The 57,671-nt window shown below is 55.0% G+C and carries 48 protein-coding genes and 2 pseudogenes; 10 read left to right on the top strand and 40 right to left on the bottom strand.

Going from position 1 to position 57,671, the window contains the following annotated elements; translation table 11 throughout:
• Positions 1-47: 47 nt before the first annotated feature.
• Both L975_RS01100 and L975_RS01095 read right to left on the bottom strand, forming a co-directional pair.
• On the bottom strand, positions 48-3,959 hold the full coding sequence (locus L975_RS01100; RefSeq protein ID WP_047706718.1) for a translocation/assembly module TamB domain-containing protein: 3,912 nt from the start codon (positions 3,957-3,959) through the stop codon (positions 48-50).
• Entirely contained in the window at positions 3,956-5,626 is a 1,671-nt protein-coding gene (locus L975_RS01095) for an autotransporter assembly complex family protein (RefSeq protein WP_010864731.1), read from the bottom strand. Before L975_RS01095 ends, L975_RS01100 begins: the two co-directional genes overlap by 4 nt.
• Before the next feature lie 191 nt (positions 5,627-5,817).
• Between L975_RS01095 and msrA the strand changes: the two genes are divergently transcribed.
• Together msrA and L975_RS01085 are read left to right on the top strand one after the other, a co-directional pair.
• Positions 5,818-6,459: a peptide-methionine (S)-S-oxide reductase MsrA gene (gene msrA, locus L975_RS01090; protein ID WP_047706717.1), complete on the top strand. Its 642-nt coding sequence runs from the start codon at positions 5,818-5,820 to the stop codon at positions 6,457-6,459.
• A gap of 185 nt (positions 6,460-6,644) precedes the next feature.
• Entirely contained in the window at positions 6,645-8,000 is a 1,356-nt protein-coding gene (locus tag L975_RS01085) for a hemolysin family protein (protein WP_047706716.1), read from the top strand.
• Between the two features lie 192 nt (positions 8,001-8,192).
• Here the strand turns inward: L975_RS01085 and L975_RS01080 are convergent, their stop codons facing one another.
• Positions 8,193-8,399 (bottom strand): DUF1107 domain-containing protein, encoded by a 207-nt coding sequence (locus L975_RS01080; RefSeq protein WP_010864734.1) that lies wholly within the window; start codon positions 8,397-8,399, stop codon positions 8,193-8,195.
• Positions 8,400-8,901: 502 nt separating this feature from the next.
• On the opposite strand from L975_RS01080, the gene L975_RS01075 reads away from it, so the two are divergent.
• Both L975_RS01075 and L975_RS01070 read left to right on the top strand, forming a co-directional pair.
• Complete coding sequence (locus L975_RS01075; RefSeq protein ID WP_039045750.1) at positions 8,902-9,459, top strand: YtfJ family protein; 558 nt, start codon at positions 8,902-8,904, stop codon at positions 9,457-9,459.
• A 607-nt stretch (positions 9,460-10,066) separates the two neighbouring features.
• Positions 10,067-10,951, top strand: a complete 885-nt coding sequence (locus L975_RS01070) for a TIGR03899 family protein (protein WP_010864736.1) — start codon at positions 10,067-10,069, stop codon at positions 10,949-10,951.
• A 234-nt stretch (positions 10,952-11,185) separates the two neighbouring features.
• Here L975_RS01070 and cysQ read toward each other — a convergent pair whose 3' ends face one another.
• The 5 genes from cysQ to cysG form a co-directional block, all read right to left on the bottom strand.
• Entirely contained in the window at positions 11,186-11,941 is a 756-nt protein-coding gene (cysQ, locus tag L975_RS01065) for a 3'(2'),5'-bisphosphate nucleotidase CysQ (RefSeq protein WP_047706714.1), read from the bottom strand.
• A gap of 13 nt (positions 11,942-11,954) precedes the next feature.
• Complete coding sequence (gene cysC / locus L975_RS01060; protein WP_081995559.1) at positions 11,955-12,608, bottom strand: adenylyl-sulfate kinase; 654 nt, start codon at positions 12,606-12,608, stop codon at positions 11,955-11,957.
• A 154-nt stretch (positions 12,609-12,762) separates the two neighbouring features.
• Positions 12,763-14,184 carry a sulfate adenylyltransferase subunit CysN gene (gene cysN / locus L975_RS01055; protein ID WP_039045748.1) on the bottom strand — a complete coding sequence of 474 codons (1,422 nt, stop codon included), beginning with the start codon at positions 14,182-14,184 and terminating at the stop codon, positions 12,763-12,765.
• 10 nt (positions 14,185-14,194) lie between these two features.
• The gene (gene cysD / locus L975_RS01050; RefSeq protein ID WP_010864740.1) at positions 14,195-15,103 is read right to left on the bottom strand and encodes a sulfate adenylyltransferase subunit CysD; all 909 of its coding nucleotides are present in this window, start codon (positions 15,101-15,103) and stop codon (positions 14,195-14,197) included.
• A gap of 9 nt (positions 15,104-15,112) precedes the next feature.
• Positions 15,113-16,534 (bottom strand): siroheme synthase CysG, encoded by a 1,422-nt coding sequence (gene cysG / locus L975_RS01045; RefSeq protein WP_047706713.1) that lies wholly within the window; start codon positions 16,532-16,534, stop codon positions 15,113-15,115.
• Positions 16,535-16,851: 317 nt separating this feature from the next.
• On the opposite strand from cysG, the gene L975_RS01040 reads away from it, so the two are divergent.
• Positions 16,852-18,825 (top strand): bifunctional 2',3'-cyclic-nucleotide 2'-phosphodiesterase/3'-nucleotidase, encoded by a 1,974-nt coding sequence (locus tag L975_RS01040; RefSeq protein WP_047706712.1) that lies wholly within the window; start codon positions 16,852-16,854, stop codon positions 18,823-18,825.
• Between the two features lie 111 nt (positions 18,826-18,936).
• Here the strand turns inward: L975_RS01040 and L975_RS17155 are convergent, their stop codons facing one another.
• The gene (locus tag L975_RS17155; protein ID WP_156121039.1) at positions 18,937-19,950 is read right to left on the bottom strand and encodes a LysM-like peptidoglycan-binding domain-containing protein; all 1,014 of its coding nucleotides are present in this window, start codon (positions 19,948-19,950) and stop codon (positions 18,937-18,939) included.
• A 170-nt stretch (positions 19,951-20,120) separates the two neighbouring features.
• Between L975_RS17155 and L975_RS01030 the strand changes: the two genes are divergently transcribed.
• On the top strand, positions 20,121-20,741 hold the full coding sequence (locus L975_RS01030) for an FKBP-type peptidyl-prolyl cis-trans isomerase (protein ID WP_010864744.1): 621 nt from the start codon (positions 20,121-20,123) through the stop codon (positions 20,739-20,741).
• 96 nt (positions 20,742-20,837) lie between these two features.
• Here the strand turns inward: L975_RS01030 and L975_RS01025 are convergent, their stop codons facing one another.
• The 8 genes from L975_RS01025 to dusA all read right to left on the bottom strand — a co-directional run bounded on the left by L975_RS01025 (position 20,838) and on the right by dusA (position 28,986).
• Complete coding sequence (locus L975_RS01025) at positions 20,838-21,047, bottom strand: cold-shock protein (RefSeq protein WP_010864745.1); 210 nt, start codon at positions 21,045-21,047, stop codon at positions 20,838-20,840.
• Positions 21,048-21,304: 257 nt separating this feature from the next.
• Positions 21,305-22,048: a phosphoadenylyl-sulfate reductase gene (locus tag L975_RS01020; RefSeq protein ID WP_369795298.1), complete on the bottom strand. Its 744-nt coding sequence runs from the start codon at positions 22,046-22,048 to the stop codon at positions 21,305-21,307.
• Between the two features lie 96 nt (positions 22,049-22,144).
• On the bottom strand, positions 22,145-23,875 hold the full coding sequence (gene cysI / locus L975_RS01015; protein ID WP_047706710.1) for an assimilatory sulfite reductase (NADPH) hemoprotein subunit: 1,731 nt from the start codon (positions 23,873-23,875) through the stop codon (positions 22,145-22,147).
• Positions 23,875-25,680, bottom strand: a complete 1,806-nt coding sequence (cysJ, locus tag L975_RS01010; RefSeq protein WP_047706709.1) for an NADPH-dependent assimilatory sulfite reductase flavoprotein subunit — start codon at positions 25,678-25,680, stop codon at positions 23,875-23,877. Before cysJ ends, cysI begins: the two co-directional genes overlap by 1 nt.
• A gap of 285 nt (positions 25,681-25,965) precedes the next feature.
• Positions 25,966-26,583, bottom strand: a complete 618-nt coding sequence (locus tag L975_RS01005; protein ID WP_010864749.1) for a TIGR04219 family outer membrane beta-barrel protein — start codon at positions 26,581-26,583, stop codon at positions 25,966-25,968.
• An 87-nt stretch (positions 26,584-26,670) separates the two neighbouring features.
• The gene (locus tag L975_RS01000) at positions 26,671-27,117 is read right to left on the bottom strand and encodes a copper chaperone PCu(A)C (protein WP_047706707.1); all 447 of its coding nucleotides are present in this window, start codon (positions 27,115-27,117) and stop codon (positions 26,671-26,673) included.
• A gap of 284 nt (positions 27,118-27,401) precedes the next feature.
• A complete protein-coding gene (pspG, locus tag L975_RS00995; protein ID WP_047706705.1) occupies positions 27,402-27,629 on the bottom strand; it encodes an envelope stress response protein PspG in 228 nt (75 codons plus the stop codon).
• Between the two features lie 292 nt (positions 27,630-27,921).
• The gene (dusA, locus tag L975_RS00990; protein ID WP_081995558.1) at positions 27,922-28,986 is read right to left on the bottom strand and encodes a tRNA dihydrouridine(20/20a) synthase DusA; all 1,065 of its coding nucleotides are present in this window, start codon (positions 28,984-28,986) and stop codon (positions 27,922-27,924) included.
• 211 nt (positions 28,987-29,197) lie between these two features.
• Between dusA and zur the strand changes: the two genes are divergently transcribed.
• Complete coding sequence (gene zur / locus L975_RS00985) at positions 29,198-29,650, top strand: zinc uptake transcriptional repressor Zur (protein ID WP_010864753.1); 453 nt, start codon at positions 29,198-29,200, stop codon at positions 29,648-29,650.
• Between the two features lie 142 nt (positions 29,651-29,792).
• Here zur and pgi read toward each other — a convergent pair whose 3' ends face one another.
• On the bottom strand, positions 29,793-31,442 hold the full coding sequence (pgi, locus tag L975_RS00980) for a glucose-6-phosphate isomerase (protein ID WP_047706701.1): 1,650 nt from the start codon (positions 31,440-31,442) through the stop codon (positions 29,793-29,795).
• 235 nt (positions 31,443-31,677) lie between these two features.
• Here pgi and L975_RS00975 point away from each other — a divergent pair, with 235 nt between their 5' ends.
• Entirely contained in the window at positions 31,678-32,412 is a 735-nt protein-coding gene (locus L975_RS00975) for an MOSC domain-containing protein (protein ID WP_052181184.1), read from the top strand.
• 140 nt (positions 32,413-32,552) lie between these two features.
• Here the strand turns inward: L975_RS00975 and alr are convergent, their stop codons facing one another.
• From alr to nsrR, 9 genes are all read right to left on the bottom strand, one after another.
• A complete protein-coding gene (alr, locus tag L975_RS00970) occupies positions 32,553-33,635 on the bottom strand; it encodes an alanine racemase (RefSeq protein WP_010864756.1) in 1,083 nt (360 codons plus the stop codon).
• Between the two features lie 12 nt (positions 33,636-33,647).
• Complete coding sequence (gene dnaB, locus L975_RS00965) at positions 33,648-35,048, bottom strand: replicative DNA helicase (protein WP_010864757.1); 1,401 nt, start codon at positions 35,046-35,048, stop codon at positions 33,648-33,650.
• A gap of 169 nt (positions 35,049-35,217) precedes the next feature.
• Entirely contained in the window at positions 35,218-35,670 is a 453-nt protein-coding gene (gene rplI / locus L975_RS00960) for a 50S ribosomal protein L9 (protein ID WP_010864758.1), read from the bottom strand.
• Between the two features lie 43 nt (positions 35,671-35,713).
• Positions 35,714-35,941, bottom strand: a complete 228-nt coding sequence (gene rpsR, locus L975_RS00955; protein ID WP_010864759.1) for a 30S ribosomal protein S18 — start codon at positions 35,939-35,941, stop codon at positions 35,714-35,716.
• On the bottom strand, positions 35,916-36,263 hold the full coding sequence (gene priB / locus L975_RS17450) for a primosomal replication protein N (protein ID WP_071849706.1): 348 nt from the start codon (positions 36,261-36,263) through the stop codon (positions 35,916-35,918). The genes rpsR and priB overlap by 26 nt, the downstream gene beginning before the upstream one ends.
• Before the next feature lie 8 nt (positions 36,264-36,271).
• Complete coding sequence (gene rpsF / locus L975_RS00950) at positions 36,272-36,658, bottom strand: 30S ribosomal protein S6 (RefSeq protein WP_010864761.1); 387 nt, start codon at positions 36,656-36,658, stop codon at positions 36,272-36,274.
• Between the two features lie 430 nt (positions 36,659-37,088).
• Positions 37,089-37,829, bottom strand: a complete 741-nt coding sequence (gene rlmB, locus L975_RS00945; protein ID WP_010864762.1) for a 23S rRNA (guanosine(2251)-2'-O)-methyltransferase RlmB — start codon at positions 37,827-37,829, stop codon at positions 37,089-37,091.
• 6 nt (positions 37,830-37,835) lie between these two features.
• Positions 37,836-40,244 carry a ribonuclease R gene (gene rnr, locus L975_RS00940; RefSeq protein WP_010864763.1) on the bottom strand — a complete coding sequence of 803 codons (2,409 nt, stop codon included), beginning with the start codon at positions 40,242-40,244 and terminating at the stop codon, positions 37,836-37,838.
• A gap of 39 nt (positions 40,245-40,283) precedes the next feature.
• Positions 40,284-40,712: a nitric oxide-sensing transcriptional repressor NsrR gene (gene nsrR, locus L975_RS00935; RefSeq protein WP_010864764.1), complete on the bottom strand. Its 429-nt coding sequence runs from the start codon at positions 40,710-40,712 to the stop codon at positions 40,284-40,286.
• A gap of 176 nt (positions 40,713-40,888) precedes the next feature.
• Here nsrR and hmpA point away from each other — a divergent pair, with 176 nt between their 5' ends.
• Positions 40,889-42,076, top strand: a complete 1,188-nt coding sequence (hmpA, locus tag L975_RS00930; protein ID WP_047706698.1) for an NO-inducible flavohemoprotein — start codon at positions 40,889-40,891, stop codon at positions 42,074-42,076.
• Positions 42,077-42,185: 109 nt separating this feature from the next.
• On the opposite strand, the gene L975_RS00925 is transcribed toward hmpA, so the two are convergent.
• From L975_RS00925 to L975_RS00870, 13 genes and pseudogenes are all read right to left on the bottom strand, one after another.
• Positions 42,186-42,815 (bottom strand): tetratricopeptide repeat protein, encoded by a 630-nt coding sequence (locus L975_RS00925; protein ID WP_039045740.1) that lies wholly within the window; start codon positions 42,813-42,815, stop codon positions 42,186-42,188.
• Between the two features lie 197 nt (positions 42,816-43,012).
• Positions 43,013-44,311, bottom strand: coding sequence for an adenylosuccinate synthase (locus L975_RS00920; protein WP_047706696.1), 1,299 nt, complete (start codon positions 44,309-44,311; stop codon positions 43,013-43,015).
• A 142-nt stretch (positions 44,312-44,453) separates the two neighbouring features.
• Positions 44,454-44,642 (bottom strand): DUF2065 domain-containing protein, encoded by a 189-nt coding sequence (locus L975_RS00915; protein ID WP_010864768.1) that lies wholly within the window; start codon positions 44,640-44,642, stop codon positions 44,454-44,456.
• Positions 44,643-44,765: 123 nt separating this feature from the next.
• Positions 44,766-45,665 carry a protease modulator HflC gene (hflC, locus tag L975_RS00910; protein WP_010864769.1) on the bottom strand — a complete coding sequence of 300 codons (900 nt, stop codon included), beginning with the start codon at positions 45,663-45,665 and terminating at the stop codon, positions 44,766-44,768.
• 2 nt (positions 45,666-45,667) lie between these two features.
• On the bottom strand, positions 45,668-46,867 hold the full coding sequence (gene hflK, locus L975_RS00905; RefSeq protein ID WP_010864770.1) for an FtsH protease activity modulator HflK: 1,200 nt from the start codon (positions 46,865-46,867) through the stop codon (positions 45,668-45,670).
• Between the two features lie 42 nt (positions 46,868-46,909).
• Entirely contained in the window at positions 46,910-48,208 is a 1,299-nt protein-coding gene (gene hflX / locus L975_RS00900; RefSeq protein WP_010864771.1) for a ribosome rescue GTPase HflX, read from the bottom strand.
• 23 nt (positions 48,209-48,231) lie between these two features.
• On the bottom strand, positions 48,232-48,525 hold the full coding sequence (gene hfq / locus L975_RS00895) for an RNA chaperone Hfq (RefSeq protein ID WP_010864772.1): 294 nt from the start codon (positions 48,523-48,525) through the stop codon (positions 48,232-48,234).
• A gap of 93 nt (positions 48,526-48,618) precedes the next feature.
• On the bottom strand, positions 48,619-49,545 hold the full coding sequence (miaA, locus tag L975_RS00890; RefSeq protein WP_047706694.1) for a tRNA (adenosine(37)-N6)-dimethylallyltransferase MiaA: 927 nt from the start codon (positions 49,543-49,545) through the stop codon (positions 48,619-48,621).
• Positions 49,538-51,619, bottom strand: coding sequence for a DNA mismatch repair endonuclease MutL (mutL, locus tag L975_RS00885; RefSeq protein ID WP_047706692.1), 2,082 nt, complete (start codon positions 51,617-51,619; stop codon positions 49,538-49,540). The genes miaA and mutL overlap by 8 nt, the downstream gene beginning before the upstream one ends.
• A 2-nt stretch (positions 51,620-51,621) precedes the next feature.
• Positions 51,622-51,960 (bottom strand): annotated as a pseudogene (locus tag L975_RS18670) (LysM peptidoglycan-binding domain-containing protein); the annotation flags it as partial.
• Positions 51,961-52,050: 90 nt separating this feature from the next.
• Positions 52,051-53,778: pseudogene (locus tag L975_RS18665) on the bottom strand (N-acetylmuramoyl-L-alanine amidase); the annotation flags it as partial.
• Positions 53,779-53,780: 2 nt separating this feature from the next.
• Positions 53,781-54,245 carry a tRNA (adenosine(37)-N6)-threonylcarbamoyltransferase complex ATPase subunit type 1 TsaE gene (tsaE, locus tag L975_RS00875; RefSeq protein WP_010864777.1) on the bottom strand — a complete coding sequence of 155 codons (465 nt, stop codon included), beginning with the start codon at positions 54,243-54,245 and terminating at the stop codon, positions 53,781-53,783.
• 27 nt (positions 54,246-54,272) lie between these two features.
• Positions 54,273-55,913: a bifunctional ADP-dependent NAD(P)H-hydrate dehydratase/NAD(P)H-hydrate epimerase gene (locus L975_RS00870; RefSeq protein WP_052181182.1), complete on the bottom strand. Its 1,641-nt coding sequence runs from the start codon at positions 55,911-55,913 to the stop codon at positions 54,273-54,275.
• Between L975_RS00870 and queG the strand changes: the two genes are divergently transcribed.
• The gene (gene queG / locus L975_RS00865; protein WP_047706691.1) at positions 55,912-57,108 is read left to right on the top strand and encodes a tRNA epoxyqueuosine(34) reductase QueG; all 1,197 of its coding nucleotides are present in this window, start codon (positions 55,912-55,914) and stop codon (positions 57,106-57,108) included. The genes L975_RS00870 and queG overlap by 2 nt on opposite strands.
• Positions 57,109-57,671 lie beyond the last annotated feature (563 nt).

Below are 57,671 nucleotides of genomic sequence, written 5' to 3'. Positions count from 1 at the left end.
TGTGGCCATCCGCTCGATGCGCAAGCGGATGGCGGCGACGGTGAATGTTAGAACTCAAACTGGTAGATCAAATCCACCGCCTGATTCAATCCCGACACGGCTTGCAGATACAGACTTGGCATCAGGCGATAACGCAAGGTCAGCTCTGCCAGTGAGTCAAAGATCCCAACCCCGTACTTAATCTGCAGACCCGGCATGATATAGCCACTGATCACCACTTGGGAGTTATCACCCACCCCTTGGGTATCCAGTGCCAGATCGCTGATCCCAAACGCCTGACCAATTTGCCCAACTAGCTGACTGCTCTGTGACAAGCCAATCCCAATCAAGGCAGAGGTCATCGCGCCGTTATCATTGGAGTTACCGTCATCCAATGGCTCGCCGCGCAGAATGTAAGACAGCGCTTCGGCCTGTGACATCGACGGCTCCGAGAAGATAGTCATCAGCGGGTTATCCGCCATGCCGGTAACGCGGATCCCGGCCACCACATCGTTTTGGATCGCCTCTGGGTTACGGATCGCTTCGATGTTCAGCATCGGCTGCGTTGGCGGGCCAACAAACAGCAACTGCCCTTTACGGATCACCAAATCCTGCCCGAAGGAGCGGAAGCGGCCATCGGCCAGATACACCTGCCCACGCACTGATGGTCCTTGGGCATTTTGCAGCACGTGCAAGCTGCCTTTGAGTTGCGCCTTGAGGCCAAAGGCATTCAGACGCACATCATCGCCCAGCCGTACCATCAAGTCGGTATTCACCGCCATCGCGGGATTGCTTTCGTTGATTGGCTGCAGCTGGTTATTCAGCAACACCAAATCTGACGAACTATCCACCGCACTTTCCGGCAGGCTATCGACTTCGATACGCGCCCACGGGATGCGCACCGAGCCAGTCAGCTCCATCGCTTTTGGCGTCGCTCGGAAGGTGAGATCGGGATTAACGTCCAGCCGCACCATCGGTGGCAATGCGATCCGCAGGCGATTGGCGTTCGCGTTCAGCATCGCGCTCCACTGCTCTGGACGCTGCCAATCTGCCTCACCGGTGAGGTTCAACACCCCTTCCGGCGTTTGCAGCGCACCGTTCAAGTTCGAGCGCGCACCAGCAAAGCGAATGGTCAGGTTACCGCCGGTAATATCCACCGGCAGCCACGCACCAGTCAGCTGTGGATTTTGCAGCGCCAACTGACCTTGCAGCAACGGTCTATCCAGCACCCCGCCCAATTGCAGCTGGGCACCGATCATCCCTTCCGCTTTTTCGGTTTTCTCTAGCATCGGCGACAACAACGCCAGCGACAGCTGATTAATGTTCACATTACCGCTCAGGCGACGACGTCCCGCCAAGTCACTGATGTTGATTTGGCTATTGAAGCTGCCGTTGTCTTTAAGTTGTATGTCATTGCTCAGTTGCAAACGGCCATTTTCCAGGCGCAGATTAAGCCCCAACTGACTGATATCAATCGGTAAACGGCGGCCCATCAACCACTGGATCACCCGCAGATTGCTGCTACTCAAGTTCGCTCGCACCGTTGGTAAGCCACCATTGGCCTGCCAACGGAACTCCGCTTGGCCCTGCACCACACCTTTAACGCGGGTCTCATCGCCGAGTAGCTCTTTGAACATCGCCAGATCCAAACGGCGCAACTGCACGCGCCCTTGGCCGCTCGCACCCGCGGTCATGGTCTGCGGGATGCACACTTCGGCATTCGGGTTAGTCAGACACAACGGACTGATGCTCACTTGCTGACGGCTATGGGTGTACGCCAGCGCCACCGGCGCTTGCAGTGTCCATGGCCCCAACGGGGTCTGCGCCTGAGTCTGACTCAAGGTACCGCGCCAGTTCATGCTATTGCGATCGAAGCTGCCGGTTAACCGCAAGCCGGCCGACACCGGTTCGCCTTGCAGGGTAAAGCGCAGCTGATGTTGCCGCTCGCTACCGCTGGCATCCAGCTGAGCGCGGCTAACGGTCATGTCGCCTTGCACCAGATTCTGCAAGTTGATGGCCACGGTGCCCTGAATTTGCGACTGGCTCTTCACATCAGCCTTAGCTTGCAAACGGCCAATGGTCAGGTCTTGCCAACGTAATCCATTGGCTTGCAGATCCAGATTCACCGCCGGTGTCATCAAGGCTCCGCGCAGCACCACGTTACCGTTAACCTGTCCACCGAGGCCCGGTAACAGGCCATCTAAGCGCGGCGCGTTAATCTGCGCATCCAGCTTCCACGTATCGCTGATCACACCTTTGGCCTGCAGACGGTTGCCGCCGACATTCATACGCAAATCAGAGATATTCCACCGGCCAGTGCTGCGGCCACTTAAGACGGCGTTGACGTCCAGCGGCTTATTCAGTGCCTGTCCGGTCAGATTTAAAATCGGTAAATCCACCGCCCATGCATCGCCTTGCAACTCCCCTTTGGTGCTTAAACGACCATTGATGCGTGCAGGCCACTCCGGCCACTGCTGCGCAGTGTTGATGCCGGATAAATTCACATCGGCACGCCATTTGAGCAGCTTACGCCAAGCCAAGGAGCCTTTGAGCTGCGCCGAGCCTTGCAAGGTATCGAGGCGCAGCAGCGAGATAGCCACGTGCTCCAAATCGCCGGCCGCTTTAAGTGCCACTTTACCTTGTGGAATGTCTTTACCGCTGTAGCTGGCATTGAGGCTGGCGGTGTAATCACGCGCACTGCCAGAAAGCGCCAATGCCACCCCTTGCACCCGATAATCGGGCTCACCTTGCAGCGGCCACACCAGTTTAGGGCTACGTAAGGTCAGCTCTAGCGGCAAGCCGGCGGTCGCCAGCTCGGTCTGCGCATGCAAGTTAGCTTGCAGCGCGCCACTTAACTCCGCCTGCAACACCAACTTGTCATACAGCGCACCGCTCAAGGTCGCTTGCAGCTTTTGCGCTGGCCAGTCCGGCAATTTGACCGAGCTCGACAGCTTCAGCTCCAAGGGCCACTTTTGCTGTAACCGAGCATAACCGGTCAGTTGTACGTCCCCTTGCGGGGCGCTGACCTGCAATTGCTTGAGGGTAACTTTATTACCTTGGGTGCTGGCGCTGATCAGCAGATCATCGATGGTCTGCGGCGTGCCGGTATTAATCCGCAGATTTTTACCGTGGATCTGCGCAACCTCGATATCCAGCGGGATCACCACTGCCGGTAACTGCGCTAACAACGGAGAAGCAAACAGCTGTTGCAACATCGCCGCCGGATCGTCGCTCGGCATCGCTTTCGCATCGCTTAGCGATGCGGCAGCAGGCTTGGCGGCGGTGGTTTTCGCATCAGCACTCTTCGTGGTTACCGCTGTGGCTGCTGCGGTCGAATTAGTTGACTTGCTCGCTGTATCTGTAGGCACAGCGGTTTTCTCTGCAACCGAGCCCTCTTTTCCCTCTTGCGCGCTGCTCGCCGTATCGGCGGCTGGCGTGGCGAGGATCACCGCCAGATCGTTAAACTCGGTCGGTTGCAGGCTTAACGCCTCACCGCGCCACTGGGCACCACTGGTAAAATGGCCGAGAGAGATGCGAGTGCCATCCACCGTCACCTCAACATCATTGAGCTGCAGCAGACGCAATAACAACGGATACGGGGTGCTTAAGCGGGTCAGTGGCTCAGAAGGGGTCGGCTCACTGGCGGGCAACAAGGCGGTGTCCACCGCGACGCGCACTTTATCCACCGTCACCTGACGGATACACACTTCACTACGGCGCAAACAGCCTAATTGCAGTTGGAGCAGGGCATCATCCACCGCCACATCGACACCCGGCATCGTAAAGGACACCTGCTGCAGATGCAGACCACGGCCCCAATTACCGGAAAACTCGCCAATATGCAGGCCCGGCACCCAACGGTTGGCCCCATTAACCAACAAACGTAAGCCAGACTCGGTGCCCAGCAACCCCGCCAGCGCCGCAATCAGTACCAGCAGCGTGATCAGAAAGCCAATACTCAGCTTCTTTAACGGATTCATAACTCAGGCCCCAGTGCTATGTAAATTTCCACGCCAGAGCTACCTTTGGCTAACGGATGGGCAATATCAAAACGAACCGGACCGAGTGGTGAGGCCCAGCGCACCCCCATCCCGACCCCAGATTTCAAATCTTCTGGAATAAACTTGTTCGTGGCATAACCGGTGTCATAGAACATCGCGCCCCACCAGTTGCCGGTAAAGTTGTACTGGTATTCCAGCGAACCGGTCGCCATACGCGATGCACCAGTGAGCTTGCCTTCGCTATCGACCGGAGAGATGGATTTGTATTTATAACCACGAATACTGCGATCGCCACCGGCGAAGAAACGCAATGACGGCGGGACTTTGTCAAAATCGCTGCTCTCTAACCATCCGGCTTCCGCTCTTGCCACAAAACGGTGCTTAGAGGCATAGGTGCGGATCCACGTACTGCGCGCTTGCAACTGCAGCATATCGATATCGGACAACCACGCGGTGTTAGCATAGTTAATGCTGAACACTTCCGAGTCCCCCCAATACGGCATCAAACCACCGCGCGAGCGGGTGCGGGCAAACTGAACGCCTGGGTACAGCAAGAAGGTATCGTGCTCTTGCAGACCTTGTTCGAATCGGCTGTAACTGACGTTCATGGTCAAGTTACGCTGCCAGCCCGAAGAGACATTCCAAAACGCGCCAACCGAAGCCGATAACGACTGTTCATTGGTATCGTTATGGTTTTCGGCGTTATAGGCGGTGGTTAAGGTATAGAATTTTTGCAGCGGGCTCTCTTTGGTCGGAATACGGTAACCAAACTCCACTGATTGCTCTGGCTGGGAATAACGCACCAGCGTTTCCATGCTGTGTCCAAGAGCATTCACCCACGGTTTACGCCAGCGCATACTGGTTCGTACCCCGATATCGGTGGCAAAGCCCAGACCCAATTCCACGTTGTTCGGCGCTCTTGGCGTCACCGTCACAAACAGCGGCAACTCCATGTTCTCACCCACTTTGGCAAACTGTGGGTCAATCACAATGTTGCGATACCAGTTGGTTTCCGACAGATTCTGGTTAAATTGCGCCAAGGTCGCCGCCAGATACGGCTCGCCCACTTTGAATGGGATCAAGCCCTGCAGACGGTTTTCCCGGATTTGCGAGCCGGTAAAGGTCACCTCACCAAAGCGATAACGTCGGCCACTGTCAAATTGGATATTCCAAAAAGCCTCGTGCAGACCAGTAGCCACTTTTAGCTGGCTGACTTTTAAATCCGCCTTAAAGTAGCCGCGCTCTAACGCTAACGAACGCAAGCGGCTACGAAAGGCATCAAAATCGCCCTGATTTAAAATCGAACCAATTTTGGGTGTCGTCGTCAGCAGTTCGGTAAACGCCGGGTCTTGCCGCGCTTCCCCGATCAATTCGATATTGATGGCTTTAATTCTAACCGGCTCACCCGGATTGACGTGCGCCACCAGCAACGAGCGCAAAGGGGCGCTGCGTGGGATCAGCTCGAAGCGGATTTCGGGGTCAAAATAGCCCAGCGCTTTCAGGCCATCTTCAATTCCGGTGCGAACTCGCCGTTTAAAGCGCGCATTGGCCGCGACCTCATCATCTTTAATGGTGGACAAGTGCGCACGCACGTTACGCTGCAACTCTCCGCTCAGCCCCTCTATCTGCAGTTTCACGGCAGCCATCGCCGGCACCGAGATAAGAGACAAGAATAAGAAGGTCCATAATTTTTTGCGCACAAATACCCCAACGGTGATAACGTTGATTAAATAAAAGTCAGCCGATGCCTTGTCGACAGCGCCCTGCGCACTCCCGCGCCGCTTTAGCGATGTCTAAAATAAACAACAATGTCATAACGAAAGTTACGGGGAATTTTATGACTTATGCACACCAACACACAATCATTAATCCAGAACAGGCATTACCCGGCCGCTCACAGCCACTGCCGCATCATCAGCAGCACGCCATCTTAGGTCTTCCGTTACAACCTATTATCCCTGAACATTATGCCACGGCTTATTTTGCGATGGGCTGTTTCTGGGGTGTCGAACGCTTATTCTGGCAGCAACCGGGGGTGTATCACACCAGCGTCGGCTACATGGGCGGCTATACGCCAAACCCGACCTATCAAGAAGTGTGTACCGGCTTAACCGGTCATGCCGAGGCGGTACGTGTAATTTTTGATCCCGCCAGCATAAGTTACGCCGCGCTGCTGCAATTGTTCTGGGAGCGCCATGATCCGACTCAGGGAATGCGCCAAGGCAATGATCTCGGCACCCAGTACCGCTCAGCCCTCTATACTTGTGATGAGGCCCAGCAACAGCAAGCCGAGCAAAGTGCGCACCACTATCAGCAAGCGCTAGCTGCTGCGGGGCACCCCAATGCCATCAGTACCGAAATTCGCGCCGCAGGCCCATTTTATCTGGCGGAAGATGAACACCAGCAATATTTGTTTAAACATCCGCATGGATACTGTGGCCTAGGTGGGACCGGCATTTGTTTTCCGGCAGGCGGTTGACAGCGCGCCTAGCTTCTGACTCGGCGGACAGCTATACTGCTTAGGTTGTTTAAGTTGGTTACTTTGTCTACAAAGTGGCTGCGATACTGGATCTTGTAGTAGGGATCATGGTGCGCATGACTTTAGTATCGACAACTATAAGGCCCGGTCATGCGGGCTATCATTACAGTTAAGGTCTCGTGAGAATGCTAGAAAATATACTGGCCATCGCACTGTTGATCGCAGCAAGTGCGTTTTTTTCGATCTCGGAAATCTCTCTTGCTGCATCACGGAAAATTAAATTAAAAGTTATGGCTGACGAAGGGAATATTCGCGCAGCCAAAGTGATTGCATTACAAGAACAACCCGGCAACTTCTTTACCGTGGTGCAAATCGGCTTGAACGCCGTTGCCATCCTCGGCGGTATCATCGGCGACACCGCGTTTTCCCCGTATTTCGAAAGCTTGCTGGTACATTGGATGTCACCGGATCTAGCGGGAAAAATCGGCTTCCTGCTGTCTTTCTCTGTAGTCACCGGTGGTTTTATTCTGTTCGCTGACTTAATGCCAAAGCGTATTGGTATGGCCTCACCTGAAGCCGTTTCAACCCGAATTGTCGGTCCAATGCAATTTTGCATTAAGCTCTTCAAACCGCTGGTCTGGTTTTTCAACGGTTTGGCTAACTCCATCTTTAAACTGCTTAACGTACCGACCGCTCGTAAAGAAGACATCACTTCCGATGACATCTATACCGTGTTTGAGCAAGGTGCCTTGGCTGGGGTGCTGGGTAAGCAAGAACATCATCTGATTGAAAACGTGTTTGAACTCGAATCGCGTACAGTGCCATCTTCGATGACGCCACGCGAAGACATCATCTATTTTGATATTCGTGAAAGCGAAGAGAGCATCCGCGAGAAAATCTCCACCCACCCACACTCTAAGTTTTTGGTGTGTGACACCACCATCGATAACGTGGTCGGTTATGTCGACTCCAAAGACATGCTGATGCGGATTTTGAACGGCCAGAGCATTGCCCTGCATCAAGGTTTGCCGATGCACAATCCACAGTTTGTGCCGGACTCTCTGACCTTGTCGGAAACGCTAGAAAGCTTTAAAGGCAGCAGCGAAGATTTCGCGGTGATCTTAAACGAATACGCACTGGTCGTCGGTATCATCACCTTAAATGACGTGATGAGCACGCTGATGGGCGATCTGGTCAATCAGAATCAGGAAGAGCTCATCGTTAAGCGCGATGAAAATACGTGGCTGATTGAAGGCACTACGCCGATTGATGACGTCATGCGTGCGCTGGATATCGATGAGTTCCCAGACTCCGATAACTACGAAACCATTGGCGGCTTCATGATGTATATGCTGCGTAAGATCCCGAAACGCACCGATTACACCATCTACGCCAACTACAAATTTGAAGTGGTCGATATCGATAACTTCAAAATTGATCAAATGCTGATCACCCGTCTGCCAAAAGATGTACCGCAAGACGAGCAGCACGAAGAAAGCAGTGATGGTGCAGAACAAGCCAAGGCAGCAGATAACGATTAGTTAGCTTATCGGCGCGGGTTTTCACGGCGCCGGTCTTTCTGCCCTAACGCAATGTCGGCTAGCACAGCATCGCGAACATAATCGGTTTACTACGCAAAAAGGCCATCCTCTCGGATGGCCTTTTTTATATTAGATGGTGCTATCTACTGTCTGCTACCGCCAGCCTATTCTCTATAGGCTAGAAAGAGGCTCTCACGCCGCTTGCGTCTGCAATTCGGTGATCTGGCGGTTCACTTCATTCATCACCGTCAGATGCTGTTTGTCTTTGGTCTTGGGCAGCAAAATCTTGCCGTTATCAAACTCGAATGCGCCTACCCCCTTGATATACATGCGGCCGCGGAAAAAAACCTTCACATGGCGAGCAATCATTAAAGGATTGTAGCGTTGGAAAATGCGCATCATAGTTGACCTCCGTTCAAGTCTACCCAGTAACTGTCCTGCGGTGTGCCGAAAATCATTCTCAGCAACGGATAACATAACAGTAACACAAATGGTGTAAGTCGTCATCATGACCCCCGTAGGATAGTCATAATGAGCTGTCAGGTCTTTGATGATAGTCGGAAAATATTGCTGAAATTTTTCACTAAAACGATATTTTGTGAAGATTAACAAATTTCATGCCCAATTTTATCATGCAAAGAACGTCTTCTTCGACCGCCGCGGAATAAGAAGGTTGCCGCATAGCCACCTGCAATACCATTGCGGAATGTAACCTTTGCATAACCTTTTGTCGGATTTGCTGCCGAGGCATCGCGACAAATTTTCCCTCGCCTTCTATGCTATTCACAGGTCGGAGTAGTTGCCCAAAGATTGACATCCCGTGTCAAACAGGCAGAGTACCGGCTGAAGAGCATGTACAGAATTAATAAAATAATCTTTTATTTCATAAGGATAAGATAAGATGAAACTCTCTACTCTGCTGATGGCCTGTGTATCTTTGCTGCCTGCACTGGCACTGGCCACACCGGTACAACTGAATCAGAGCTTGCCGGCGGCCACCGTCATCGACCAAGGGGAGCTGGTATTGCAAGGCAAAGAGATCAGCTACACCCCGTGGAACACCAACATGCTGCCGGGCAAAGTGCGAGTGGTGCAGGCGATTGCCGGTCGTACCGCCGCTAAAGAGATGAATGCGCCGTTTATCGAAGCCATCAAAGCCGCCAAGTTGCCGCATGACCGCTACCAGACCACCACCATCGTGAATGCGGACGATGCCATCATCGGAACCAGTGCCTTTGTGCGCAGCAGCCTGAAAGACAGCAAGCAAGAGTTCCCATGGTCACAATTTATCTATGATGCCAACGGTGTGGTGCAACAAGCATGGGAATTAGCGCCGAAGAGCTCCGCCATCATGGTGCTCAACCCTCAAGGTAAAGTGCTGTTCGTCAAACAAGGCGCGATGAGCAAAGCTGAAATTGACCAAGCCATGGCTCTGATCAAAAAAGAGTTGCAGCAGTAAGCTGACGCTCTTCCCCTCCATTAACATGCCCTCGCCGGTTGACGTTGACTATGGCGAGGGCGCGTATGCGTTACGCACGCAACGCCATTTCCATGTACTTAAAACACCCCATCATCAAGACGGTCTATTAACGCAGCAATGCTTAGCCAAGAAACGATTAACGAAGCAATTCTCGATAAAGGTGTTTTCGATGAAATGGCTTTTGTGCAGGTAAGCAGGTGATAAGGCGAGTGGCTACAGCACTCAGGAAGGTAACGCGATAAAATACGTGACAGGCATCAGCATCATGACATGGCTGACTATCAAGAAACGTCTGGCTATCAAGAAACAGCGCGCATGGCCGCTACCTTTAACAGATAGAATCTAACCGATAGAATCGAGTCAAGCCGCCCTTGCAGACGGGTAGCCAAACTCAATAATTGAAATGCTGGGCTAGCATGACCAGTGAAAACACATACCCCAGCGCAATAGCAACGCCCCAAATATGCTTTTTCATTCTATCCACCCGTAACAAAACCGTTTTTATTAGCAATTAATTAACATTAAGCGGATTTCGGTCATTTGACAACGTATTGTCAATGCAAAAATCCGGCAGGAAGCAAAGGACATGACCAGCGCAGAGCAGGCTGCCGGGCAGGAAAGCTCCGCATCCGCTAACGAACATACTGACAATAGCCGCCTTATCAGCGCACGCCAGCGCGCCATTGATCTTGCCATCAACCGGCATATCGACGGGAAAATATATCCGCAGCAACCGACTAAACTGGAACAGCGTCTGCAACGCCGTCTGCAACAAGAGCAGCTACAGCGACAAGAAAATCTCGAGAAGATCATGCAGATTGCCGCCAGCTTGTGTCAGGACACCTTGGCGACAGAAAGCGATCCGGATTGGATCAGCAGCTTTTTACAGCTGGCACAAGAAACCCGGGGTGCGCCAATGCAGCGCCTATGGGGGCGGATTTTAGCCCAAGAAATTGTGCAGCCGGGCAGCTTTTCGATTAAGGCGCTACGCACCTTGCGTGATATGACGCACCGCGAAGCAATGCTGTTTCAGCGCGCCTGTGCGGTTGCCTGCAGCTTTGGCGCCGATCTCTCGGCCAAACGTATCATCACCGGGATCCGCCCGGGCAAAAACGGTCTCAAGTCCCTCTTTCGCGCGCCCGCGCCTGAGCAGCTCAATTTGGGCAGCTTCAAGCTGCCGTTCAGCGCCCTGCTATTACTGCAAGAGCTGGGCTTATTGCTCGGCGGAGAGCTAGAATCGGGCAGTTTACTGCCAGAGCAGAACTATTCACTGCGTTTTGCCAGCACCGATTTGACGCTGACCACCCACGACACCGGCCATCGCCTTACCTACTACCGTTTCAGCCCGGTGGGTGAGGAGTTGTCACAATTGCTGATTGGCACGTCACTGCCCGAGTACATTCAGTGCTTGAGCAGCTTGCTGGGTGCCCACCTGACGGTGACGCCACGTAGCGCTAATGTGAGTGTCTAAGCGGTGGCTGTATACATGGTGAGTGTGAAAAACTAAGTGTAAAAAAACACAGGGTAAGATGCCGGAGTGTCGAGCCGGCATCGCCAAAGCATGCTCAACGATACGCAACTACGCGCTCCGCTCACTTCACTCTGAGCACTGGGCGCGTACCGTAAAACGCACTGAACGCCGCCCGCCAAGCGCGAACTTAGCGAGCGCATCCCCATGGCTTACTCGTGTGTAACCCGCTGCCGGTTAACAACAACCGCGTGCCCACGCCACCCGAACAATAAACGGTGGATTGGCTAAATCCTCTTGCTGGTTATAGCGCAGCGGTTGGTTATCCAAAGTTTCCACCACTGCGCCTGCCGCTTCGGCAATGCAGTGACCAGCCGCGGTATCCCACGCCATGGTACGACCAAAACGTGGATACAACTGTGCTTGCCCTTCGGCCACCAGACAGAATTTCAAGGATGAACCGACCGAGGTCAGCTGATGCGGACCAAGCTCAGCCAGATAGGAAGCCAAACGCGGGTCTTGGTGTGAACGACTAGCTACCACCACTGGCGGCATCGCTTGCTGTACCTGTAACGGTTCACGCACGCCTTGCACGACACGCCATGCCTGGCCACCTTCGGCCATGTACAGCTTATCCAGTGCCGGGGCGTACACCACCGCCATCACCGGACGCCCCTCTTCAATCAGGGCAATATTGACGGTGAACTCACCGTTATGTTTGATAAATTCTTTGGTGCCATCCAGCGGGTCTACCAGCCAAAAACGCGGCCAGTGCCGACGCACCGACCAATCAATGTTGGCTGCTTCTTCGGATAATACCGGAATGGACGCCGTTAGCGCGGTCAATCCGCGCACGATGATCTGGTGTGCGGCCAGATCCGCTTCGGTCAGCGGGGAGTCATCGGCTTTCTGTACCACAGTGACCTCACGCTGATATGCTGCCATGATGGCATCCCCAGCTTCACGTGCGATCTTCTCCAACGCCTGTAACATAACTGTACCTCGCCTACCTGATGATGCCGCGCGCGCTCAGGGCCTCCAGCAAGGTCACCACCAGTTCATCCACGCTATGTTCAGCGCTCTGCAGATGAACCTCCGGATTGTGCGGGGCCTCATAAACGGCATCGATGCCCGTAAAGTCTTGAATCTGACCCGCGCGCGCCTTTTTGTACAGCCCTTTCACGTCGCGGCGTTCGCATTCCGTGAGCGGAGTATCGACAAACACCTCAATAAATTGATCCGGATCGACCTGTCGGCGCACACTATCGCGTTCCGCCCGTTGCGGTGAGATAAAAGCGGTCAGCACCACCAAGCCGGCATCCAGCATCAATTTACTCACTTCGCCAACGCGCCGGATATTCTCCTGCCGCTCGGCCAGTGAAAACCCCAAATCGGCGCACAGGCCATGACGCACGTTATCACCGTCCAGCAGATAGGTGCGTACCCCTTGTCGATACAGCGCCTGCTCCAACGCCCCCGCCAGCGTCGATTTCCCAGCCCCTGAAAGACCGGTAAACCAGACGATCGCCCCGCGATGGCCATTTAACTGCTCGCGCTGACGGCGATCTATCACGTGAGCTTGCCAGATAGCGCCATGCGCGGTAGCAACGCCGGTCGGCAAGGTGGCGGCCAAATTAGCGGAAGATTCGGTCGCGGACATCGCGCGCTCCTTGTGACAAAGTAATCCCATGACAACATGGTTCCATCACCCATAAATGAATCACGGTCCCATGAATTAAATCGCCGATATACCACACCCAGTGACGTGGCATATCGGCCATTGACGCTCTGGTCAGGTCTGCGGATTGCCAGCGTTAATCCTGACTGATATCACGCACCTGCCAGTGCGGGTATTGACGACGGATCAGTGCATTGAGCTCTAACTCAAACGCGCTGTAGTGCTGGCTACCACGTGCCGGCTCACCCAGTACGCTATCCACCAACCCCGCGCCTACCGTGACATTGCTTAGGCGGTCAATAAAGATAAAGCTACCACTGTCTTGGCTGTGTCCGTACGGCTCCAGCGCCAAAGGTTCACTGAAGACCAGTTCGACCTGCCCAATACCATTTAACGGTAACTCGCTGGCGGCGTGGCGTTCATGGTTATTGATATCCACCTGATGACGAATAGCAGTGACCCGCGCTTGGGTCTTACGACCGGCCAGCTTGATGTCATAAATATCGCCAACCCGTAGCGGTTGCTCGGTCATCCACACCACATCGGCTGCCACCTGACGACTGACGCTAAGCGGATCGTCGGCCGCCACCAACAGATCGCCACGGCTAATATCGACTTCATCGCGCAGCACTAACGTCACCGCTTGCCCCGGCACCGCGTGGGTCAGGTCGCCGTCAAAGGTTACGATGCGTGCCACTTCGGTGCGCACCCCCGAGGGCAGCACTTTCACCGGCTGACCGACCCGCACCACACCTGAACCGACAGTGCCGGCATAGCCGCGAAAATCACGATCTGGGCGATTGACATACTGCACTGGGAAACGCAGCGCCGCCGCTGCCCGCTCGCGACTGACCTCTACGTTCTCCAGCACTTCCAGCAAGGTCGGGCCATCAAACCAGCTCAACGCTTGCCCGCGCTGGACGACGTTATCGCCATCCAGTGCCGACAACGGCAGTAAGGTGATCTGCAGCTGCGGATTGAGGCGGGCGGCAAAGGCTTGGTAATCGGCACTGATCCGCGCAAATACGGCTGGATCGTAACCCACCAGATCCATCTTGTTGACCGCCACCACCAGATGCCGGATCCCCAGCAAATTGGCAATAAAGCTGTGCCGGCGGGTTTGTGCCAACACGCCTTTACGCGCATCGATCAATAAGATCGCCAGATCGCAGGTGGATGCGCCGGTGGCCATATTGCGGGTGTACTGCTCATGGCCAGGGGTATCGGCAATGATGAACTTACGCTTTTCGGTGGAGAAATAGCGGTACGCGACATCAATGGTGATCCCCTGCTCGCGCTCAGCTTGCAGGCCATCGACCAGCAGCGCCAGATCCAATTTTTCACCGGCAGTGCCTAAACGGCGGCTATCGGCATGCAGCGTATTGAGCTGATCTTCATAGATCTGGCGGGTATCGTGCAGCAAGCGGCCGATTAAGGTGCTTTTACCATCATCGACACTACCGCAGGTCAAAAAACGTAATAAGCCTTTGTGCTGCTGAGCCAGCAGGTAAGCCTCAACGCCATGCTCGGCAATTTGGGCGGCAATTGAACTGTTCATGCGTGGCTCCTTAGAAATATCCCTGGCGTTTTTTCAGCTCCATCGAGCCGGCCTGATCGCGGTCAATCAAGCGCCCTTGGCGCTCACTGCTGGTCGACAGCAGCATCTCTTCAATAATGGCGGTCAGCGTATCGGCCTGCGATTCAATGGCGCCGGTCAGCGGCCAGCAGCCCAAGGTACGAAAGCGCACTTTACGCTGTTCGATGGTTTCACCGGCTTGCAGCTCAATCCGCTCATCATCCACCATCATCAGCATGCCATCGCGCTCCAGCACCGGGCGCTCTTTGGCCAGATATAACGGCACAATGTCGATGCCTTCCAGATAGATGTATTGCCAGATATCCAGCTCAGTCCAGTTAGAAAGAGGGAAGACACGAATGCTTTCGCCTTTGTTAATTTGGCCGTTGTAGTTGCGCCACAGCTCTGGGCGCTGGTTTTTCGGATCCCAGCGATGGAATTGATCGCGAAACGAGTAGATCCGCTCCTTGGCGCGCGATTTTTCCTCATCACGACGTGCACCACCGAAGGCGGCATCAAACCCGTATTTGTCCAGTGCTTGCTTAAGACCTTCGGTTTTCATCACATCGGTGTGTTTGGCACTGCCGTGGGTAAACGGGTTGATGCCCAGCGCCACGCCCTGTGGATTACGGTGCACCAACAGTTCAAACCCGCACTCGCGCGCCATGCGATCGCGAAACTCATACATTTCCCGAAACTTCCAACCGGTATCCACGTGCAGTAACGGGAAGGGAATTTTGCCCGGATAAAAGGCCTTACGCGCCAGATGCAGCATTACCGAGGAGTCTTTGCCGATGGAGTACAGCATCACCGGATTGGCAAATTCGGCGGCCACTTCACGCAGGATATGGATGCTTTCGGCTTCCAGCTGCTGTAAATGCGTCAGTTGTGTTGCGTTCATGAGTTCGTCCTACCCCAGATTAACTACCGCAGGCCACAGCTCGCTGTGCGGCCGGCTGCCGAACCAGTGGAGAGAATCGGCCAAGGCCGCCACTTCTCCGATAATAATCAGTGCCGGAGCACCGGCTTGCGCCGCCAACTGCGGCAACTGTTGCAGCTCACCGCGCAATACCTGTTGGCTGCTACGCGTACCGTTGACGATAATCGCCACCGGGGTCTGCGCCGCACGGCCATGAGCCATCAGCTGCTGACTGATCTCTGCCGCTTTGAGCGTCCCCATATAAATGGCGAGCGTTTGCCGTCCACGTGCCAATGTCGACCAGTCCAGCGCATCGCCATCTGGGCGACAGTGGCCGGTAATAAACATCGCAGTTTGCGCATGTTCGCGGTGAGTCAGTGGGATACCGGCATAGGCGGTAGCTCCTGCCGCCGCGGTGATCCCCGGCACCACCTGAAACGGGATCTGATGTGGCAACAGCGCTTCTAGCTCTTCGGCGCCGCGACCAAAGATAAACGGATCGCCGCCTTTAAGACGCACCACGCGCTTTCCCTGTAGCGCCAAGTCCACCAGCTTTTGATTGATCTCTGCTTGCGGCACCGAATGATCGCCAGCCCGTTTACCGACACAGATCTGCTCGGCATCGCGGCGGATCAAATCGCGGATCTCATCGGAGACCAGATAGTCGTACAGCACCACATCGGCCTGTTGCAGCACCTGTAAGGCGCGCAGCGTCAATAAACCCGGATCACCCGGCCCAGCCCCAACCAAAAACACTTCCCCGCGCCCTTGCTCACGCTGGGCATGCGCCTTCAGCGCACGTGCCAGCTCTTGCTCGGCGTCATCATCCCGCTCTTGCTGCACCAGTGAAGTAAAACGGCCACCAAACAAGGCTTCCCAAAAACGACGACGCTCAGTAATACCGTGCAGCGCCTGTTTCACCGGCTCACGCCAGCGATCCGCCAGTTGCGCCACGACGCCAAGGCGTGAAGGCAGCAAGCTTTCCAATTTTTCGCGGATCAAACGCACCAGCACCGGCGCACTGCCGCCCGACGACACCGCGACCATCAAGGGCGAGCGATCAATGATCGACGGCATGATGAAAGAGCACAGCGCCTTGTTATCCACCACATTGATCAGCACCGCGCGCGCCTCTGCAGCGCGACTGACGCGGTGATTGAGCAGCTCATCATCGGTCGCTGCCACTACCAGATACACATGTTCTAACTGTGTATCCGCAAACTCTTGCGCTATCCACTGCAGCGCGCCCTGCTCAGCGTGACGCTGCAATTCGGCCGTCAGGGTGCGGCTGACTATCTGCACTTGTGCGCCTGCGCGTAGCAATAACGCCACTTTGCGCTCAGCCACTTCACCGCCGCCCACCACTAACACCTTACGCCCTGCTAAGCGGGCAAAAACCGGTAAAAACTCCATCACTGCGGCCCCTGACATCCCTACGTATGCAAGCAATATAGAGGCTTATTGAGAGGCCCATAAATGATGATTTCATCTTTGCAATTCCGTTTTGTTCTAATGCTGTTCGTCTTTAGTCAGCCCGCACGGTCACACGGCCAATGCACTCCGCAAGACGCGCGCGCCATGCCACGATTCACGACAGAGCTACCGGATTGTTCGCGACCAACTTCACACTCCTATCGCGAGAAAACGCGGCATACATTGAGATTTGTTACCCTGTTCCGAGTTTTACCTTCCCTTATCTCAACAACCTACTGACTGACAGAGGAATCGCTATGTCTTTGTCCCGTTCTCCGCTGGCACTGGCCATTGCAGCCGGTTTGTTCTGTGCCGCTTCTGCCAATGCCGCCACCGTTGAACTGCGGGTGCTGGAAACTACCGACCTGCACAGCAACATGATGGATTATGACTACTACAAGGATAAGCCGACCGAGAAGTTCGGCCTGACCCGTACCGCTACGCTGATTGGTGAAGCCCGCAAAGAGGCCAAAAACAGTGTGTTGGTGGATAACGGCGACCTGATCCAAGGCAGCCCTATGGGTGACTATCAGGCTGCAAAAGGTCTGAAGAAAGGTGAACAACACCCCGTTTATAAGGCGATGAATCTGCTGGATTACCAAGTGGGTAACTTGGGTAACCACGAATTTAACTACGGTCTGGATTACCTGAAAACGGCATTAGCGGGCGCCGCCTTCCCGTACATCAACGCCAACGTGTTTGATGCCAAAACCGGTAAGCCACTGCTGCAGCAATACCTGATCAAAGACACCGAAGTGGTGGATAACGAGGGTAACAAGCAGACCATCAAAATCGGTTATATCGGCTTTGTACCGCCACAGATTATGGTGTGGGATAAAGCCAATCTGGAAGGCAAAGTCACTGTTAAAGATATCAAGCAGACCGCAGAAGAGCTGGTGCCGAAGATGCGTGCCGAAGGCGCGGATCTGGTGATTGCGATTCCGCACTCTGGCGTTTCAAGCGATCCGTATAAAGCGATGGCAGAAAACTCGGTCTATTACCTCTCTCAGGTTAAAGGTATCGATGCCATCATGTTCGGCCACTCCCATGGCGTGTTCCCGAGCAAAGATTTTGCCAGCCTGCCGGGCGTGGATCTGAGCAAAGGCACCATCAATGGCGTACCGGCGGTCATGCCGGGTCAGTGGGGTGACCATCTGGGCGTGGTCGATTTAACCCTGAACAACGATAAAGGCCACTGGAGCATCACTGACTCCCGCGCCCAAGCGCGTCCTATTTTTGACAAAACAGCCAACAAACCGCTGGTCGAAGCCGATGCCAAACTGACTGCCGCACTGGCTGCCGATCATAAAGGCACCCGTGATTTCGTCAGCAAGCCGATTGGTAAAGCCTCGGATAACATGTACAGCTTCTTGGCGCTGATTCAAGATGATCCAACCGTGCAGATCGTCAACAACGCTCAGAAAGCCTACGTTGAACACTTCGTGCAAGGCGATCCGGATCTGGATGGGATCCCAGTGCTGTCTGCCGCCGCACCATTTAAAGTGGGCGGACGTAAAAACGATCCATCCAGCTTCGTGGAAGTTGAGAAAGGTGAACTGACCTTCCGTAACGCAGCCGATCTGTATCTGTACCCGAACACGCTGGTGACCGTGAAGGTCAACGGTGCGCAGCTGAAAGATTGGCTGGAGTGCTCCGCCGGACAGTTCAACCAAATCGATCCGAACTCCAGCAAACCACAAGAGCTGATCAACTGGGACGGTTTCCGCACCTACAACTTCGACGTGATTGATGGCGTGAACTATCAAATTGACGTGACCCAACCAGCTCGTTTCGATGGTGAATGTAAGTTGATCAACCCAAGCTCGGAACGAATTAAGGCTCTGACCTTCAACGGCAAGCCGGTCGATCCAAAAGCGCAGTTCCTGATTGCGACCAACAACTACCGCGCCTACGGTGAGAAATTTGCCGGTACCGGTAGCCAGTATGTGGCCTTTGCCTCACCAGATGAAAACCGTCAGGTGCTGGCGAACTACATCAGCGAGCAGAGCAAGCAACAAGGCCAAGTGGTGCCAACAGCCGATAACAACTGGCGTTTAGCGCCAATCAACAGCAAAACCAAGCTGGATATCCGCTTTGAAACCTCACCAAGTGACAAGGCCAGCCAGTTCATCAAAGAACATGCGCAGTATCCAATGCAGCAAGTGGGTAAAGATGAAAACGGCTTTGCCCTGTATCAAGTGGATCTGAATGCCCCTGCGGCCAAGCAGTAAGCAAATAGGCTGACGAGCACTGACAAACGTGAGTCGTCGCCAGTAACAAAAAGGCCTTCCATGATGGAAGGCCTTTTTTATGTTTCGATGTTCAATTACGGCGACATTCAATTACTGCGACTGAGCAAACGAGCCATCGGCCAGTCGGACAAAGACTACTGGCTTGCTGCCCGCCACCGCATCGAGCTGCAGCGCTTCCACCTCGCCCTTGGCATTGGTTTTCACCCGTACCGTTTGACCGGCTTTGACATTACTCAGCGGCTTATCCGCGGCCTGTGCCCGCGTCATGGCCATCAAATCCGGTAGCGGCAGGTTGCCGGAGCGGAACACTTGCGCCAAGGTTACGCCCTTACCCACTTGGTAGCTTTGCCAGCCAGCAGTGCTGGTTTTGGCGGCGCTTTCCACCGGCTTTTTCTCTGCCACTTTTTCAGGCGCTTTTTCCGGTGCTTTTTTAGCCACTTCACGCACAGGCGCTTCTTTTACTGGCGTTTCTTTTACTGAAGTTTCTTTGACTACCGGTTTATTAACGCTACGCTCAGGCGCTCTGTCTGCCACCCGCGTAGGCGCTTTACTTTCCGCTTCACGGCGCACCGTGTTGCTTGGCGCCTGTGCCGCACGGGTTACCGGCGGTGAGCTTACCGGCACCGCTTCGCTGCGTTGCTCCAGATCTTCTGGCATCTCTTGCGGGATGCGACGATCCGGTTGCCGCTCAGACAATGCTTCCGGCGTCAGCGCCACCGGGGTGTTATCTTGCACACCCTCGGCCCCCGCCACCGGCAAAGCCGCTTCGCTTTGCTCTGGCGCCGATGAACCCGACGGCAACACAATCCCAAGCAGCACCACTAGCGCACTGACGGTGATCCAGCGGCGATGAAACGGCGATACCGGCCCAAGCCAGTTAAAACGATCCGGCACATGCCACAGCGCGACCAGCGCTGCACGCAACACGCCCGATAACCCCATCTCTGCCGGTGGGAGTTTGATATTCAGCGTCGGCCATTGCCAATCGGGCAACGACAATTTTTCCCGCCAATTAAAACGGGGCGCGCGCTGCTTGGGCGCGGCCTTGGCGGGGCGTTTTTTTCCCGGTCTTCCTACCGGTCCGCTATCTGTACGCAGGTCCACTTCATCTCCATGCACTAGACAAACCGCGATCGATTTATTTTTTCCTTTTCACAGAGAAAAGTCACGGTATTTACTATTAAAAATCGCATTTGCGACGCCTATTTTTGCCGGAATGCACCGGTACTGATATGCTCGCACCTCTGTGAGCAGTTTATCTGTAAGGAAAAGAAATGACAGCCTCAACCCTTAATACTATGGAAGCTCAGGCCAGCTATGGCATCGGTCTGCAAATTGGTCAGCAACTGGCCGAAAGCGGTCTGACCGGACTGGAGCTGGATGCCCTGACTCAGGGTCTGCGCGACTCACTGGAAGGCAATGCTCCGGCTGTTGCTGTCGATGTGGTTCACCGTGCGCTGCGTGAAATGCATGCTCGCGCAGATGAGGCGCGTCAAGCCAAGTATCAAGAAGCCGCGGCAGAAGGCGAAGCGTTCTTGGCGCAAAACGCCTCTCGCGAAGGCGTAACCTGCACCGGTAGCGGCCTGCAGTTCGAAGTGCTGCAGCAAGGCGACGGCCCAATCCCTGCGCGCACTGACCGTGTTCGTGTACATTACACCGGTAGCCTGCTGGACGGTACTGTATTTGATAGCTCGGTACAACGCGGCCAGCCAGCCGAGTTCCCAGTCAACGGCGTGATCGCCGGTTGGATTGAAGCGCTGACTCTGATGCCGGTTGGCTCTAAGTGGCGTTTGTATATCCCGCATCAGCTGGCCTACGGCGAGCGCGGTGCTGGTCACTCGATTCCACCATGCAGCATGCTGCAGTTTGATGTAGAGCTGCTGGAGATCCTGTAAGGATCAGCAAGCGACATTGCTACGCTAAAAGCGATACTGCAAAAAAGCCGTGTGACTCACACGGCTTTTTTTATTGGTTTCTTTATTGGGCGTGGGTTACACCACCGGCTCGACGTTTTCGGCTTTTTTCCCGCGCTGGTCACTGACCTCAGTATAAGTGACCTGCTGACCTTCTTTTAGCGTGCGAAAACCGTTGCCCTGAATCGCAGAAAAGTGCACAAACACATCTTCTCCGCCAGCATTTTGAATAAACCCAAACCCTTTACTGTCATTGAACCACTTCACGGTTCCTTGCAACTTCGACATTGTCTTTCCCTATGTTCAAAACGGTATTTCTAAACGACATTTCTAAACGGAAGTGCTAAACGGTGCGTAGACTATCGTGACGCCCTACCATTCCGCAGCCACACATCGGCTGTCGGATGGGGCGCGCAAGCTTACATAGCAGCAAAGCGAGGATAGCCAAACAGAGTGTCATCCTAGCAACCTTGGTTAAAAAATACGCCGCGTCGCATCGCGTTTTACCGGTAAGTTCACTCCCCGCCGCCGAATTTGTGATCGCGTTAGATCCCCGAGCCTTGATCTTCCCCGGATTCATGCAGGCCGCACTCACGTTTCAAACCGAAAAAGCGCGTCTCTTCTTCGCTCATGCCCGGCTCCCATTTGCGCGTGGTATGGGTATCGCCCACCGACAGATACCCTTGCTCCCACAGTGGATGATAGGGTAAGCCATGTTCGGTCAGATAACGGTGCACCTGCCGGTTATCCCAATCGACAATCGGCAAAAACTTAAAGCAGCCGCGCTGCACACTCAGCACCGGCAAACTGGCGCGGCTACTGGCCTGCGCGCGGCGTAAGCCAGCAAACCACGTCCCGGCCTGCAATTGCTCGAGCGCGCGTTGCATCGGTTCGACTTTATTCAGTTGGTTATACTGCGCTAACCCATCCAAGCCTTGCTCCCACAAGCGGCCATAGCGCGCCTCTTGCCACGCCGGCGATAAGGGGCTGCGAAACACCTGCAAATTCAGCTGCAGGCGTTCGGTCAGGCTATCGATAAACTGGTACGTTTCGGCAAACAGATAGCCGGTGTCGGTGAGGATCACTGGAATAGTCGGCTGCTGCTGCACCAATAAGTGCAAGCTAACCGCCGCCTGAATACCAAAGCTGGAAGAAAGGACATGCGCTCCCGGCAGATGTTCAAAGGCCCATGCCACCCGCGCCGCTGCGGGCAGCGCCAATAGAGCCTGATTGAGCGCCGCCAGTGCCTGTTCGCGCTCAGGCGGCGTTAAGGCCAGTAACTCAGCCAACGGTGGCACCGTCAGCTCAGTCAGGGTCGGCTGGCGCTCAGGCGACGTAGAAGATGAGTTAGACATAATGATCGGCGTCTCCTCACTCATAAAAAATTAATCATAAAAGTCACGAGCCGGATCGAGCACCGGGCGGATGATGCCTGTGCGGACAGTAAAATCGCCGAAACCTTCATCGGGCGTACGCTCAGCCGCCCAACGGGCAATCAACGTATCCAAAATCGTTAAAATTTCGCTGTCAGTAATATTCTCGCGGTACATGCGCGGAATACGGGTGCCTTCACGATTACCGCCCAGATGCAGGTTATAACGACCCAGCGCTTTACCCACCAAGCCAATTTCGGCCAACAAAGCGCGGCCACAGCCATTCGGGCAACCGGTGACGCGCAGCACAATGCTCTCTTGCGCCACGCCGTGACGGGCCAAAATGGCTTCCACTTCACTCACCAAGCGCGGTAAGAAACGTTCGGCTTCCGCCATCGCCAATGGGCAGGTCGGGAACGAGACGCACGCCATGGCGTTTTGCCGCAGCGGCGTTAAGCTATCGCTCATCAGGCCATGGCTACGCGCCAACTGCTCAATCTGCGCCTTATCAGCTTCCGCAACGCCCGCCACAATCAAGTTTTGATTGGCGGTGAGACGAAAATCACCACGGTGAACGCGGGCAATGGCCGCCAAACCGGTTTTCAGCGGCTTTTGCGGATAATCCAGAATCCGTCCATTTTCGATATACAGCGTCAGGTGCCATTTGCCATCAATGCCTTGCACCCAACCGATGCGATCGCCGCGTCCGGTAAACGCATACTCGCGTGACGGCGCAAACTGCACCTGCGCGCGTTTTTCCACTTCGGCGCGAAAGTTATCCACTCCCACACGCTCGATGGTGTACTTCGTTTTGGCATTTTTGCGATTACTGCGGTTACCCCAATCGCGTTGGGTGGTCACCACCGCCTCGGCCACCGCTAAGGTTTGCTCAGGAGTGATAAAGCCCAGATCGCTAGCGGTGCGCGCATAGGTTGATTTATCCCCAAAGGTAATGGATAAACCACCGCCGACCAGCACGTTAAAGCCCACCAGCTTTCCTTGCTCGGCGATCGCCACAAAGCTCAAGTCATTGGCATGCACGTCCACATCGTTTTGTGGCGGAATGACAACCGCAGTTTTGAATTTCCGTGGCAAATAGGTAGCGCCCAAAATCGGCTCAACATCCGTCGTGGCGATTTTCTCTTCATCCAGCCAGATCTCGGCATAAGCGCGAGTTTGCGGCAGCAGATGCTCGGAGATTTTACGTGCCCAATCCCACGCCTCTTGATGCAGCTGCGATTCAATCGGGTTGGAGGTGCACAGCACGTTACGGTTAACGTCATTGGCGGTTGCCAGTGCATCCAGCCCCAGCGCATGCAGCATCTGGTGCATCGGCTTGACGTTCGGCTTTAGCACGCCGTGAAACTGAAAGGTCTGACGGTTGGTCAGTCGGATACTGCCGTACAGGGTACTGTCGGCAGCGAAACGATCGATCCCCAACCACTGCTGCGGGGTAATCACGCCGCCTGGCAGACGGCAGCGCAGCATCATGGCATGACGCGGTTCGAGTTTTTGTTCAGCGCGCTCGGCGCGAATATCGCGGTCATCTTGCTGATACATGCCGTGAAAGCGGATCAGCAGGAAGTTATCGCCGTTAAAGCCACCGGTCAGGCCATCATGCAAATCGGCGGCAATGCTGCCACGCAGGAAATTACTGTCGCGCTTCATGCGCTCGGCATCGCTCAGTGGCCAATCGACCACCAGAGGGCCAGGATGCTTGCTGCTAAATTGATAGTCACTCATCAGTATACATCTCGCTGATAACGCTGCGCGGCGCGCAGTTCGTCCAGATACGCTTCACTCTGCGCGGCGTCCATGTCACCGTGCTGAGCCACTATGTCCAATAACGCTTGCTGTACATCATGCGCCATCTTGCTGGCATCGCCGCACACATACAGGTGCGCGCCTTGTTGTAACCACTGCCAGATCTCAGCGCCCTGCTCACGCAGGCGATCTTGTACATAAATTTTCTGCGCCTGATCGCGCGACCACGCCAGTGAGATGCGGCTGACGACGCCTTCTTTAACCCAACGCTGCCACTCCACCTGATACAAAAAATCTTCCGTAAAATGAGGGTTACCGAAAAAGAGCCAGTTTGGACCGCCGGCCCCCTCCGCCGCACGCTGCTGCATAAAAGCCCGAAACGGGGCTATTCCAGTACCAGGGCCTATCATGATCACCGGCGCATTCGGAGAGCTGGGTAGGCGAAACTGATCATTGGGTTCGACAAACACCCGCAGGCTGTCCCCTTCTGATAAACGCTCGCCCAGATAACCGGACGCCGCGCCCGTGCGGGTTTTATCGCCCTCCGCGTAACGCACCACTCCGACGGTCAGGTGCACCTCTTCCCCGACTTCGGCTTGCGAAGAGGCAATCGAGTACAGACGCGGTGTTAAGCGGCGCAGCAGCTCGACTAATTGCTGGGCGCTCAGCGCGGCAGGAATCGTGGCCAGCATGCTCGGCACCGGATGACGCTGGGCATACGCACGCAACGCCGCTTTATCGTCACGTAGTGCCAACAAGGTCGCATCGCCACTCAATTCGGCATAGGCGGCCACTACGGTGGGCGCATTTTGGCTCAGCTCCAGCTTTTCCCGCAGGGCATCGGCCAAGCGCAAAGGTTGTCCATCAAGGGTGACGAGTGCATCGGCAGGCAAGCCGGTCAGCTGCAAGAGCTCCGCTACCAGCGCCGGATCGTTATGTTGCCAAACACCTAAGGCATCCCCCGGCTGATAAGTCAGTCCGGTGCCAGCTAAATCCAGCTCGATATGCTGGATATCTTTGCTGGAGTTACGCCCAGTGATTTTCTGCCTTGCCAGCAGCGACACCGTGCAAGGATTATCGCGCTGATAAACCGCACCGACCGCCGCCGCGACCGGCGTTACTACGCTGGACGGCGATTCGCCAGCAGCAGCGGCTAACGGCGCCAAGGCAGCTAGCACCTCTTGCTGCCAATGGCTGGCGGTAGCAGCAAAATCCACATCCGCATCCACCCTGGCGAGCAACGGCTGAGCACCTAACTCGCTTAAGCGGCGATCAAAGTCTTTGCCGGTCTGGCAAAAATGCTCGTAAGACGAATCTCCAAGCCCCAGCACCGCATAACGCAAATGCTCAAGCTTAGGCGCACGCGCTGAGAGTAAAAACTTGTGCAATCCCAACGCTTCTTCGGGCGGCTCACCTTCACCATAGGTTGCCGCTACCACCAGCAATACCGACAGTTGCGCCAGCGTTTTGGTTTTCACTTCGCCACTGCGCCAGTGCTCCACCTGCCAGCCTTGCGCTTGCAGCTGTTGCTGTAACTGCTCGGCCACACGGCGTGCATTGCCGGTTTGTGAGGCTGACCACAAGGTGATCAGCGGACGAGCCGCGGCGGTCGTCACCGCACCCTCGGCGGCCAGTGTTACAGAGGAAGATTGGCTGAGCGCCCATGTATAGCCTGACAGCCATGCCAGCTGCAGAGGAGACGCCTGCGCCAGCGTTTGTTGCAGTCGGCTTAGTTGTTCCGGAGGAAACGGCGCTCCGGTCGTCAGTAAATCCTTGGCACTCATGATCACGACATTCCTTATGAAGAGATGTCGTCAGATTACTCACTATTTAAAAGCGCGATAAAGAATCGATAGCAATGGTTAATAACCAAAAGAAATAAACGCGGAATAAGGAAAGGGAGACAAAGAACAGCGTCGAAGAAGGAGTGGGAAATACGCGTTGCCATAGGCGGAAAAAAACAGGGCGCTTGCACCAGCAAACGCCCTGTTCACGCATCGAGCGCGATGGCATTGTTAGAGATAACGGAGCCTGTCGCGACTAGGCGATAAAATTCTCGTGATCGGCGATTAGAAGCCGAAAGTCAGGCCGCCGTACCAACCGTTGGTATCCACGTCGCCCGCTTTATTGCTTTCGTTGAAGTCCATCTTAGCCCACTGGTAACCGGCTTTCAGGTTGATAGCGCCCATGCGCATCGCCAGACCCAGCTGACCGTCGTAGCCCCAGGTGTTGTCGTAGAATGGCATGTTCAGCTCACCGGTCACTGCCAGTGGTGTGCCAGGAATACGCAGTTCACCGGCAGAGTAAGCCAGGAACATACCGTGCTCAACGTCATAACCACCAACGGTGTTGGTCTGCTTACGCCAGCCAGCACCCAGATCCACGTTGATCAGGCCGTTATCCAGCAGCTGGTAGTAGCCGATCGCGTCCAGCTTTTCTTGCTCCAGCACCATGCCATTCGAGCTGCCATCCAGATTCTGGTAGCGTACCAGCGCATTTGGCAGCAATGGAATTGGATGAACCACTTCCAGACCTACACGGTAGCCGTCAGCGCTGTTATCTTTGAAGCCGTGACCAGCGTCCAATGTGGCACCGGCAATAAATTCGGCACTACCACGAACAGCCAGAGAGTCGGCCATGGCCGGCGCAGCTACCAACATGGCAACCAGAGCTAAACTTTTCTTCATTTTACTTCCTTTACCCAACAACCAATCACCGCCACGCCAACACCCCTGTGCCAGCGTTTTTGCGGGAATCACACAAAAGTCCCCAAATTACGATTTTGGATGATGATGGCCAGCGGGTTTAACCTCGCGTGCGGTTGCCTGAATCTGAACCTGCTGACCGTTATCGAAGGTCAGGGTCAAGGGAACCTCAGTTCCCGCCGGCAACGGCTGGGTGAGCTGCAACAGCATGATATGCAAACTGCCCGGTTTGAGCATCAAGGTGCCCTTGGCCGGAATGGTAATTTGCTCCACCTTTTGCATATTCATCACCCCGTCTGGGCTGACCACCATATCGTGAAGCTCCACCTGTTTCGCAACCGGTGAGCTGACCGCAACCAGATGGCGCTCATCATCTTCCGGATTAAACAAGGTGGCAAAGGCCGCCGACATCTGCGCGCCCGGCACCGTCGCACGAACATACGGTTCGGCAACCTGTACCTCGGCCTGCGCAAATCCAGCCGCCAGTAATAACAGCGAAATCAGTCCTGCTCGCATGATGAATTCCTTTTCCAGAATGTACGGTACGGTATTGGCGACGTATTTACCTATCGGTAGCGCTCGGTCATCGGCCAATCGTCTTCTGCCACTATTTTGTTTGGCAAATCAATGATGTTGCAAAATCAATGTTTGTCGTTCTGCATTGCTCGCTCCGTGTTTACAGAGCTACGTATGATGCCCATAGCCGCAGGGTCGCCATCATGCCATTAATGGTCAACCTCGACTAGCCGTGGCGTGCACAAAAACGGTGAAAAAACCACCGCAATCACTGCCTTAATCGATTAGCGTCGACGAAAATAGCGTTGGCTGGCCGGAACTTTACTGCGCAACAGCCAAACCACCACCACCGCCAGCAGTAACCACGGCAGCAGTTTCAATGCCAGCGCCAGCATGCCGCCCAGTAGCATCAACGCAAAACCGGCCAGCAACGCCAGTAACGCGCCCAGCACCGATAAACCGGTGGCCAGCAACACCACAAAAAAGCCTAAAACAAATAACAGTTCTAACATCATTGACTCCTTGCTGTACTCACAGCATCACCTGATGACCACGTGGGAAAGACAGCCTCGATGGCGTACTTCCCATTCTCTTATCCATCTAGCTCTTATCCATCTAGGCTATCAAGTTTCATGCCAGCTCAAGGCTGGCATGTTAGTTTATCAATTCAATTAGTAATTCAATCAGTTAGCGTTATTCGCTGCACACGGTCGCCGCTCGCGCTGCGCAATTTAACCACCTAGCGGTCAACTTGCTGCGCCATATCGTCAATTTCACCACCGCATAGCGTGTGGCAATCGCAGCTTAGCGGCGCACCATCGCCAGCGCTTGCTCCAACACAGGGATACCGGCCCCCGGCTTATGCGCATTTTCACTTAAGTGACGACGCCACTGACGCGCGCCCGGAATGCCTTGGAAAATCCCCAGCATATGGCGGGTAATGTGGCCCAGATAAGTGCCTTTACTCAGCTCGCGCTCGATGTACGGGTACATGGCCTCCACCGCGGCAATGCTGTCGGCGATCGCCGCACTCGGGTCAAACAGCTGTTGATCTACTTGCGTCAAAATGCTCGGGTTTTGGTACGCTTCGCGCCCCATCATCACACCGTCAAGATGCTGCAGATGCTCGCGCGCCTCATCCAAGGTTTTAATGCCGCCGTTAATGCCGATTTTCAGCTGCGGGAAGTCTTTTTTCAGCTGATAGACGCGCGCGTAATCCAATGGCGGGATCTCACGGTTCTCTTTCGGACTCAGCCCTGACAGCCACGCTTTGCGCGCATGCACGATAAAGTTATCGCACTCACCCGCACCGGCCACGGTCTGGATGAAGTCCACCAAAAAGGCATAGCTGTCTTGATCGTCAATCCCGATCCGGGTTTTGACCGTGACCGGAATCGAGACCTGATCGCGCATCGCTTTCACGCAATCGGCCACCAGCTGAGCATTACCCATCAGGCAGGCACCGAACATGCCGTTTTGTACCCGATCCGATGGACACCCCACATTCAGGTTAATCTCATCATAACCGCGTTGCTCGGCCAAACGTGCGCACTGCGCCAGATCGGCCGGATTACTACCGCCTAACTGCAACACTACCGGATGCTCTTCCTCGTTATAGGCCAGATAGTCGCCCTTGCCATGAATAATGGCGCCCGTGGTGACCATCTCGGTGTACAGCTGGGTATGCTGACTCAGCTGACGATGGAAATAACGGCAGTGACGATCGGTCCAATCCAGCATCGGGGCGACGCTGAAACGGCCAGCCCAATATTGAGGGTTGCCTTGCGGCTGTTCACGGTTTGACAAAGTCTGCGGCTCTCTTTCGGGTGGATAAAATAAGCGCGACAGTATAGCCCGAATTACCGCCATTGGGGAGGGAAGCACAAGGAAGTCCAGATCACGTCTCGATGTCGCGACCTAGCCGTGCTACACCCTGTCGCAGCAGGCCAGAGCACATACAGTCACAACGTGCCTAACCCCACAAAACTCACGGACTTTTCACCGCTAGCGGTCACTATTGCAGGCAGCGCCGTGCTACACTGGAAAGCGGTATCACTAGCGCAAATTGCAGATCGCAGGCATGAATCAGCAAGCCATTCAACGTTTACTTCAAAAAGCCCAGCAGTTATGTGAGCAACGCGGGGTGCGTTTAACCGCCCAGCGCCAGCAGGTGCTGCGCCTGCTCGCCGAGCAACCCGGCGCCATTACCGCTTACGATCTGCTCGACCGCCTGCGCGCCCGCGAGCCGCAAGCCAAACCACCGACCGTATACCGCGCACTGGATTTTCTGCTCGAGCAAGGTTTTGTGCACAAAGTGGAATCGGTGAATGCCTTTGTGCTGTGCAGTGGTTTTGAAGAGCATGTCCATCACAGTCAGCTGTTTATCTGCGATCAATGCGGCTCGGTGGATGAAAGTCGTGGCGGGGTGATAGAACAGGCCCTGAGCGAAGTGGCCGACAGCCTCGGATTTCAAATCAAGCACCGGATCGTCGAGGTGCATGGCACCTGTGCCCGTTGCCGCGCGCTTGGCTAACGCTCTTCGATGTCAGCGTCACCGCCCGCATTTCCACCCGGCTCGGCATCACCAGACAGATAAAAAAAACCGGTCGACTGACCGGTTTTTTGCATCTTACTTCTTGCGCTCGCTTCTTACGTTCACAAGCTAAGTGCTGACCTTAGATGCGCCACTCTTTGAAACGGTTAATCAAACCGTTGGTGGAAGAGTCGTGGCTATTGATGGCGTCTTTATCTTGCAGCTCAGGCAGGATGCGGTTCGCCAGCTGTTTACCCAGCTCTACGCCCCACTGATCGAAGCTGTAGATATTCAAAATAGCGCCTTGGGTGAAGATCTTGTGCTCATACAGTGCAATCAGCGCGCCTAAGCTATATGGCGTGATAGCGCGCAGCAAGATTGAGTTGGTTGGGCGGTTACCTTCAAACACCTTGAATGGCACGATGTGCGCCACGTCCGCCGCCGATTTACCGGCCACAGCAAACTCTTCTTCCACTTCCGCGGCCGTTTTACCAAAGGCCAGAGCCTCGGTCTGAGCAAAGAAGTTAGACATCAGCTTAGCGTGGTGATCACCCAGCGGATTGTGACTCACCGCAGGCGCGATAAAGTCACACGGGATCATCTTGGTGCCTTGGTGGATCAGCTGATAGAACGCGTGCTGACCGTTGGTTCCCGGCTCACCCCAGATAATCGGGCCAGTTTGGTAATCCACCGGCTGACCGTTGCGATCCACATACTTACCGTTGGACTCCATGTTGCCCTGCTGGAAGTAAGCTGCAAAACGGTGCATGTATTGATCGTATGGCAAAATCGCTTCAGTTTCAGCGCCATAGAAATTGTTGTACCACAGGCCAATCAGCGCCAGCAGCACCGGCAGGTTGTGTGACAGCTCCGTTTCGGCAAAATGGCGATCCATGGCGTGTGCGCCGGACAGCAGTTGCTCGAAGTTATCAAAACCAATCGACAGCGCAATCGACAGACCGATCGCTGACCACAGGGAATAACGGCCACCGACCCAGTCCCAGAACTCGAACATGTTGGCGGTATCAATACCGAATGCCGCGACCGCGCTGGCGTTGGTGGACAACGCAGCAAAATGCTTGGCCACATGTGCTTGCTCGTGGGCGCTTTGCAAGAACCACTCACGGGCGCTCAGGGCGTTGGTCATGGTTTCTTGCGTGGTGAAGGTCTTGGAGGCTACCAAGAACAGCGTGGTCTCCGGATCCAAACTCTTCAGCGTTTCGGCGATATGAGTGCCATCCACGTTAGAAACAAAGTGCATGTTCAGGTGATTTTTGTACGGCTTAAGCGCCTCGGTCACCATGTAAGGGCCCAAGTCCGAACCACCGATACCGATATTCACCACATCGGTGATCGCTTTGCCGGTGTAACCGGTCCACAGCCCACTGATCACTTTGTCGCAAAACGCTTTCATCTTAGCCAGTACCGCATTGACTTGCGGCATCACGTCCTGACCATCGACCATAATTGGCGTGTTGCTACGGTTACGCAGCGCCACGTGCAGCACCGCCCGATCTTCGGTGCGGTTAATTTTGTCCCCACGGAACATGGCGGCAATCGCCTCTGGCAGTTTGGTCTCGTGCGCCAACGCCAACAGGTGCTGCATAGTTGATTGATTAATCAAGTTTTTTGAATAATCTAACAAAAACTGATCTTCAAATGTCGCGGAATATGCGTTAAAACGGAGGGGATCGTCAGCGAACAAATCGCGTAATGTTACATTACGCATGGATTGATAATGTTGCGTTAGTGCCTGCCACGCCGCAGTCTGAGTAGGATTAATCGAGTTCATTGTGATGCATCCATGTAGTGCTTGGTCGTTTATAACCATAGATTGGTTTAATTAAATAACAAATTCCGACGGATGACAGCTCAAATCACAGCTATGCAGCCGGGTTTGACGAAAGTTTACTACTCTGAGCGCAATCAATAACCAAGATCCCCCCAGACAGAGATTAGGATCACAGTTTTATTACTACAATTCGGTCCCGACCGCTTTGCAGCAGACAGGCGCAGGAGAAAAAAGCATGGGATCAGAAGACAGCGAGCATTTGCTGGATACCGAAATACAACTCTTTACCGGCAAAAAAACCGAAACCTTGCACGGACTGTGCAGCGCGATTTACAAAATGCCCTGCCAAGAGGCGGTTTACCTGAGCGAAACCGGCTTTCAAGGCGATGAACAAGCCGATCAGCGCCATCACGGCGGCCCTGATCGCGCCTTGCACTATTATCCGGCCGAACATTACGCCTACTGGCAAGCGTGCTACCCCGAAGTACCACACTTCCATCCGAGTGGATTTGGCGAAAACCTCTCCGGCATCGGTCTGACTGAAGAAAACTGCCACGTTGGCGATATCTTTCGTCTCGGCGAAGCGCGCGTGCAGATCAGCCAACCACGCTCACCGTGCTACAAACTGAATCTGCGCTTTGATGTGGTCGATTTGGCCTGTCAGATGCAAAAAAGTGGCCGTACCGGCTGGCTGCTGCGGGTACTGCAACCGGGTTGGGTCAAACCGGGGGATAAACTGATCCTAGAAGCCCATGGCAGCACACCGCTATCGCTGTACCACATGAACCACATCTTCTTTAATGAGCCGCTCAATCACGTCGGTTTAGTCGCAATGGCTGATTGCGCCGAACTGTCGGCCAGTTGGAAAGATAAAGTGGTGCAGCGCCTGCAAACCGGCTGGGTAGAAGATTGGAACCGCCGCTTATTCGGTCATGCCCTGTGGGCGCGGGAGCCGCACTCACCGCTCTGACGTGCATAGCGGCACTTAAGCATAAACCCTAAGTCACATGGCTCGTGGTAATAGAAATAACACGCTGAGACAAAAAAAAGCGCGCCCCTTGGAACTTGGGACGCGCTTTTTTCTCAATATCTGCGCACAGCTATCAGGAATTAGTCACCGACATACTGCATCTGCACTCGCGAGGTCAGCTTGGTCACCAGCTCATAGGTGATCACGCCGGTATGCTCGGCCACCTTTTCGCACGGTAAGCCTTCGCCCCACAGCGTGGCTTCATCGCCCACTTTGTCTTGCGAATCTGGCCCCAAGTCTACCGTCAGCATATCCATCGACACCCGGCCCACTAACGGCACGATACGGCCATTGAGCAGCACTGGAGTTCCGGTAGCCGCATCACGCGGATAGCCATCACCGTAGCCGATAGCGACCACGCCAATGCGCGTATCCCGCTCACTGATCCAGCAACCGCCGTAACCGACCGCCTCACCCGCTTTGTGCTCACGCACTGCAATCAGGCTGGATTTCAAGGTCATGGCCGGGCGCAACCCATAATGAGAGGCATACGGCGTGCTAAATGGCGACACACCGTACATCACGATCCCTGGGCGTACCCAGTCGCGATGCGAGTCTGGCCACAGCAAAATGCCCCCCGAGGCCGCAATCGACTGCGCGCCGGGCTTACCGATGGTCAGACTGTCAAAGCAGGCCATCTGATCCAAGGTTGTGCTCACATGCGGCTCATCAGCGCGGCTAAAATGGCTCATAAAGCGCACCGGCTGCACCACATTCGGGCAACGTGACAGGCGCTGATAGAACGCCTCAGCATGCTCTGGACGCACGCCTAAACGGTGCATGCCAGTATCGAGCTTCATCCATACCGTCACAGGACGCTCTAACTCAGATTGCTCCAGCGCTTCGAGCTGTTCAATGCTGTGCACCACGGTATCGATGTTATTGGCGACCAACACCGGCAGGTCTTCGGCCGAGAAGAAACCCTCCAGCATCAAGATAGGTTTGACGATGCCACCAGAGCGCAGCGCCAGCGCTTCTTCCAGACGCGCCACCCCAAAACAGCCGGCTTGCTCTTTTACCGTATGCGCCACTTCCAGCAGGCCATGCCCGTAACCATTGGCCTTTACCACCGCAATAATGTTGCTGTTAGGAGCAAACGCTTTCACCTGCTCCAAATTATGTCGCAAAGCGCCGCGGTCAATCACTGCGGTAGCTGCTTTCATCTTGTCTAATCCTTAATACTCATCGTCATAGGCTGGGCCGGCATAGTTATCAAACCGCGACCACTGCCCTTGGAAAGCCAGACGTACAGAGCCAATCGGGCCGTTACGCTGCTTACCGATAATGATCTCGGCCACGCCTTTCAGATCACTGTTCTCGTGATAAACCTCATCACGATAAATAAACATAATCAGGTCGGCATCCTGCTCGATGGAGCCTGATTCACGCAAGTCCGAGTTCACCGGGCGCTTATCGGCCCGTTGTTCCAGACTCCGGTTCAGCTGCGACAGTGCCACCACCGGAACCTGCAACTCTTTCGCCAGCGCTTTGAGGGAGCGGGAAATTTCGGCAATTTCCAACGTCCGGTTATCCGATAACGACGGTACCCGCATCAACTGCAAGTAGTCGACCATGATGAGGCTCAGGCCCCCGTGCTCACGGAAAATCCGCCGTGCTCGAGCGCGCAATTCGGTCGGGGTCAGACCGGAGGAGTCATCGATGTACATGTTGCGTTTTTCCAGCAGCAGCCCCATGGTGCTAGAGATCCGCGCCCAGTCCTCGTCATCGAGCTGGCCGGTACGGATCCGAGTTTGATCCACCCGCGACAATGACGCCAACATACGCATCATGATCTGTTCGGCAGGCATCTCCAGACTGAAAATCAGTACCGGTTTTTCCTGCATCATGGCCGCGTTTTCACACAAGTTCATCGCAAAGGTGGTTTTACCCATCGATGGACGCGCCGCCACGATAATCAAATCTGACGATTGCAAACCGGCGGTCTTCTTATCCAGATCGGTAAAGCCGGTCGACACCCCTGTCACCCCGTCATGCGGGCGCTGATACAGCTGCTCGATACGGGATACGGTGTCTTCCAAGATTTGCTCGATGCTCTTCGGGCCATCATCTTTACTGGCACGGTTTTCGGCAATCTGGAACACTTTGGACTCAGCCAGATCGAGCAGATCTTCGCTGTTACGTCCCTGCGGATCGTAACCGGCATCGGCAATTTCGTGCGCTACCGCAATCATCTCACGCACAATCGCGCGCTCACGCACGATATCGGCATACGCGCCAATATTGGCCGCACTCGGGGTGTTTTTCGACAGCTCCGCCAAATAGGCAAAGCCGCCCACATCTTCCAGCGAGCCTTGTAACTCTAACGATTCCGATAAGGTGATCAAATCGATAGGTCGGCTGCTCTCCAGCAAACGCTGCATCTGCTCGAAGATCAAACGATGGGGTTTGCTGTAAAAGTCCCGTGCGACCACGCGCTCGGCAACGTTATCCCACCGTTCGTTATCCAGCATCAATCCGCCCAGTACTGACTGCTCGGCTTCGAGGGAATGAGGTGGCAACTTGATGCCGTCAACCTGTGTATCTTTACGCGAGGGTTTTATTTGTTTGACCGCCATAGACGTTCGCTGTATCTGAGAGCGCCAGCCGCTGGCTGACAAAAATAGACTGAGCCTGCGAGTATAACGCGCGGACGCAGGATAGAAAATCCGTAATTAATGACGGATTGCAGACAAAGAAAAACGCCGGCATAAGCCGGCGTCTTCTTTAAACGAGGGAGCGAAACAATTAAGCTTCAGCTTCTACGTTTACAACTACAGTAGCGAATACTTCGCCGTGCAGTTGGAAGCGGATTTCGTGCTCACCAGTGGTACGCAGGGCACCATTGTCCAGACGAACTTCGCTCTTGCAAACTTCAACGCCTGCTGCGGTTACGGCATCAGCGATATCGCGAGTACCGATAGAACCGAACAGTTTGCCACCGTCGCCAGCTTTAGAAACGATGGTTACGCGAGCCAGGTTGGTCAGAGCTTCGGCGCGTGCAGATGCAGCAACCAGAGTCTCAGCCAGTTTGGCTTCCAGTTCAGCGCGACGGGCTTCGAAGAACTCGATGTTCTTCTTAGTTGCCATCACTGCTTTACCCTGAGGCACCAGGTAGTTACGAGCGTAACCAGCCTTTACGTTTACCTTGTCACCAAGGCTGCCCAGGTTTGCAATTTTATCAAGCAGAATAACTTCCATTACCGTGTCCTCTTTAGAGTCTCAAAATACAGACAGTCGCCGATTACTGATGAGAATCAGTGTACGGCAGCAGAGCCAGGTAACGTGAACGCTTGATAGCGCGTGCCAGCTGACGCTGGTACTTAGCACGGGTACCTGTGATACGGCTAGGAACAATCTTGCCGCTTTCGGTAATGTAGTTCTTCAGAGTGAAGGTATCTTTGTAGTCGATCTCTTGAACGCCTTCCGCTGTGAAACGGCAGAACTTACGACGACGGAAATAACGTGCCATGTGGCTTGTCTCCTGAATCTATAAATTCGATCTGCTCGGCATGCAACACTAATTGGTTTAGCCCGTTTCGGGTCTGATGTTGGGTGATAAAACCACTTGCCATCAGGTTGCTGCCAACCGCTAATCTGTGAGTATTGGCTTGTGACGCTTGCCCACTGAGTACCACGACGATGCGGCACCAAGCTTGACGTTGAAATCCCGCTTCCTGCTGTACTGAACGATGTTCAAGTACGAACTGACAATGCGGAATTCCAGCGGGGCTGACGGATCGCTTGGGCGCCTTGCACACTGTGCCGGACAGAACCAGACGATTCGTTGTCATAGCGATAATTACTCAGCAGCTTCCTCTGCGCTGTCATCAGCACCAGCGAAATCTTCACGACGCTCACGACGCTCTTCTTTCGCTTTAGCCATTGGAGACGCTTCAGTTACTGCATGCTTAGTACGCATGATCAGGTTACGGATAACAGCGTCGTTGTAGCGGAAGTTGGTTTCCAGCTCGTCAATCACTTCCTGAGTCGCTTCTACGTTCATCAGAACATAGTGAGCTTTGTGCAGTTTGTTGATTGGGTAAGCCAGCTGACGACGACCCCAGTCTTCCAGACGGTGGATAGTACCACCAACTGCTTTGATAGAGCCGGTGTAGCGCTCGATCATGCCTGGAACCTGTTCGCTCTGGTCAGGATGAACCATAAATACGATTTCGTAATGACGCATCAATTGCTCCTTACGGATTATTCAGCCTCCGATCCGGGTCAGTCGCCAAGCCCGCGGAAGCAAGGAACGATTTTAAAGTACGACTGAATTTAAGCCGCAGAAGTGTACTGAACCAGACGGGGGAATACAAGGATATTCGCGCAGCGCCAACAGAAAAGCGACAAAACAACGGCGGCGAAAACGTAAACCGACTGCGCAACAGTTGTACCGCGCGGCAGACAGCTACCGATAAATAAAAAATGCCGATGTCACCCTAAGGTCACATCGGCATTAGTTCCGGATTTATACCCTTCCAACTTAAAGCTGCAGCGGTGTTGGCTACGTTCGTTCACCCCAATCACATAGATTACCTATGCTCATGGGGATTCACTCACTTGCCGCCTACCTGCAACTTCAAGTTGTTTGGGTATAGCCTGTTGCCAAAGACCGATTATTTAGCCGCTAAACGCTGACGTACCGCTTCAAACAGGCATACACCGGTTGCCACGGACACGTTCAGAGAAGAGACGGTACCAGCCATTGGGATGCTGATCAGCTCATCGCAATGCTCACGGGTCAGACGGCGCATGCCATCGCCTTCCGCGCCCATCACAATCGCCAGCGGGCCGGTCAGTTTGCTGTGGTACAGGTCATGAGTAGCTTCACCCGCTGTTCCCACCAGCCACACACCGCGCTCTTGCAGCATCCGCATGGTGCGCGCCAGATTGGTGACGCTAATCAGTGGCACGTGCTCTGCCGCGCCACAGGCCACTTTACTGGCAATGGCGTTAAGCTTGGCGGAACGATCACGCGGGGCGATCACTGCGTGCACACCGGCCGCATCGGCGCTACGTAAGCACGCACCGAGGTTATGCGGATCGGTAACGCCATCCAAGATCAGCAGGAAAGGCACGTCAACGCGGTCGAGCAAATCACCCAAGTCATGCTCATCATACTGCTTGGCCTCGGTCACGCGCGCCACAATACCTTGGTGCACCGCACCGTCGGATTTGTTGTCCAGCACGGCGCGGTTAGCCAGCTGGATGCTGATGCCCAAACGACGCAGCTCGTTGAGCAGTGGACGCATGCGCTCATCTTCACGACCCTTGAGCACGAATACATCGATAAAGCGCTCCGGATCAGACTCCAGCAGGGATTTGACGGCATGAATACCGAAAATAACATCACTCATGAACGATTATTTCTTCTTCCGGTTAGGTTTCTTGCTTCCGCCGGTACGGGACGGGCGGGATGACTTGACCACTTTGGACTTTTTCGGTCCGCGGCCTTCCGGTGCCTTGGTCGGTTCAAAGAACGGCGTCCCTTTGCCACCGCGGCTTTCTGCTTTGCGGTCAGCAATTTTCTTCAAGGCGTCTTTGGCCGCCTTACGGGCGGTCTTTCCAGCACCGCGCGGCTGGCGCTCAGTCTGGGTTAGCATAAAGTCTATCTTACGTTCATCCAGATGCACAGCCGCCACCTTGACCTGCACCGCATCGCCGAGGCGATAGATGTTGCCAAGGTTCTCGCCAATCAAGCGCTGACCGATAGCATCGTACTGGTAGTAGTCATTAGCCAGTGACGACACATGCACCAGACCATCGATAAACAACTCATCCAGACGGACAAAGAAGCCAAAGCCGGTCACCGCTGCAATCACGCCGCGGAACTCTTCGCCCACGTGATCTTGCATGTACTCGCACTTGAGCCAATCGGAAACATCACGGGTGGCATCATCGGCGCGGCGCTCGCACATCGAGCAGTGCTCGCCGAGCACATCCATATCGCTGTCGAGGTAGTGCCAGCCGCCTGTTGGCGTCCAACGCTCTTTGGCCTGTCCAGCTTGTTTGGCCAGCAGGTACTTGATCCCGCGGTGCAACGACAAGTCTGGGTAACGGCGAATTGGCGAGGTAAAGTGCGCATAGGCTTCTAACGCCAGACCGAAGTGACCGCGGTTATCCGGATCGTAAATCGCCTGCTTCATGGAGCGCAGCAACATGGTCTGGATCAGCTCATGGTCAGTCCGCTCACGCACATCTTCCATCAGCTTGGCGTAATCGGCCGGCTCCGGCTTGATGCCACCACCAAGGCTCAGCCCCAGCTCGCTTAAGAAACTGCGAAAACCGGTCAAACGCTCTTCGCCTGGCAAATCATGCACGCGGTACAACGCCGGCTCTTGGTATTTCTCCATAAAGCGTGCCGCCGAGATGTTGGCCAAGATCATGCACTCTTCGATGATCTTATGTGCATCATTACGCACCAGCGGCACAATGCGCTCAATACGGCGCTCAGCGTTGAAGATGAACTGGGTTTCTTCGGTTTCAAAATCAATCGCACCGCGTTGGTTGCGGTTTTTACGCAGCATCTTGTACAAGCCATACAGCTCTTCCAAGTGCGGCACCAACGGCGCGTAATGCTCACGCAGCTCTTCATCCCCTTCCAGCATGCGCCAAACCTTGTTGTAGGTCAGACGCGCGTGGGAGTTCATCACTGCTTCATAGAAGGTGTACGAGGTGAGCTTACCGCGTGCGGAGATGGTCATTTCACACACCATACACAGGCGATCAACCTGCGGGTTAAGTGAACACAGACCGTTCGACAGCACTTCCGGCAGCATCGGGATCACTTGCGATGGGAAATACACTGAGGTGCCACGGTTACGCGCTTCGTCATCCAGCGCGGTTTTTGGCCGCACATAGTAGCTGACATCGGCAATCGCGACCCACAGACGCCAACCCCCAGACGGGATCTGCTCGCAATAGACCGCGTCATCGAAGTCGCGTGCATCTTCACCATCGATAGTCACCAATGGCAGCTCACGCAGGTCGATACGCCCTTGCTTAGCTTCTTCGGGGACTTCTTCGGTCAGCTTGCTGACTTGCTTTTCCACTGCCGCCGGCCAGACATGCGGAATATCGTGGTTACGCAAGGCAATTTGGATTTCCATGCCGGGTGCCATGTTCTCCCCCAGCACTTCGACAATTTTACCCACGGCATTGATGCGACGACCTGGACGCTGAGTCAGCTCGACCACCACCACGTGCCCCATGCGAGCACCGTGACGATCGTCAGGCGGGATCATAATATCTTGGCAGATCCGCTGATCATCCGGCACCACAAAACCGATACCCTGATCCATAAAATAGCGCCCCACGATCTGCGCTTTGCGCGGCTCTAATACCCGCACTACACGCGCTTCGCGGCGACCACGGCGATCCATGCCCATCGGTTGGGCCATGATCACATCACCGTGCAACACCTGGCGCATCTGATCGTTAGGCAAGAACAGATCATCGCTCTGTCCTTCAACGCGGACAAAGCCATAGCCATCGCGGTGGCCAATCACCGTGCCACGCACCATATCCAGCCGCTCAGGCAAGGCATAGCATTGACGACGGGTGAACACCAGTTGTCCATCGCGCTCCATAGCGCGCAGACGACGGCGCATAGCTTCTTGTAATTCGTCGTCAGTTAGCCCAAGTTCTGCGCATAACTCATCGCGGGAGGCTGGCGCGGCGCGCTCGGCAAGGTGGGCCAGAATAAATTCTCGGCTTGGGATCGGATGCTCGTATTTTTCGGCTTCTCGTTCCAGAAATGGATCCTGCGACATAATCACTGTCCGGTTGGGGAGGGGTGTTCCGAGTATACCCTATTCTGACAAGTGTAACAGCTGACGTAACGGCAAGTTTTGACTGACCAAATCCGCCAACGTGAATTTGTCTAACTCGGCTAAAAACGCCGCTGACGCCTGCGCCAACACCTGCTTTAACCGGCACGCTGGGGTGATATGACAAAACTCGCTGCTACAGTTAACCAGCTGCAATGGCTCTAAACCACGCACCACATCGCCGACCCGAATTTGCTCGGCCGGTAGCCCTAGTCGGATCCCGCCATTTTTGCCACGCACCGCTTCGACAATCCCCAACCGGCTGAGCTGGTTGATGATCTTCACCATATGGTTACGCGATACCCCATACACCTCGGTCACTTCCGTGATATTGGTCAGCTGGCCTTGTGGCAGCAACGCCATGTAAATCAATGCCCGCAAACCGTAATCGGTAAAACTGGTCAGTTGCACTGCATTTTTCTCCTGCGGCAAACGCATGTTAACCGGCGCACAAAGTTGCCCCGTTTCTGCGGATAATGATTGACCTTAAAGATATATTTAATATACAACTTACCCAGCGTAAGTTGCATTATAACTATACCTTCATTAATTAGCTTCAATAAACGACACCTGCAGAGACAGACGTTATGTTAGATCCCAACATCATCGCTACCATCAAAGCTACCGCGCCCGCCGTGGCGGCCACCGGCCCAGCCCTGACGGCACACTTCTATGATCGCATGTTTGCTCACAATCCTGAATTGCAAAATATCTTCAACATGGCGCACCAATCCAGTGGTCGCCAACGTGAAGCGCTGTTCAATGCGATTGTGGCCTATGCCAATAATATCGATAATCTGGCCGCCCTGCTGCCTGCGGTAGAGAAAATCGCGCAAAAGCATGCCAGTTTCAACATTCAACCGGCGCAATACCAGATTGTTGGCGAGCATCTGCTGGCCACCATCCGCGAGCTGCTCAATCCTGGCCAAGAGGTATTGGATGCGTGGGGTGCGGCCTATCAGCTGCTGGCCGATATCTTTATCCAGCGCGAAAGCGCCATTTATGCCGAGCGCACCACCGCGCAAGGCGGCTGGCAGGGTACCCGGACGTTTCGGATCAGCTGTAAACAAGCTGAAAGTGACGTGATCACCAGCTTGGTGCTGACGCCGGTTGATGGCCTGCCGGTGGTAGATTTCCTGCCAGGTCAGTATCTGGGGATTTATCTGCAGCCAGAATCGTTTACTTACCGCGAGATCCGCCAGTATTCGCTGTCGGCAGCGCCAAATGGCCGCGATTACCGCATCGCGGTCAAGCGTGAGCCAGGCGGCGTGGTCTCCAATTATCTGCATGATCAGGCGCAAGAAGGCGACTGTATCGACGTCGCGCCGCCATACGGCGACTTTTTCCTGCCGGCGCAGAGTGACACGCCAGTGTGCTTGCTCTCGGCCGGTGTCGGACAAACGCCGATGCTGAGCATGTTGCAGCATCTGGCGGCACGTGGTCATCAGCAACCGGTGCACTGGCTACATGCGGCGGAAAACGGTGCCCAATTGGCGTTCAATGACGAAAGTCGCGCCCTATGCCACACGCACGGCTTTTCCCACCATGTCTGGCTACGTGAGCCACTGGCCAGCGATCGTCAGGCGGAAGATTATCAGCATCAGGGCTTAATGGATCTGCAACCGCTGCGCGCAACACTGGATCAAGCACAGATGCACTACTATTTCTGCGGTCCACTGGGCTTTATGCAGCATGTGGCGGCGCAACTGCAGCAATGGGGCGTGCCAGAAGAACGCATGCATTACGAGTGTTTTGGCCCGCACAAGGTGCTGTAACGCAACGTGACCACGGTGGCGACAACACACTACGCACGACAACCGCAGTAAACAAAACGGGAAGCGACATGCTTCCCGTTGTTTTATCTCGGCATTGCTCGTAGAGCGCTCACCAAAAACCGTTCTGGCGGGTCGCGCGCTGTACCGCGTTGGCCGGCATTCGAGCAGCTAAGGCAGCGCGCAGACGGCTGATCAGCTGATGCTGCGCTGGGGCTTGTACGATGGTTTCCGACAGCCAGCGATAGGTATCTTCATAATCGAGCGGACTGCCCTGATTGGCCACCAGCATTTGCGCAAGTTCAATACGCGCATGAGTATTGCCTAAACTTGCCGCTTCGCGGAAAAAACGCACCGCTTTATCGGCGTCGGCCTGCACAAAGCGCCCCTGTCGGTACAATTGTCCCAAACGCAAGAACGCAGCCGGCAGCGCTTGCTGCGCCGCTTGGCGCAAGTAATAAACGCCTAATTCGGGGTTTTGTGGGATGCATACCCCTTCGGTCAGCATGTCGCCCCACAAGAACTGGTAAGCGGGGTATTCGGCCTGACGCGCGCGCAGCTCGATATCCTGCACCAGCTGGCACTGGTCGGCCTGCACCTGTTTCAAGTGCTGCTCACTGTCAATTTCACGCAGTAATGCCTCTTGCTGATACACCTCAACCGGTGAACCACCATCGGCATACACTGCCGTGCTCAGCAGCAAACCTGCTGGCCACAACCACGCTAACCACCTGCGTTTCATGATCTGATCCCGTCACTGTTACTCTTTGCTTGTATCGGCCACTACACGCCAAACTTTACTGAACGGGCGCGCAATTCACCTGCCCCTAAAACGCAACAAGCCGACCCGAAGGTCGGCTTGGAAACCAGGCAGTCTGTTTTGCCGTGCCCGTTACAGCGCGGAGCAAACCACCAACATTCTATTCTGTGAACGGATGATTATTCTGCGAATGGATGGCGCAGGATCATGGTCTGGTTACGATCCGGACCGGTGGAAATGATGTCGACTGGCACTTCAGTCAGCTCTTCCAGACGGCGGATGTAATCACGCGCGGCCTGTGGCAGCTGCTCAACGGAAGTAGCACCAAAGGTGCTCTCGCTCCAACCTGGCATGGTTTCGTAGACTGGCTCGATACCTTCCCAGCCTTCAGCAGCCATTGGAGGAATGTCGGTCACACGGCCATCTGGCATGCGGTAGGCAGTACAGATCTTCACTTCTTTCAGGCCATCCAGCACGTCCAACTTGGTCAGACAGAAACCGGACATGGAGTTCAGCGCAGCAGCACGGCGTACCGCAACAGCATCGAACCAACCGCAACGACGACGACGACCGGTGGTAGCACCAAACTCGTTACCCTGCTTGCACAGGTACTCGCCCACGTCATCAAACAGCTCAGTTGGGAATGGACCGGCGCCCACACGGGTGGTGTACGCTTTCACAATCCCCATCACGTAGTCCAGATAACGCGGACCGAAGCCAGAGCCGGTCGCCACGCCACCAGCGGTAGTGTTGGAAGAGGTCACGTACGGATAGGTACCGTGGTCGATGTCCAGCAGGGTGCCTTGCGCCCCTTCGAACATGATGAATTCACCGTTCTTACGCGCTTTTTCCAGCAGATCGGTGACATCCACCACCATGCTGGTCAGGATGTCAGCAATCGCCATCACATCATCCAGCACGGTCTGGTAATCAATTGGCTCAACCTTGTACAGGTTCACCAGTTGGAAGTTGTGGTATTCCACCACGTCTTTCAGTTTGGCGGCAAAGCTTTCTTTGTCGAACAGATCGCCAACACGCAGGCCACGACGCGCCACTTTATCTTCGTACGCTGGGCCGATACCACGACCGGTGGTACCGATAGCTTTCGCACCACGCGCTTTCTCACGCGCCATGTCCAGTGCCACGTGGTATGGCAGGATCAGTGGGCAGGCTTCAGACAGCAGCAGACGCTCACGCACAGGAATACCGCGCGCTTCCAGCTCTTTCATTTCACGCATCAGCGCATCCGGTGCCAGCACCACGCCGTTGCCGATAATACTTTTCACGTTCTCACGCAGGATCCCAGACGGGATCAGATGCAGTACGGTTTTTTCACCGTCAATTACCAGAGTATGGCCTGCATTGTGACCGCCCTGATAGCGGACCACGTATTGTGCTTTTTCGGTCAGCAGGTCAACGACCTTACCTTTCCCTTCATCACCCCACTGGGTGCCGAGTACAACAACGTTTTTGCCCATGGTTCTTTATTCACCTGCAGTTAAAAGAGAAGTTTACCAAACTGAAAACCGGTATCCAGCATTAAAATACCGCTTCCGCGTTTTTGCACAATGTTTTGTCGCCCCGTAATCGCGCACGGCCATCACCGCAGCCGCGCAGTACTCAACGGCTGCACATCACATAAATGACCACACCAGCCACCACCAGCGCGCCACCAATACGGCGCAACATGGTCTGCGGCTGGGCCGCCAGCTGGGTCACCATGCTACGCCAGCGCTCTGGCCATAACATCGGCCCTAAGCCTTCGATAATCAGCACTAAACCCAAGGCCAACCAGATACTTTGATTCATTGCTCAAGGCTCCTGCCTACCGGCCACCCCATCTCAATCGGTGACCCATAAGCGCTAAAAAAGAGACATAAAAAAGGACAAGATCCTGCGATCTTGTCCCCCTGTTACGCGCCGTATTATGGCTTATTTTTGCGGCTGTGGCTGCGGTGACTGCATATATTGGAAGAAGTCACTGCCTGGCTTGATCACCAGCAGATCTTGCTTGCCACGGAAGCTGTTTTCATACGCTTTCAAGCTACGAATGAAAGAGTAGAACTCCGGATCTTTGCTATACGCATCAGCATAGATCTTGGCTGCAGTAGCATCACCTTGACCGCGCAGCGTACGGGATTTACTTTCCGCTTCGGCTTGCATAACGGTGACTCGGCGATCCACATCGGCGCGAATGATCTCAGCCTGCTCGCGGCCCTGTGAACGGTGTTCACGCGCCACGGCAGTACGCTCCGCACGCATCCGCTGATAGATGGAGTTAGAGACTTCAGCCGGCAGGTTAATTTGCTTCACCCGCACGTCCACCACCTCAATACCCAGATCTGCGGTGCTGTCAGCGCCAGTATTCAGCGCTGTACGCGCATCATCCATCAACTCGCCACGTGATCCAGAAACGATATCCTTAATGGTACGGCTACCGATTTCCGAACGCAGACGGTCGCTGATTTTGCGTTTCAACAGCGCTTCCGCTTGCAGCATGTTGCCGCCGCCGGTCGCCAGATAGTAACGGCCAAAATCTTTGATCCGCCATTTGACGTAAGAGTCGACGATCAGATCTTTTTTCTCCGCGGTCACGAAACGATCGGCTTGATCGTCCATGGTTTGTACCCGCGCATCGAGCAGTTTCACGCTATCGATAAACGGCATCTTCAGATGCAGGCCTGGGTTATACACCTGCACCACATCTTGCCCATCACGCTTGACCTTGCCAAAGCGCAGCACGATCCCGCGCTCGCCCTCTTTCACCACAAACAGTGAGGAGGAGCCCAACAGCACGGCCACAATGACCGCCGGGATGATAAACTTCTTCATGCTTAGAATCTCCCCTGACGGTCTTGGCTGTTGACGTTGGTTCGGCTGTCTTGTCCTTGTCCTTCGGTGCTGTTGTAAGTACCGGAGTTACGGCCGATCTCGTTCAACGACGGGACGCTGACGGCGGCAGCAGCAGCATCGGCTGCACTTTGAGCACCGTCTTTCTTCATCAGGGAATCCGTTGGCAGCATCAGCACGTTATTGGCATTGGTATCCACCAGCACCTTGTTGCTGTTGCTCAACACTTTTTCCATGGTATCGAGGTACATACGCTCACGGGTTACCTTAGGCGCCGCCTGATACTCTGGCAGCAGTGCATTGAAGCGATCCGCATCACCCTTGGCTTCCAGAATCACACGCTCTTTATAAGCTTGTGCTTCTTCTTCAACCCGCTTCACGTTACCACGCGCTTTTGGCTCAACTTCACGCGCATAGGCTTCCGCTTCACGGATGAAACGCTGTTCATCTTCTTGCGCCGCGATAGCGTCATCGAAAGCTTCTTTCACTTCTTCTGGCGGACGCGCTGACTGGAAGTTCACATCCAGCACCTGCAAGCCCATGTTGTATGGCGCGATGATTTGATCCAGCAGCACCCAAGTATCTTGACGTACCTTGGCACGGCCTCGAGTCAGCACTTCATCCATCTTGGTATGACCGACGACATAACGCAGGGCGCTGTCAGTAGCCTGACGCAAGCTGTCATCAGGGTTGCTGACGCTAAACAGGTATTTGGCCGGGTCGGCGACTTTGTACTGCACGTTCATTTCCACGCGCACCACGTTTTCGTCCTGAGTCAGCATGAAACCCGATGCCGGTAACTCACGTACCGCCTCCACGTTCACCGGGGTGACCGATTCGATGAAGGTTGGCTTCCAGTTCAGGCCAGGCTGCACAATACGGTCATATTTGCCCAAGCGGGTGACTACGCCCCGTTCGGCTTCTTTAATCGTATAGAACCCACTGACGCCCCATACCAAGACCGCAGCGGCTACCGCCAGCCCCACCAGACGCGGGGTGAACTTAAAGCCCTGACTGCTGCCCGGATTATTCGGGTCATCGTTGTTGTTCTTCCCGCCACCTAATTTCTTGCCAAGCTTGCGGAATACATCGTCCAGATCCGGAGGACCCTGATCGCGGCCACCACTGCGGTTACCCCAAGGGTCGCGGTCCTGTCCGTTGTTACCGGGCTGATTCCACGCCATCTCTTACTCCATTAACTAAAACGTGCCGTCAGGCACTACAATTTAAGCAGATACCTCGGTATGAATTGTCGCTTCCAACTCGGTTTCCTGCTTGCATAAACGACGCCAGTCTACCGCCGGCATTCGGATATTTAACCACAGGCTTCCGTCTTCCTCATCGATACGTTCATCCACTAACGCGTCGAGCTGATACAGACGGCTGCGCAGACGCCACAGGCGCGGCGACAGATGCAGCTGATACTCCACAATATCCTGTGCCAGTAATTCACTGATCGCCTGAAACAGCAAATCCATACCGGCACCGGTATGGGCTGACACCCAGACGTGGGTTGGCACACCTTCGTCATTACGGGCAATGCGCGGTACGACCTCATCAATCAGGTCAATTTTGTTCATCACGCGCAAGACCGGAATTTCGTCGGCCTCAATCTCGTGCAGCACATGCTCCACGGCCTGAATGTTATCATCGATCCGCGGGTCGGCCGCATCAATCACATGCAGTAACAGTGTAGCTTCCTGCGTCTCTTGTAGCGTAGCTTTAAATGCGGAGACCAGATCGTGCGGCAAGTGACGGATAAAGCCCACCGTATCGGCCAATACCACCGGTCCAACATCGGTTACGTCAATCCGGCGCAACGTCGGATCCAGCGTAGCAAACAGCTGATCCGCTGCGTATACCCCAGCTTCGGTGATGGTGTTAAACAGGCTCGATTTACCGGCGTTGGTATAGCCAACTAACGACACCGTAGGGATCTCGGCACGGTTTCGTGCGCGACGTCCTTGCTGGCGCTGCTTAGCGACTTTCTCCAATCGGCTCAAAATCACACGGACCCGCTCTTTAAGCAGACGACGGTCCGTTTCCAGTTGCGTTTCCCCCGGCCCACGTAGACCGATACCGCCTTTTTGTCGCTCCAGGTGTGTCCAACCGCGTACCAAACGTGTGGCTAAGTGGCGTAGCTGAGCGAGTTCAACTTGCAACTTACCTTCGTGAGTACGGGCGCGCTGGGCAAAAATATCCAGGATCAGACCGGTGCGATCAATGACGCGGCATTGACACAAACCTTCAAGGTTACGTTCTTGGGCGGGAGAGAGTGCGTGGTTAAACAGGATGACCGATGCACCAGTGGCGGCTACCGCCGCCGCGATCTCTTCGGCTTTACCTTCGCCGACGAAATACTTGGAATGCGGCGCACGGCGGCTACCGGTGATCACCTGCACCGCCGTAACACCCGCAGAGGATACCAGAGTCTCGAACTCTCTGAGATCCTCTACATCCCGCTCTTGCGGGAAATTGATGTGCACCAATATCGCCTGTTCACCAGCTTCATAACGATCAAACAAGCTAATGGCTCCTAAAGCCGGAATTATTCAGTGTCAGTCAGTTCTTGCGGTGCTGGAGTAGAACCCTGCGCGGCATGAGCTGTACCGGTGTGGCCACTGTTGCTGTGATGCGATACAGGGCGAGCCGGAACTACCGTTGAAATAGCATGCTTATAAACCATCTGGCTGACTGTGTTTTTCAGCAGGATCACAAACTGATCGAAAGATTCGATCTGGCCCTGCAGCTTGATACCGTTAACCAGATAAATAGAAACCGGAACGCGCTCACGGCGCAGTGCGTTCAAAAACGGGTCTTGCAGAGATTGCCCCTTAGCCATTTTCTCTTTTCCTTATTTGTTTGTTGTTGTAGCAATTATTCAATTAATTAATAGTGCACATGGGAGCATAGAAGATTGTACACAAACCATTATTCAACCTCTAATAGCTTTGATAACGATTTGTAACGCTTCTTGTGGCTGATCACTGTCTAGCCACGTTACTTCAGGCCAACCTCGCAACCATGTCATCTGCCGTTTCGCCAGTTGGCGGGTGGCACAAATACCCCGGTATGCCATTTCCTGTGCATCGTAATCACCACGCAAATGTTCCCACATCTGCCGATAACCCACGCACCGGATCGATGGCAGATCCGGATTAAGATCGCCGCGCTCGAACAGCTTCCGTACTTCTTGTTCAAACCCTGCTTCCAGCATGTTCTGAAAGCGTATGGCGATACGTTCATGCAATTGCGCCCGCGTTGCCGGTGCAATTGCAAATTGCTGAACGCGATACGGGAGTTGATCTCCCTGAATTTGCGTCAGCTCTGTTAAAGTTTTACCTGAAATGGCAAAAACTTCCAATGCCCGACTTAAACGCTGCGGATCATTGGGATGGATCCGCGCCGCAGAGACCGGATCAATACGTTGCAAATCTTCATGCAAGGCAGCCCAACCACGGGTTGCGGCCGCTTGCTCGATCTCCGCCCGCACCGCCGGATCGGCCGACGGTAACGGCGATAACCCTTCTAACAGGGCTTTAAAATATAACATAGTGCCGCCAACCAGCAGCGGGATCTTACCCGCGGCAGTGATCTCGGCCATTTCGCGCAGCGCATCGGCACGAAAATCGGCGGCAGAATAAGCCTGCGCCGGATCGCGAATGTCGATCAGACGGTGTGGCGCCAGCGCCAGCTCGTCAGCCGACGGCTTAGCGGTACCGATATCCATACCGCGATAGATCAGGGCGGAGTCCACACTGATCACTTCCACCGGCAGCTGTTGCCGTAAACGGATCGCCAGCTCAGTTTTGCCTGATGCGGTCGGTCCCATCAAAAAGAGGGCTGGTGGTAATTTAGTCATGATGGTCAAATGCGGCCATCGCCGCCTCAAGTTGTACAGGTTTAATCAGTGTTTGGTATTCCTGCCGCACGCGTTCGGCACACAAGTGCTCGATATCCGCCACCAGGCTCACCGCCTGCGACAAGCTCCAACGCTCCTGCTCGTCCTTGAGTTGTTCGGCCAACCACGCCACCAGCAACGCTATGTCTATGGTTGGGTCAGCACAGAGTTTATTCAATAGATGCGGAATAATTTGTTGTAAGTTGTGATGCCGTAGCGGTAATGGTACTGCGCGTACCAAGACTTTGTTACGCTCAGAGCTGTGTAAATCTAGCCCTAACTGCTGCAACAGCGCCTGCTGGCTACGAATACAGGTCACGTGCTCAGCGCTGAGCGTCAGTTGTAAGGGGATCAGCAGCGGCTGCGCTTTCAGTGGCTGTCCTTCTGGGGTTAGCTGCGCCTGCACGCGCCATAAGGCGGCGCGCGGTAAGCATAACAAGGCTAGCCCTTGGCTTTGCTCCAGCAACAAAAAACGGCCATTGACCACACTCAGCGCTCGCCCCAGCGAGCCTTGCGGCGCTCGGCAATCATTCACCTCTGGGCGCGGCTCTGGACGTTGAGCCGCGGTCGCCGGATGACCCCCTGCCGAATTGGCAGAATCTGAACGGGGATCCGCCCCAGTCGTGGCCACGGCAGACGGCGCGCTCGGAAACAACGTCGCGGCGGTTTGCGATACAGCTGCACTGTCTGCGGTATCAACTGGCGCAGGCTGCATCAGGCGAGCATAAGCCGCTGCCTGCTCGCGCGACACCGGTGCCGCTCCAGCGTACGAGCCAGTATAGCTACCATGGGCACCATAACCAGTGCTACGCTCGCGCACGCTCGCCGGATGAGCCTCTGCCGACGCCACACGCGCCGGTAGAGTATCGGTATATTCTCGCGGTGCATGCTCTCTCGATACATAGTCTCTCGGTGCAGAGTCGCTCGACGCACTGACCGCCGTAAACTCACTGCTGCCGGCAGCGGCGCGCGGCGTGGCATCTTGCAGAGCATCACGGGCAAAGTCAGCCGCATCAGAGGCAACCGTTGCCGCTGGGCTGGCATGTTGTAACGCGGTCAGCACCGCTTGGTAGATAAAATCATGTACCAGACGCGCCTGATGGAAACGCACTTCATGTTTAGCCGGATGCACGTTCACATCCACCTGATGCGGGTCTAACTCCAGATACAGCACAAAAGCCGGATGCTCAGAGTCTTGTAACAAGGTTTGGTACGCTTGCCGGATCGCATGATGGATCAGCTTATCGCGCATCATGCGGCCATTGACATAGCTGTACGCCATGTCATTTTGCGCCCGCGAGCCTTGCGGCGTACACACCCAACCGCTGATTTTCAGGTCGGCATGCTCCCACTCCACCGCGAGGGCATGTTGCAAAAACTCTTGTCCACACACCGCGGCTAAACGGCGCTCACGCTGCTCGGCATTCGCGGCGGCCCGATATTGGCGCAGCACTTTGCCGTTATGGCGCAAGATAAAGCTGACATCAAAACGCGCTAAGGCGATGCGGCGTACTACCTCGTCAATATGCGCCAGCTCGGTCTTTTCGGTACGCAAAAACTTGCGCCGCGCGGGGGTGTTGAAAAACAGATCCAACACTTCCAGCGTAGTACCCACCGGATGAGCGGCCGGTTTCACCGTTACCTGCATATCTCGCCCTTCGGCGTATGCCTGCCACGCTTCGCTTTGCGCCGCGGTACGTGAGGTCAGCGTCAGACGCGATACCGAACTGATACTGGCCAGTGCTTCGCCGCGAAATCCGAGACTGACAATCGCTTCCAGATCGTCGAGCGAGCTGATTTTACTGGTGGCATGGCGCGCCAACGCCAGCGCCAGTTGCTCTTTGTCGATACCACAGCCGTCATCACGAATTCGGATCAGCCGAGCACCGCCCTTTTCGATGTCGATCTCAATGCGGGTGGCTCCCGCATCCAGACTGTTTTCCACCAGCTCTTTAACCACCGACGACGGGCGCTCAACCACTTCACCGGCGGCGATCTGGTTGGCTAATTGCGGAGGCAAGATCTGGATAGGCATAGTTACTCCTGCGGAATTTTCAGACTCTGGCCGACATTCACCTGATCCGATTTCAGGTGGTTGTATTTACGCAGCTGCGACAAACCGACGCCATAGCGATCAGCGATGCCAGATAAGGTTTCACCGGCTTTGACCTTATGGTGACTTGGCCGCGCGCTTTCTTTGGTCTTACTGCTCGCCTTGCTGTGGTCTTGATCACTCTCTTTTGGCGCCGCGCCATCTAACGGGATCTTCAGTTTTTGCCCGACCTGCACCTGATTATTGTGCATTTGGTTGGCAAATTTAATGGTCTCCATCGAAACGGCGTAGCGCGCGGCAATCTTGCCCAGCGTGTCGCCACGCTGCACCTGATACACCTCTAACTTGCCACGCGACGGCGCTTTACTGCTGTCAGCGGCCGATTTACTGCTTACCGGTGCACTGGCTGCTTTGCCGGACGGCACTTTCAGTTTCTGCCCGACATTGACTTGATCGCGCTTGAGGTTGTTCAAGCTGCGCAGCTCAGCCAATGTGGTGTCGTATTTTTCCGCGATGCGCAGTAAGGTTTCACCACGCGTGACGGTATGAACGCTCGTGGCACTGGCCGCCGCACGACTGTCGACAACCGGCTCAGGCTGATCGACTACCGGTGGGCGTGGACGGCTCTCCGTGACCTCGGCCGAGCTGCTACTGGCTGCTGATGGCAATTTCAACTTCTGGCCGACCAACAGCTCACCGGACTTCATTCGGTTCAAGCGCTTCAAAGTCGCCACATCGGTATCATACTGCTCGGCAATGCGGGTCAGGGTTTCCCCACGTTTCACCACGTGTACCTGCGCTTTTGCCGCGCTACTGCTCACTTTAACCGGCGCTTTTTCGACAATCGGCCCTGGCTGATCAATATCGACCACCGGCGCTTTACTGCTGGCACTGCTACTGGCACTACTGCGTACCGGCTCAGGCTGACTGACGCTGCTGCTCCGCGCTGGCGGTTGTGGCGCCGGAGTACTGCGCGCTGCCGGATGATCACGGTAGTAACTGCGGATCCCGTGATAAATCGCGGTCGCCACTTTAGTTTGGTGCGAACTGCTACCTAACAAGCGCTCTTCGGTAGGGTTGGAGATAAATCCGGTTTCCACCAGCAATGACGGAATATCCGGCGAACGCAATACCCCGAGGCTCGCGTGCTCTGGACGACGCTTGTGCAGTGGCGAAATCCGCCCCATCTCGCGCAGTACCCGTGACGCCACATCGTAGCCAACACGCTGCGAATGTCCGAACTGCAGATCCAGTACGGTTTGACTCAGATAGCGGTCATTGTTGTTACCGGAGAGCACTTCACCGGCCCCACCGAGTAATTCGGATTGCTTTTCATGATCTTCCAGCCAGCGCCCCATCTCAGAGTTAGCGCGCCGGTTAGACAGCACCCACACCGAGGCACCTTTGGCACTGCGATTGGGCGCCGCATCCGCGTGGATAGAGACCAGCAGCTGCGCATCTTTCCCGCGCGCAATCTCCGAGCGTCCGCCCACCGAAATAAAGTAATCGCGCTCACGGGTCATCACGGCTTTAAAGTTACCGTCACGGTTAAGTAAGTCGCGCAATTTGGTGGCAATCGCAATCGTCACCTGCTTTTCGCGCAGGCCATTTTTGCCGATCGCGCCGGGGTCTTGTCCACCGTGGCCGGGGTCAATGGCGATCACGATCCGCTCGCTGCTACGCCCTGGCGTGCTGCGCAGCTCCTGACGGCTGTTGGTCGTCGCGCTGCTGCGGCTACTGCCGCTTTGTGGCTTGATGGTCAACACTACTTGGTATTTGTTGCCACCGCGCGATTCAGTCACCGCCTTGGCGTTGACCCGCTGCGATAACTCCATCACCAAACGCAATGTGCCGCCTTGTGGCGGCGTGCTGGTGCGGATGGTCTCCACCAATTTGCCGCGATAGCGCTTCGGCAGACTCATCTCTTTGCGTGTGTTACGCAGATCCAGCACCAGCCGATCCGGCCCGCTCAAGCTGAAATAGCCATAAGTGGGTTTGCCGGAGAAGCTCAAGGTCACCTGATTGCTGCCGCCGCTGCCGTCACGTACCGCAATATCCGTTAATACTGCCGCCCACAGCGGCAAGCCGATACTCCAGAGCAACAGCCCCAGAGCGAGTGGCCAGCGAGGTTTAATCCACATCCTTATTCGTCACTCAGGTGCTCAACCAGTTGTTGTCCGTATGGCGTGTTGGCCTGTAGCTGGGCTTGGCGTCCTTCACCGTCATAACGCAGAGTCAGGCTCAGATCCGGTGGCGGCAGGAACCCTTCGCCACGTTGCGGCCATTCCACCAGACACAAGGCGCGCTCGGTGAAATAATCCCGGATCCCCATGAACTCCAGCTCTTCCGGATCGGCGAGGCGATACAAGTCAAAGTGGTACACATCCCACTGGGGTAAGTTATACGGTTCGACCAGTGTGTAGGTCGGGCTTTTGACATTGCCAGCATGGCCGAGGGCTTGCAGAAAACCACGGCAAAAAGTGGTTTTACCGGCGCCTAAATCGCCATGCAGATACAACACAGTGGCCTGCGAACAGTGCAGTGCCAGACGGCGTCCCAGCTCTACGGTGGCAGCTTCATCCGCCAAATCAAAAGACACAGATTTCATCGTCATTGGTTATTAATTCTGATTGGATTATTTCTGGTTGGGATTCCCCAGCTGCCGCAGAACCGGTAATAAATCACTGGCCAGCATTCCGCGCATTCCCTGTAACGCACATTGGTCAGCCGCCGCGCCATGCAGTAATACTGCCGCGCAAGCCGCATCCTGTAAGGGATCAGCTGTACCTTCCGTAGCTTCGTTATGCAGATCATAGCATTGCCGCGCGTAAATACAGAGAGTCTGTGCCAAAAGCGCTGCACAAATGCCACACAAAACATCGCCGCTGCCACCGGAAGCCATTCCCGGATTTCCGACATCGGCTAGCGCAATATGTTCCCGATTCGCAATTAAGGTTCCGGCACCTTTGAGGATCACCACGCCGCCCCAACGCTGTTGTAACTGGCGCACAGCGGCAAAACGGTCTTGTTCGATATCCGCAATTGAGCAGCCTAACAGACGCGCAGCCTCCCCTGGATGCGGGGTCAGTATATGGTTAGCGCGATGACGCGGCTCAGTACCCGCACTGCGCGCGCCGGCTTGATTGGCTTGATCTAAAAAACGTAATGGATTGGAGGCCAGCACATTCAGCGCATCCGCATCCCAGATCGTTGGTTTACCCGCGGCCTGCACCGCCGCCACGATATCCTGCGCCCAGAGGCCTTGCCCTAAACCCGGTCCGCACGCAATCACGTCCGCCCACGCTAACGCTTCTTGCAGCGCGACAGGAGTATAAACGTGCGCCATCACTTCTGGGCAGCGGATGAGCAATACCGGTACATGTTCGGCGCGCGTCAGTACCCGCACCAAGCCAGCACCGCTTCGCAGCGCCGCTTCTGCCGCCAAACACACCGCGCCGCCGGTGCCCAGCTCACCGCCAAGCACCAACACCTTGCCATGTTCGCCTTTGTGGCTACAGGGCCTACGCGCCGGTAAATAGCGCGCTAAATCCGCGTGCGACAGGCGCAGCCATGGCGAAGAGTGAGTTGCCAGCCACGCATCAAGCCCGAGCGCGGCATAATACACCGCGCCGGTATAATCGCGCGCCTGACCGGTAAACAGCCCACGTTTGAGCGCCACCAGCGTTAACGTGGCCTTGGCGCGCACCGCAACACCGGCCACCGTGCCGCTGTCGGCTTGTAACCCCGACGGGATATCTAACGCCAGCACCGGCATAGAGTGAGTATTCACCCACCGGATAACCTTGGCCAATTCAGGGCGCACTGCGCCGCGCACACCAATGCCCAGCAGTGCATCAACCACCAAATCGGCTTGGGTGTCTAACCGCGCCAGATCATGCAGCAGATGACCGCCTTGCGCCAACCACGCCTGCAATGCTTGCTGCGCCGGTTGCACCAGCGTTTGCCCCGCAAAGGGGGGCATATAGACACTGACGCGCACACCCGCTTGGGCAGCCAGCGCCGCCAAGACCAATCCATCGCCGCCGTTATTGCCGTTGCCGCATACAATCACCAGACTACGCAGGTCAGGGTAATGCTGCGCAATCCACTGCCATGCAGCGGCGCCCACACGCTGCATCAGTTGCCACAATGAGATCCCCTGCGCCGCCGCAGCCTGCTGTTCGGCCCGACGGACCCACGCGGTATCGTATAAGGAATGTGGTAAACTGGACGCTATCTGTGCTGCTGCATCTTCACAACGAATTGATCTATCCATGACATCATCATCCGCCACGCCTGCGGCCCCTGATTTGGTTCAGTTGGCCCAATCTATCAAGCAATGGGGTAAATCGCTAGGTTTCCAGCAGGTTGGCATTTGCCTGCCAGACTTGCGTGAACACGAGCCACGCCTGCAAGCGTGGCTGGACAATCACTACCATGGTGAGATGGGGTGGATGGCGAGCCACGGCATGATGCGCGCACACCCTAGCGAATTGCATCCCGGTACGCTACGGGTGATCAGTGTGCGGATGAATTATCTCCCGCCCGATGCCCATTTTGCCAAAGTGCTGCGCGATCCGCTGAGCGGCTACATCAGCCGTTATGCGCTGGGGCGCGATTACCACAAATTATTGCGCCAGCGTCTCAAACAGTTGGGCGAAAAAATCCAAGCCGAAGTCGGCGCATTAGGCTTTCGCCCGTTTGTGGACTCCGCCCCCATTTTGGAGCGGCCACTGGCCGCCAATGCCGGCCTTGGCTGGGTTGGTAAACACTCACTATTGCTTAATCGTGAAGCAGGCTCATGGTTTTTCTTGGGCGAGTTATTGGTGGACTTGCCGCTGCCGGTCGATACACAGGTAGAGCAAGAGTGCGGGCGCTGCGTGGCCTGCATGACCACCTGTCCGACCGGCGCGATTGTCGCGCCTTATGTGGTCGATGCACGGCGCTGTATCAGCTACCTGACCATCGAATCAGACAGCGCTATTCCGCTCGAACTGCGCCGTGCGCTGGGTAACCGCATTTATGGCTGTGATGACTGCCAGCTAATCTGCCCGTGGAGCCGAGTCGCACCGCTGACCGAAGAAGCCGATTTTTCACCGCGCGCGCATTTGCACACCCCGCAATTGCTAACCCTATGGCAGTGGGATGAAGCCACCTTCTTGCGTCTGACCGAAGGCTCGCCGATTCGACGAATCGGACATCGCCGCTGGCTGCGTAATCTGGCCGTAGCGCTGGGTAACGCCCCGTATCAGGCCGACATCGTGCTGGCCTTGCAAAGTCGCTTAGGGGCAGATGAGTTAGTGGATGAGCACATTCAGTGGGCGCTGGACGAACAGTGGCAAAAACGCAGTGTCTTAGCCATTAGCGTACAACCTGCAACCGAACAAAACATCAACGCCAGTTCGGTGCAGACAACCCAACAGCGCCGTCTGGTGCGCGCCATCGAAAAAGGATTGCCACGCGATGCTTAATTTTCTCTGCAACGCCACCGCCGATAATTCCTACGCTTAGCCACAACCTATGCAACACCCAATCTGCATCGGCGCGAAACGGATCACTAATTATCACAGTCGTGATTGACGGATGCACCGCAAGGCGTTCTTACACTGGGGATATGTGGATAACAATTTAAAGCAGGGCGTAAACCGACGCGCAGGCAAGTGGCCAGTTTTAGTGATGCAGCACAGGAAAATCCCGTGATTACGCAGGATTAGCGGCTTCCACGGGCAAAGTTCAGCATAAAAAGCTGACTTTCTGCAGTGGTTCAGTAGGCGTAAAGCTGTGGATAACTCTGTTTACAGGTGCGGCAACACCACGCGCCACAGCGCATAGACCCGCTTGTGTATAACGGTCTGAACACAGAGGAAAACAGTTAAAGAATCCGCAGACGACAAAAAGCCCTCGAGGGCTATTCAGATTCGATTTTTTGTGACGAAGATAACGTGGAACCGGTGAGACGATTGGAGCGGGAAACGAGACTCGAACTCGCGACCCCGACCTTGGCAAGGTCGTGCTCTACCAACTGAGCTATTCC

The sequence above is a fragment of the Plesiomonas sp. ZOR0011 genome (assembly GCF_000800945.1).
GTDB classification, from domain to species: domain Bacteria; phylum Pseudomonadota; class Gammaproteobacteria; order Enterobacterales; family CAMTGL01; genus Plesiomonas; species Plesiomonas shigelloides.
This window is presented reverse-complemented; position numbering and strand designations above follow the sequence as displayed.

What these genes read in the sequence shown, in the direction of transcription:
- L975_RS01100 (WP_047706718.1), bottom strand. Translation starts at nt 3,959, where the DNA reads ATGAATCCGTTAAAGAAGCTGAGTATTGGCTTTCTGATCACGCTGCTG.
- L975_RS01095 (WP_010864731.1), bottom strand. Translation starts at nt 5,626, where the DNA reads ATGGCTGCCGTGAAACTGCAGATAGAGGGGCTGAGCGGAGAGTTGCAG.
- msrA (WP_047706717.1), top strand. Translation starts at nt 5,818, where the DNA reads ATGACTTATGCACACCAACACACAATCATTAATCCAGAACAGGCATTA.
- L975_RS01085 (WP_047706716.1), top strand. Translation starts at nt 6,645, where the DNA reads ATGCTAGAAAATATACTGGCCATCGCACTGTTGATCGCAGCAAGTGCG.
- L975_RS01080 (WP_010864734.1), bottom strand. Translation starts at nt 8,399, where the DNA reads ATGCGCATTTTCCAACGCTACAATCCTTTAATGATTGCTCGCCATGTG.
- L975_RS01075 (WP_039045750.1), top strand. Translation starts at nt 8,902, where the DNA reads ATGAAACTCTCTACTCTGCTGATGGCCTGTGTATCTTTGCTGCCTGCA.
- L975_RS01070 (WP_010864736.1), top strand. Translation starts at nt 10,067, where the DNA reads ATGACCAGCGCAGAGCAGGCTGCCGGGCAGGAAAGCTCCGCATCCGCT.
- cysQ (WP_047706714.1), bottom strand. Translation starts at nt 11,941, where the DNA reads ATGTTACAGGCGTTGGAGAAGATCGCACGTGAAGCTGGGGATGCCATC.
- cysC (WP_081995559.1), bottom strand. Translation starts at nt 12,608, where the DNA reads ATGTCCGCGACCGAATCTTCCGCTAATTTGGCCGCCACCTTGCCGACC.
- cysN (WP_039045748.1), bottom strand. Translation starts at nt 14,184, where the DNA reads ATGAACAGTTCAATTGCCGCCCAAATTGCCGAGCATGGCGTTGAGGCT.
- cysD (WP_010864740.1), bottom strand. Translation starts at nt 15,103, where the DNA reads ATGAACGCAACACAACTGACGCATTTACAGCAGCTGGAAGCCGAAAGC.
- cysG (WP_047706713.1), bottom strand. Translation starts at nt 16,534, where the DNA reads ATGGAGTTTTTACCGGTTTTTGCCCGCTTAGCAGGGCGTAAGGTGTTA.
- L975_RS01040 (WP_047706712.1), top strand. Translation starts at nt 16,852, where the DNA reads ATGTCTTTGTCCCGTTCTCCGCTGGCACTGGCCATTGCAGCCGGTTTG.
- L975_RS01030 (WP_010864744.1), top strand. Translation starts at nt 20,121, where the DNA reads ATGACAGCCTCAACCCTTAATACTATGGAAGCTCAGGCCAGCTATGGC.
- L975_RS01025 (WP_010864745.1), bottom strand. Translation starts at nt 21,047, where the DNA reads ATGTCGAAGTTGCAAGGAACCGTGAAGTGGTTCAATGACAGTAAAGGG.
- cysI (WP_047706710.1), bottom strand. Translation starts at nt 23,875, where the DNA reads ATGAGTGACTATCAATTTAGCAGCAAGCATCCTGGCCCTCTGGTGGTC.
- cysJ (WP_047706709.1), bottom strand. Translation starts at nt 25,680, where the DNA reads ATGAGTGCCAAGGATTTACTGACGACCGGAGCGCCGTTTCCTCCGGAA.
- L975_RS01005 (WP_010864749.1), bottom strand. Translation starts at nt 26,583, where the DNA reads ATGAAGAAAAGTTTAGCTCTGGTTGCCATGTTGGTAGCTGCGCCGGCC.
- L975_RS01000 (WP_047706707.1), bottom strand. Translation starts at nt 27,117, where the DNA reads ATGCGAGCAGGACTGATTTCGCTGTTATTACTGGCGGCTGGATTTGCG.
- pspG (WP_047706705.1), bottom strand. Translation starts at nt 27,629, where the DNA reads ATGTTAGAACTGTTATTTGTTTTAGGCTTTTTTGTGGTGTTGCTGGCC.
- dusA (WP_081995558.1), bottom strand. Translation starts at nt 28,986, where the DNA reads ATGGCGGTAATTCGGGCTATACTGTCGCGCTTATTTTATCCACCCGAA.
- zur (WP_010864753.1), top strand. Translation starts at nt 29,198, where the DNA reads ATGAATCAGCAAGCCATTCAACGTTTACTTCAAAAAGCCCAGCAGTTA.
- pgi (WP_047706701.1), bottom strand. Translation starts at nt 31,442, where the DNA reads ATGAACTCGATTAATCCTACTCAGACTGCGGCGTGGCAGGCACTAACG.
- L975_RS00975 (WP_052181184.1), top strand. Translation starts at nt 31,678, where the DNA reads ATGGGATCAGAAGACAGCGAGCATTTGCTGGATACCGAAATACAACTC.
- alr (WP_010864756.1), bottom strand. Translation starts at nt 33,635, where the DNA reads ATGAAAGCAGCTACCGCAGTGATTGACCGCGGCGCTTTGCGACATAAT.
- dnaB (WP_010864757.1), bottom strand. Translation starts at nt 35,048, where the DNA reads ATGGCGGTCAAACAAATAAAACCCTCGCGTAAAGATACACAGGTTGAC.
- rplI (WP_010864758.1), bottom strand. Translation starts at nt 35,670, where the DNA reads ATGGAAGTTATTCTGCTTGATAAAATTGCAAACCTGGGCAGCCTTGGT.
- rpsR (WP_010864759.1), bottom strand. Translation starts at nt 35,941, where the DNA reads ATGGCACGTTATTTCCGTCGTCGTAAGTTCTGCCGTTTCACAGCGGAA.
- priB (WP_071849706.1), bottom strand. Translation starts at nt 36,263, where the DNA reads ATGACAACGAATCGTCTGGTTCTGTCCGGCACAGTGTGCAAGGCGCCC.
- rpsF (WP_010864761.1), bottom strand. Translation starts at nt 36,658, where the DNA reads ATGCGTCATTACGAAATCGTATTTATGGTTCATCCTGACCAGAGCGAA.
- rlmB (WP_010864762.1), bottom strand. Translation starts at nt 37,829, where the DNA reads ATGAGTGATGTTATTTTCGGTATTCATGCCGTCAAATCCCTGCTGGAG.
- rnr (WP_010864763.1), bottom strand. Translation starts at nt 40,244, where the DNA reads ATGTCGCAGGATCCATTTCTGGAACGAGAAGCCGAAAAATACGAGCAT.
- hmpA (WP_047706698.1), top strand. Translation starts at nt 40,889, where the DNA reads ATGTTAGATCCCAACATCATCGCTACCATCAAAGCTACCGCGCCCGCC.
- L975_RS00925 (WP_039045740.1), bottom strand. Translation starts at nt 42,815, where the DNA reads ATGAAACGCAGGTGGTTAGCGTGGTTGTGGCCAGCAGGTTTGCTGCTG.
- L975_RS00920 (WP_047706696.1), bottom strand. Translation starts at nt 44,311, where the DNA reads ATGGGCAAAAACGTTGTTGTACTCGGCACCCAGTGGGGTGATGAAGGG.
- L975_RS00915 (WP_010864768.1), bottom strand. Translation starts at nt 44,642, where the DNA reads ATGAATCAAAGTATCTGGTTGGCCTTGGGTTTAGTGCTGATTATCGAA.
- hflC (WP_010864769.1), bottom strand. Translation starts at nt 45,665, where the DNA reads ATGAAGAAGTTTATCATCCCGGCGGTCATTGTGGCCGTGCTGTTGGGC.
- hflK (WP_010864770.1), bottom strand. Translation starts at nt 46,867, where the DNA reads ATGGCGTGGAATCAGCCCGGTAACAACGGACAGGACCGCGACCCTTGG.
- hfq (WP_010864772.1), bottom strand. Translation starts at nt 48,525, where the DNA reads ATGGCTAAGGGGCAATCTCTGCAAGACCCGTTTTTGAACGCACTGCGC.
- miaA (WP_047706694.1), bottom strand. Translation starts at nt 49,545, where the DNA reads ATGACTAAATTACCACCAGCCCTCTTTTTGATGGGACCGACCGCATCA.
- mutL (WP_047706692.1), bottom strand. Translation starts at nt 51,619, where the DNA reads ATGCCTATCCAGATCTTGCCTCCGCAATTAGCCAACCAGATCGCCGCC.
- tsaE (WP_010864777.1), bottom strand. Translation starts at nt 54,245, where the DNA reads ATGAAATCTGTGTCTTTTGATTTGGCGGATGAAGCTGCCACCGTAGAG.
- queG (WP_047706691.1), top strand. Translation starts at nt 55,912, where the DNA reads ATGACATCATCATCCGCCACGCCTGCGGCCCCTGATTTGGTTCAGTTG.
- L975_RS00870 (WP_052181182.1), bottom strand. Translation starts at nt 55,913, where the DNA reads ATGGATAGATCAATTCGTTGTGAAGATGCAGCAGCACAGATAGCGTCC.